Annotated in this window: 51 protein-coding genes and 2 pseudogenes (1 of these 53 running past the window's edge); 44 read left to right on the forward strand and 9 right to left on the reverse strand. The window is 70.4% G+C overall.

Annotated features, from left to right (window positions below):
• Both AC07C1_RS35040 and AC07C1_RS35045 read left to right on the forward strand, forming a co-directional pair.
• The coding region (locus AC07C1_RS35040) for an acyl-CoA carboxylase subunit beta (RefSeq protein ID WP_478945759.1) at positions 1 to 918 on the forward strand (918 nt) is incomplete at its 5' end.
• A 482-nt stretch (positions 919 to 1400) separates the two neighbouring features.
• Entirely contained in the window at positions 1401 to 2231 is an 831-nt protein-coding gene (locus AC07C1_RS35045; protein ID WP_478945760.1) for an AfsR/SARP family transcriptional regulator, read from the forward strand.
• A gap of 767 nt (positions 2232 to 2998) precedes the next feature.
• Here AC07C1_RS35045 and AC07C1_RS35050 read toward each other — a convergent pair.
• Positions 2999 to 3820: an AfsR/SARP family transcriptional regulator gene (locus tag AC07C1_RS35050; protein WP_478945762.1), complete on the reverse strand. Its 822-nt coding sequence runs from the start codon at positions 3818 to 3820 to the stop codon at positions 2999 to 3001.
• A gap of 278 nt (positions 3821 to 4098) precedes the next feature.
• Between AC07C1_RS35050 and AC07C1_RS35055 the strand changes: the two genes are divergently transcribed.
• From AC07C1_RS35055 to wrbA, 9 genes are all read left to right on the forward strand, one after another.
• A complete protein-coding gene (locus AC07C1_RS35055) occupies positions 4099 to 4299 on the forward strand; it encodes a hypothetical protein (protein WP_478945764.1) in 201 nt (66 codons plus the stop codon).
• A gap of 115 nt (positions 4300 to 4414) precedes the next feature.
• A complete protein-coding gene (locus AC07C1_RS35060; RefSeq protein ID WP_478945766.1) occupies positions 4415 to 5416 on the forward strand; it encodes an AfsR/SARP family transcriptional regulator in 1002 nt (333 codons plus the stop codon).
• 340 nt (positions 5417 to 5756) lie between these two features.
• The gene (locus AC07C1_RS35065; protein WP_478945861.1) at positions 5757 to 6686 is read left to right on the forward strand and encodes an aromatase/cyclase; all 930 of its coding nucleotides are present in this window, start codon (positions 5757 to 5759) and stop codon (positions 6684 to 6686) included.
• A gap of 229 nt (positions 6687 to 6915) precedes the next feature.
• The gene (locus AC07C1_RS35070) at positions 6916 to 8340 is read left to right on the forward strand and encodes a condensation domain-containing protein (protein WP_478945768.1); all 1425 of its coding nucleotides are present in this window, start codon (positions 6916 to 6918) and stop codon (positions 8338 to 8340) included.
• A 1164-nt stretch (positions 8341 to 9504) separates the two neighbouring features.
• Positions 9505 to 10575: a type III polyketide synthase gene (locus tag AC07C1_RS35075; RefSeq protein ID WP_478945770.1), complete on the forward strand. Its 1071-nt coding sequence runs from the start codon at positions 9505 to 9507 to the stop codon at positions 10573 to 10575.
• Between the two features lie 30 nt (positions 10576 to 10605).
• Positions 10606 to 11175 carry a cupin domain-containing protein gene (locus AC07C1_RS35080; RefSeq protein WP_478945771.1) on the forward strand — a complete coding sequence of 190 codons (570 nt, stop codon included), beginning with the start codon at positions 10606 to 10608 and terminating at the stop codon, positions 11173 to 11175.
• Positions 11172 to 12338, forward strand: coding sequence for a DegT/DnrJ/EryC1/StrS family aminotransferase (locus AC07C1_RS35085; RefSeq protein WP_478945773.1), 1167 nt, complete (start codon positions 11172 to 11174; stop codon positions 12336 to 12338). The genes AC07C1_RS35080 and AC07C1_RS35085 overlap by 4 nt, the downstream gene beginning before the upstream one ends.
• On the forward strand, positions 12335 to 13330 hold the full coding sequence (locus AC07C1_RS35090; RefSeq protein ID WP_478945775.1) for a class I SAM-dependent methyltransferase: 996 nt from the start codon (positions 12335 to 12337) through the stop codon (positions 13328 to 13330). Before AC07C1_RS35085 ends, AC07C1_RS35090 begins: the two co-directional genes overlap by 4 nt.
• A 297-nt stretch (positions 13331 to 13627) precedes the next feature.
• Positions 13628 to 14239: an NAD(P)H:quinone oxidoreductase gene (gene wrbA / locus AC07C1_RS35095; RefSeq protein ID WP_478945862.1), complete on the forward strand. Its 612-nt coding sequence runs from the start codon at positions 13628 to 13630 to the stop codon at positions 14237 to 14239.
• 351 nt (positions 14240 to 14590) lie between these two features.
• Here the strand turns inward: wrbA and AC07C1_RS35100 are convergent, their stop codons facing one another.
• Positions 14591 to 14902 carry a hypothetical protein gene (locus AC07C1_RS35100; protein ID WP_478945776.1) on the reverse strand — a complete coding sequence of 104 codons (312 nt, stop codon included), beginning with the start codon at positions 14900 to 14902 and terminating at the stop codon, positions 14591 to 14593.
• A 25-nt stretch (positions 14903 to 14927) separates the two neighbouring features.
• Between AC07C1_RS35100 and AC07C1_RS35105 the strand changes: the two genes are divergently transcribed.
• The 17 genes from AC07C1_RS35105 to AC07C1_RS35185 all read left to right on the forward strand — a co-directional run bounded on the left by AC07C1_RS35105 (position 14928) and on the right by AC07C1_RS35185 (position 35549).
• Positions 14928 to 16514 (forward strand): class I adenylate-forming enzyme family protein, encoded by a 1587-nt coding sequence (locus AC07C1_RS35105; protein ID WP_478945778.1) that lies wholly within the window; start codon positions 14928 to 14930, stop codon positions 16512 to 16514.
• Positions 16515 to 16573: 59 nt separating this feature from the next.
• Positions 16574 to 17647, forward strand: a complete 1074-nt coding sequence (locus tag AC07C1_RS35110) for a methyltransferase (RefSeq protein WP_478945780.1) — start codon at positions 16574 to 16576, stop codon at positions 17645 to 17647.
• Between the two features lie 162 nt (positions 17648 to 17809).
• Positions 17810 to 19036: a methionine adenosyltransferase gene (gene metK / locus AC07C1_RS35115; RefSeq protein WP_478945782.1), complete on the forward strand. Its 1227-nt coding sequence runs from the start codon at positions 17810 to 17812 to the stop codon at positions 19034 to 19036.
• Positions 19037 to 19196: 160 nt separating this feature from the next.
• Positions 19197 to 20180 carry a carbohydrate kinase family protein gene (locus AC07C1_RS35120; RefSeq protein WP_478945784.1) on the forward strand — a complete coding sequence of 328 codons (984 nt, stop codon included), beginning with the start codon at positions 19197 to 19199 and terminating at the stop codon, positions 20178 to 20180.
• The gene (locus AC07C1_RS35125; RefSeq protein ID WP_478945786.1) at positions 20177 to 20311 is read left to right on the forward strand and encodes a hypothetical protein; all 135 of its coding nucleotides are present in this window, start codon (positions 20177 to 20179) and stop codon (positions 20309 to 20311) included. The genes AC07C1_RS35120 and AC07C1_RS35125 overlap by 4 nt, the downstream gene beginning before the upstream one ends.
• The gene (metF, locus tag AC07C1_RS35130) at positions 20308 to 21174 is read left to right on the forward strand and encodes a methylenetetrahydrofolate reductase [NAD(P)H] (RefSeq protein WP_478945788.1); all 867 of its coding nucleotides are present in this window, start codon (positions 20308 to 20310) and stop codon (positions 21172 to 21174) included. Before AC07C1_RS35125 ends, metF begins: the two co-directional genes overlap by 4 nt.
• 351 nt (positions 21175 to 21525) lie before the next feature.
• Positions 21526 to 22440, forward strand: a complete 915-nt coding sequence (locus tag AC07C1_RS35135; RefSeq protein ID WP_478945790.1) for an aromatic prenyltransferase — start codon at positions 21526 to 21528, stop codon at positions 22438 to 22440.
• Between the two features lie 270 nt (positions 22441 to 22710).
• On the forward strand, positions 22711 to 24027 hold the full coding sequence (locus tag AC07C1_RS35140; RefSeq protein ID WP_478945792.1) for a cytochrome P450: 1317 nt from the start codon (positions 22711 to 22713) through the stop codon (positions 24025 to 24027).
• Between the two features lie 70 nt (positions 24028 to 24097).
• The gene (gene mvk / locus AC07C1_RS35145; protein ID WP_478945794.1) at positions 24098 to 25225 is read left to right on the forward strand and encodes a mevalonate kinase; all 1128 of its coding nucleotides are present in this window, start codon (positions 24098 to 24100) and stop codon (positions 25223 to 25225) included.
• Positions 25215 to 26270: a diphosphomevalonate decarboxylase gene (gene mvaD, locus AC07C1_RS35150; RefSeq protein WP_478945796.1), complete on the forward strand. Its 1056-nt coding sequence runs from the start codon at positions 25215 to 25217 to the stop codon at positions 26268 to 26270. The genes mvk and mvaD overlap by 11 nt, the downstream gene beginning before the upstream one ends.
• Entirely contained in the window at positions 26267 to 27382 is a 1116-nt protein-coding gene (locus tag AC07C1_RS35155; RefSeq protein WP_478945798.1) for a phosphomevalonate kinase, read from the forward strand. The genes mvaD and AC07C1_RS35155 overlap by 4 nt, the downstream gene beginning before the upstream one ends.
• The gene (fni, locus tag AC07C1_RS35160; RefSeq protein WP_478945800.1) at positions 27379 to 28470 is read left to right on the forward strand and encodes a type 2 isopentenyl-diphosphate Delta-isomerase; all 1092 of its coding nucleotides are present in this window, start codon (positions 27379 to 27381) and stop codon (positions 28468 to 28470) included. Before AC07C1_RS35155 ends, fni begins: the two co-directional genes overlap by 4 nt.
• Entirely contained in the window at positions 28467 to 29525 is a 1059-nt protein-coding gene (locus AC07C1_RS35165; RefSeq protein WP_478945802.1) for a hydroxymethylglutaryl-CoA reductase, read from the forward strand. Before fni ends, AC07C1_RS35165 begins: the two co-directional genes overlap by 4 nt.
• Before the next feature lie 4 nt (positions 29526 to 29529).
• The gene (locus AC07C1_RS35170; protein ID WP_478945804.1) at positions 29530 to 30705 is read left to right on the forward strand and encodes a hydroxymethylglutaryl-CoA synthase; all 1176 of its coding nucleotides are present in this window, start codon (positions 29530 to 29532) and stop codon (positions 30703 to 30705) included.
• A gap of 330 nt (positions 30706 to 31035) precedes the next feature.
• Entirely contained in the window at positions 31036 to 32010 is a 975-nt protein-coding gene (locus tag AC07C1_RS35175) for a 3-oxoacyl-ACP synthase III family protein (protein ID WP_478945806.1), read from the forward strand.
• Positions 32011 to 32098: 88 nt separating this feature from the next.
• Positions 32099 to 34117 carry an FAD/NAD(P)-binding protein gene (locus AC07C1_RS35180; RefSeq protein WP_478945808.1) on the forward strand — a complete coding sequence of 673 codons (2019 nt, stop codon included), beginning with the start codon at positions 32099 to 32101 and terminating at the stop codon, positions 34115 to 34117.
• The gene (locus AC07C1_RS35185; protein WP_478945810.1) at positions 34107 to 35549 is read left to right on the forward strand and encodes a nitrosuccinate lyase; all 1443 of its coding nucleotides are present in this window, start codon (positions 34107 to 34109) and stop codon (positions 35547 to 35549) included. Before AC07C1_RS35180 ends, AC07C1_RS35185 begins: the two co-directional genes overlap by 11 nt.
• A 118-nt stretch (positions 35550 to 35667) precedes the next feature.
• Here the strand turns inward: AC07C1_RS35185 and AC07C1_RS35190 are convergent, their stop codons facing one another.
• Complete coding sequence (locus AC07C1_RS35190; protein ID WP_478945811.1) at positions 35668 to 35850, reverse strand: hypothetical protein; 183 nt, start codon at positions 35848 to 35850, stop codon at positions 35668 to 35670.
• Positions 35847 to 36476: a hypothetical protein gene (locus tag AC07C1_RS35195; RefSeq protein WP_478945813.1), complete on the reverse strand. Its 630-nt coding sequence runs from the start codon at positions 36474 to 36476 to the stop codon at positions 35847 to 35849. The genes AC07C1_RS35190 and AC07C1_RS35195 overlap by 4 nt, the downstream gene beginning before the upstream one ends.
• A 441-nt stretch (positions 36477 to 36917) precedes the next feature.
• Between AC07C1_RS35195 and AC07C1_RS35200 the strand changes: the two genes are divergently transcribed.
• Positions 36918 to 37985, forward strand: coding sequence for a polyprenyl synthetase family protein (locus tag AC07C1_RS35200; protein WP_478945815.1), 1068 nt, complete (start codon positions 36918 to 36920; stop codon positions 37983 to 37985).
• Between the two features lie 566 nt (positions 37986 to 38551).
• Here the strand turns inward: AC07C1_RS35200 and AC07C1_RS35205 are convergent.
• Positions 38552 to 38764, reverse strand: coding sequence for a DUF6059 family protein (locus tag AC07C1_RS35205; protein WP_478945817.1), 213 nt, complete (start codon positions 38762 to 38764; stop codon positions 38552 to 38554).
• A 697-nt stretch (positions 38765 to 39461) separates the two neighbouring features.
• Here AC07C1_RS35205 and AC07C1_RS35210 point away from each other — a divergent pair.
• From AC07C1_RS35210 to AC07C1_RS35220, 3 genes are all read left to right on the forward strand, one after another.
• Positions 39462 to 40232, forward strand: coding sequence for an isoprenyl transferase (locus tag AC07C1_RS35210; protein ID WP_478945864.1), 771 nt, complete (start codon positions 39462 to 39464; stop codon positions 40230 to 40232).
• 183 nt (positions 40233 to 40415) lie between these two features.
• Positions 40416 to 40643, forward strand: a complete 228-nt coding sequence (locus AC07C1_RS35215) for a DUF5133 domain-containing protein (RefSeq protein WP_478945819.1) — start codon at positions 40416 to 40418, stop codon at positions 40641 to 40643.
• A gap of 29 nt (positions 40644 to 40672) precedes the next feature.
• Positions 40673 to 41125 (forward strand): DUF6098 family protein, encoded by a 453-nt coding sequence (locus AC07C1_RS35220; protein WP_478945821.1) that lies wholly within the window; start codon positions 40673 to 40675, stop codon positions 41123 to 41125.
• A gap of 151 nt (positions 41126 to 41276) precedes the next feature.
• On the opposite strand, the gene glpK is transcribed toward AC07C1_RS35220, so the two are convergent.
• Both glpK and AC07C1_RS35230 read right to left on the reverse strand, forming a co-directional pair.
• On the reverse strand, positions 41277 to 42791 hold the full coding sequence (gene glpK / locus AC07C1_RS35225; protein WP_478945822.1) for a glycerol kinase GlpK: 1515 nt from the start codon (positions 42789 to 42791) through the stop codon (positions 41277 to 41279).
• 44 nt (positions 42792 to 42835) lie between these two features.
• Positions 42836 to 43603 carry an IclR family transcriptional regulator gene (locus AC07C1_RS35230; protein WP_478945824.1) on the reverse strand — a complete coding sequence of 256 codons (768 nt, stop codon included), beginning with the start codon at positions 43601 to 43603 and terminating at the stop codon, positions 42836 to 42838.
• Between the two features lie 183 nt (positions 43604 to 43786).
• Here AC07C1_RS35230 and AC07C1_RS35235 point away from each other — a divergent pair, with 183 nt between their 5' ends.
• Entirely contained in the window at positions 43787 to 44212 is a 426-nt protein-coding gene (locus AC07C1_RS35235; RefSeq protein WP_478945826.1) for an ATP-binding protein, read from the forward strand.
• Here the strand turns inward: AC07C1_RS35235 and AC07C1_RS35240 are convergent.
• Positions 44152 to 44526: pseudogene (locus AC07C1_RS35240) on the reverse strand (SpoIIE family protein phosphatase); the annotation flags it as partial. The gene AC07C1_RS35235 and the pseudogene AC07C1_RS35240 overlap by 61 nt on opposite strands.
• Before the next feature lie 174 nt (positions 44527 to 44700).
• On the opposite strand from AC07C1_RS35240, the gene AC07C1_RS35245 reads away from it, so the two are divergent.
• The 11 genes and pseudogenes from AC07C1_RS35245 (at position 44701) to AC07C1_RS35295 (ending at position 56695) form a co-directional block, all read left to right on the forward strand.
• A complete protein-coding gene (locus AC07C1_RS35245) occupies positions 44701 to 44940 on the forward strand; it encodes a hypothetical protein (protein WP_478945827.1) in 240 nt (79 codons plus the stop codon).
• On the forward strand, positions 44940 to 45317 hold the full coding sequence (locus AC07C1_RS35250; RefSeq protein WP_478945865.1) for a fic family toxin-antitoxin system, toxin component: 378 nt from the start codon (positions 44940 to 44942) through the stop codon (positions 45315 to 45317). Before AC07C1_RS35245 ends, AC07C1_RS35250 begins: the two co-directional genes overlap by 1 nt.
• A 255-nt stretch (positions 45318 to 45572) precedes the next feature.
• Positions 45573 to 46514, forward strand: a complete 942-nt coding sequence (locus tag AC07C1_RS35255; RefSeq protein WP_478945829.1) for an ABC transporter ATP-binding protein — start codon at positions 45573 to 45575, stop codon at positions 46512 to 46514.
• Complete coding sequence (locus AC07C1_RS35260) at positions 46511 to 47866, forward strand: ABC transporter permease (protein ID WP_478945831.1); 1356 nt, start codon at positions 46511 to 46513, stop codon at positions 47864 to 47866. Before AC07C1_RS35255 ends, AC07C1_RS35260 begins: the two co-directional genes overlap by 4 nt.
• Before the next feature lie 4 nt (positions 47867 to 47870).
• A complete protein-coding gene (locus tag AC07C1_RS35265; protein ID WP_478945833.1) occupies positions 47871 to 50627 on the forward strand; it encodes a bifunctional YncE family protein/alkaline phosphatase family protein in 2757 nt (918 codons plus the stop codon).
• 367 nt (positions 50628 to 50994) lie between these two features.
• Positions 50995 to 51840, forward strand: coding sequence for an RNA polymerase sigma factor SigF (locus tag AC07C1_RS35270; RefSeq protein ID WP_478945835.1), 846 nt, complete (start codon positions 50995 to 50997; stop codon positions 51838 to 51840).
• A 201-nt stretch (positions 51841 to 52041) separates the two neighbouring features.
• Positions 52042 to 52524 (forward strand): ATP-binding protein, encoded by a 483-nt coding sequence (locus AC07C1_RS35275; RefSeq protein ID WP_478945837.1) that lies wholly within the window; start codon positions 52042 to 52044, stop codon positions 52522 to 52524.
• A 299-nt stretch (positions 52525 to 52823) separates the two neighbouring features.
• A complete protein-coding gene (locus tag AC07C1_RS35280) occupies positions 52824 to 53636 on the forward strand; it encodes an alpha/beta fold hydrolase (RefSeq protein WP_478945866.1) in 813 nt (270 codons plus the stop codon).
• Positions 53636 to 54910: a PP2C family protein-serine/threonine phosphatase gene (locus AC07C1_RS35285; RefSeq protein ID WP_478945839.1), complete on the forward strand. Its 1275-nt coding sequence runs from the start codon at positions 53636 to 53638 to the stop codon at positions 54908 to 54910. Before AC07C1_RS35280 ends, AC07C1_RS35285 begins: the two co-directional genes overlap by 1 nt.
• Before the next feature lie 667 nt (positions 54911 to 55577).
• Positions 55578 to 56402: pseudogene (locus AC07C1_RS35290) on the forward strand (PucR family transcriptional regulator); the annotation flags it as partial.
• A 119-nt stretch (positions 56403 to 56521) separates the two neighbouring features.
• Entirely contained in the window at positions 56522 to 56695 is a 174-nt protein-coding gene (locus tag AC07C1_RS35295) for a hypothetical protein (RefSeq protein WP_478945841.1), read from the forward strand.
• A gap of 46 nt (positions 56696 to 56741) precedes the next feature.
• Here the strand turns inward: AC07C1_RS35295 and AC07C1_RS35300 are convergent, their stop codons facing one another.
• Positions 56742 to 57671: the 3' portion of a hypothetical protein gene (locus AC07C1_RS35300; RefSeq protein ID WP_478945842.1), read on the reverse strand. The gene runs 267 nt beyond the window's last position; 930 of the gene's 1197 nt are visible here — the last part of the coding sequence; its start codon lies off the right edge, out of view; it ends in the stop codon at positions 56742 to 56744.

Consider the following 57671-nt stretch of genomic DNA (forward strand, 5'->3'; position numbering starts at 1 on the left):
GGCCTGGGCGGCGCCGACGTCCACGCCGAGACCTCCGGTGTCTGCCACTTCGCCTACGACGACGAGGAGACCTGCATCGCCGAGGTGCGGTACCTGCTGTCGCTGCTGCCGCAGAACAACCGCGAGTATCCACCCCACGGGCCGAGCACCGACCCGCCGGCGCGGCGGTCGGAGGTGCTGCTGGACCTCGTGCCGGTGGACGGCAACCGGCCCTACGACATGACGAAGGTCATCGAGGAGATCGTCGACGACGGCGAGTACCTGGAGGTCCACGAGCGCTGGGCGCGCAACATCATCTGCGCGCTGGCCCGGCTCGACGGCCACGTCGTCGGGATCGTCGCCAACCAGCCGCAGACCCTGGCGGGCGTCCTGGACATCGAGGCGAGCGAGAAGGCCGCCCGGTTCGTCCAGATGTGCGACGCGTTCAACATCCCCATCGTGACCCTGCTGGACGTCCCCGGGTTCCTCCCCGGCGTGGACCAGGAGCACGGCGGAATCATCCGGCACGGCGCGAAGCTGCTGTACGCCTACTGCAACGCGACCGTGCCGAGGATCTCGCTGATCCTGCGCAAGGCGTACGGCGGTGCCTACATCGTCATGGACTCCCAGTCCATCGGCGCCGACCTGACCTACGCCTGGCCGACGAACGAGATCGCCGTGATGGGCGCCGAGGGCGCCGCGAACGTCATCTTCCGCAAGCAGATCGCCGACGCGGACGATCCCGACGCGACGCGGGAGCGCATGGTCAAGGAGTACAAGGCCGAGCTGATGCACCCCTATTACGCGGCAGAGCGCGGCCTGGTCGACGACGTGATCGACCCCGTCGACACCCGTGAGGTGCTGAGCCGCTCCCTCGCGATGCTCCGCAGCAAGCATGCCGACGTGCCTTCGCGAAAGCACGGCAACCCGCCGCAGTAGCAGAGCACTTGAGGCCAGGTCACGGGAGCGGTCAGCCCCCCGTCACTCGAAAGCAAACAGACCGACACGTTTCTTGTCCCTGCGTTCCGGGCGTTTGACGGTCGCGTTGGACTGTCGGCCGAAGGATCACCGGGGCCCTCGCCCTGGGGGACGCCCGGGGCGAGGAGTTACTGCATATTTTCAGCCCGCCCATTCCGGACTTCCGTTGGCGCCTTGTTTTCGCTGCTCGGTGCGCTGCGAGAGGGGAAGGTGAGGACCACCCTGCGGTTTCTCCTGGCCGGGTCGGGAGGAATGCGAACGTCCGTTTGATATGGCTGGCGGAAAACCGTCGCTTCAGGGAGGCTTGAGGCGTCTTGGATTGACAAACCGACTGTGCTGTTTTTTTATCGGGGGTGTCCAGTTACAAGGCAGAGCATCGGGTCCCGGTGGTGGAAGCGCACCTGCCGAGCACCGGTTCTCCAGCCTGAACTCTTGGGGGGAATATGGACATCAAGGTGCTGGGACCACTATCAGTGCGCGAGAACGGAGTGTCGGTCGTCCCGACGGCGCCCAAGCCGCGGCAGGTCCTCGCCCTGCTCGCCCTGCACGCCGACCAGGTGGTTTCCGTGAGCGCTCTCGTGGAGGAGCTGTGGGGAGGCAAGCCTCCGCGTAGCGCGCGCACCACACTGCAGACCTATGTGCTGCAACTTCGGGAGCTGATCGCCGAGGCACTGGCCCACGGCGAGAACGAGCGGTGCACTCCCAAGGACATCCTCGCCACCGTCCCCGGCGGCTACCGCCTGGAGACGCGGGCGGGGACCGTCGACTTCCGGGAGTTCGAGCGTGGTGCGGGTGCCGGTTACCGGGCCATGGATGCGGAGGATCACACCGGCGCGGCCCGTCGGCTGGCCGACGCGCTGTCGCTGTGGACCGGGCCCGCGCTCACCGACATCCAGGCCGGCATCCGGATCGACATGGAGGCCAGGAGGCTGGAGGAGGCCCGGCTCTGCGCGCTTGACCAGCGCATCGAGGCCGACCTGCGGCTGGGCCGTCACCGCGAGCTGCTGCCCGAGCTGACGGTGCTGGTCAACCAGTACCGGATGCACGAGAGCCTGCACGGGCAGTTCATGCTGGCCCTCCACCGCTCCGGCCGGCGCGGTGAGGCGCTCGACGCCTACCGGCGGCTGCGCACCACGCTCGTCTCCGAACTGGGCCTGGAGCCGTCCGCCGCGCTCAGCCGGCTGCAGCGCTCGATCCTGATGGCCCGCCCCGAGAACGCGGCGGCAATGGCGCCGAACACCGCGGGCCACGGCCTGGTCGCCCGCACCGTCTGACATCCACCGTCCCCCGGCCCACCGTGTCCCGGCGGGCCGGGGAAAGAGGCATGTGCTGACGGGCCGCAGATTCCACCTGACCTCGCCCGCCGGTCTGTCGCCGCAGCGCTCGCGAGCAGGTCCGTCCGCGCCGAGGCGGGCTGTACACGACGCACACCCGGCACGGTGCCGGCCTACGGCACCTCTCGCCGGCCCGGTCGGAGCCCTGCCTCCCGCCGGCCTCCGCAACCGGACGCCGGGCGAGCGGACCACCGGGCCACTGTGACAGTGCCCGGTACCCCCTGACAGCGGCTCGGTCCAGGCGGGCACGAGGTACTCGCGGCGGTTGCCCCCGGCCGGCTCTCGACCGGTGAGAGGCCGCCTGCCCCGCGATCGGCGCACGGTCGTCGCCGAGGCCGTCGGCGTGCGCCCCCGGCTCAGCGACCGAGCACGCCGAGGCGTTCTCCGGGCGACCCCGGCACCGCCCGGGCGCAGAGCCGGGCAGCCATCCGGACCGAGCGCCGCCGCCCCCCGATCGTCACGGACGCCTGCGCCCGCCGCTCCACACCGCTGTCCCGGAACTCGGCCTCACACCTTGGGCCGACCACCTCGGCCCGACCGGACGACAGACCGGAACGTCTGGGCGGGCTGCGCGCCCCCGCCGCGCGCAGCCCGGTCGCCATGCGTCCGCAAGGCGGTCCGGGAGTGGGTCCGATGGGAGAGTGACGGCGAGGGACCGGCCGACTGTCCTGCGGACGATGGACGGATCTCGCCGCTCGCTGCCGGCATCAGGCGGCGTACAGGTCGAACGTGGACGTACGGCGCGGGCCCGCGGCGATGTCCAGGCGTGGATCGACCGCGAGCATCGCCTGATGCATGCGCTGCAGCTGCGGGGAGGGTTCCACGCCGAGTTCGTCGATGAGGCGCTGGCGCAGCCGGCGGTAGACGTCGAGCGCGGCGGCCTGCCGGCCCGAGCGGTACAGGGCCACCATCGCCTGGGAGTGCAGCCCCTCGTGCTGCGGATGACGGGCGACCAGGTCGGTCAGCTCGGGGATCAGTTCGACGTGCCGGCCCAGCCGGAGTTCGGCGTCGATGCGGCGCTCCCGGGCGACCAGACGGCTCTGCTCCAGCCGCATCACCTCGACCTCCAGCACCGGTCCCAGTCGGACGTCGACCAGCGCCGGCCCCTGCCACAGATCCAGTGCCTCGCGCAGCAGGGAGGCCGCGGCGGCGTCCTCCCCGTCCTCGAACGCTTGCCGGCCCTCGGTGACCAGCCTGTCGTAGCGGTTGACATCGACCGCCTCGGCGGGGATCTGCAACAGATAACCGCCGTAGCGGGTGGCGAGTACGTCCTTGGCCGAGCCGGGTACGTCCGGTCCCATGGCGGTGCCCAGCAGGCGGCGCAGCTGGAGGATGTACGTCTGGAGTGTCGTCAGCGAGCTTTGCGGCAGGTCGGTGGCCCAGATCTCCTCCATGAGGGTGGGCACCGGCACGACCCGGCCGGGGTTGAGGGCGAGCAGCGCCAGGATCTGGCGCGGTTTACCCGCCGTCGGGACGATCGAGATTCCGTTCACTTCCGCGTTCAGCGCACCCAGAACTTTTATGTTCATTCTTCCTCCGTACCGTTTCCGGTGTCGTCGGTTCAGAGCGTTGACGAGGTTCAGATGGTGCTTCAAGAACAATTCCCCGGCGCTTTTCGCGGGTCAGTCGCGAGGGGTGCTGCAGCTTCCGTCGAGATCGGTGCGAGGAGGTGTCGAGTCTTTCTCCAGTGCTCTCCCGTGACCAGCACTGACGGAGCGCTGACGTCCCGCTGACAAAACATCAGCACACCGGCGCTCCCCACTCGGGCATCTGTTCCGGCCGGGCCTGTGCTGTTACCTTTCCAGCCATGGCGACGGAAACGAAGCGTTCAACCGCCTATCGCGACGGGGAGCCCCTCATCATGGGACTGCTCGCCCGTCTGGGCCCGACGGGCGGGTGTGACTTCCTGCCGGACCTGCCGAGCCGGAAGCTGCTCGCCCTGCTGGGCCGTTATCACCGGCGCCCGGTGCGCGTGGGTTTCCCGGAGCCGGCCGCCGAGCGTCCTTGACATCCTCTGGAGAAACAGTCCACGCAAGCCTGAGATCCGCTGGTGAATCCTGCATTCCATAAGCGTGCCGACTACCGTGCCGAGAACTCTTTGGACATTCCCGTGCGAGGACGGCATGGAGTTTCGGATTCTGGGCTGCGTGGAGATCCGCGACGCCCGCACTGATCTGCGGATCGTGCCCGTGGGCGCCAAGCAGCGCGCGCTGCTCGGCGCGCTCGTGGTGAAGGCCGGCCAGGTCGTGCCCACCGGCCGCCTCGTCGACGAACTGTGGGGGGAGAACCCGCCGGTGAACGCGGCCAACGCCCTGCAGGCCCATGTGGCGCGGCTGCGGCGGCTGCTGCCGGCGCCCGCGCCCGGCTCGGCTGAGCGGCACCACGAGTGGCTGGTGACCCGTCCCACCGGATACGAGCTGCGCCCGGGTGACCTCGACGCCGACGTCGACGCACGCCGCTTCACGCGCCTGGCCGCCGAGGGACGGGAGGGGCTCGCCACCGATCCCGCCCGCTCGGCCGGCGTGTTGCGTGAGGCACTCGGACTGTGGCGGGGCGCGGCCCTGGACGGCAGCGGCCGGGGCGCCATCTGCTCGGCGGAGGCCGCCCTGCTGGAGGAGGGCAGGCTCGTCGCCCTGGAGACCCTGTACGACGCGAGCCTGCGCGCGGGGTCCGCACGGGAGATCACCGGCGAGCTGGAGGAGCTGACGATCGCTCATCCGCTCCGGGAACGGTTCTACGAGCTGCTGATGACCGCGCTGTACCGGTGCGGCCGGCAGGCGGAGGCCCTGGTCACGTACGACCGGGCGCGCCGCCGACTCGTACACGACCTGGGCATCGAACCGGGGCCCGCGCTGCGCTGCCGGCTGGAGTCGATCCTGCACCACCGGGACGGCGACGCGGACCTGACCGGACCGGCGCGGTCCGGGCCGCGGCGGCCGGAAACCGGCCTCACCGGGGTGCCGGACGGACCGTTGGGCGGTATGCGGGACCACGAGACCGACGTACGGCTGCTGCGGGACGAGATCGTGTGGCTGCGCCGCCACGTCGAGCGGCTCGCCCGGGACCAGCAGGATCTGCTCAACCGCCTCGACCGGCTCATGCCGCGGGAGGCGTCGGCCTTCTAGCGCGCTTCCCGGCGCCGGGGCGGTGGTCGTCGCCACGGCCTGCGCACAGACGCCCCCGGTCTCCTCCTCGGGACCCCGGGGCCGGCGGCCCCGCCGGATCGAGCGTGACCCGAGTGCGGCCCATGCCGTACGCGAGTGGCTTCCGACAGTATTGGCCGACCATCAGCGAAGTCTCGCCGGAGCGGCTGTCCGCACCCACGGCAGATCTCGGCCGGCCCCGCGGCCGCGCCGTGCGAGGGACATCGGTCGGCACGCACCGGGGTCCGGGACATCGGCGCGGCGCAGGCAGTCGCGGATCACGAGGGGGGCTGGAAGATTGTCGGTTGCGCGAGTGCACCGCGTGGTCTCGGAGGTGACCACGTCGGCCCCGGCCGCAGTGCTGTACGAACTGATCGCCGACGCCACCCAGTGGCCGCTGTTCTTCCGGCACTGCGTGCACGTGGAGCGGCTGGGCTTCGACGGCGCCCACGAGCGGCTGCGTATGTGGGCCATGACCGAGGGCCAGGTCTCCTCCTGGGTCTCCAGCCGCGATCTGGACGTCAGCGGCCGGTGCGTGACCTTCCGCCAGGACCTGACGGACGCTCCCGTCGCGTCGATGAACGGCATATGGGCCGTACGCCCGCTGGGCGACCGCAGCCAGGTGGTGCTGGAGTACCAGTTCACCGTCCCCGGTGACGCGCCCGCCGAGGTGGCCTGGACGGAGCGGGTCACCCGCGCCAACGGCCAGGCGCAGTTGGACCAGCTGGTCTGGGTCGCCGAGCGCTGGCCCCGCCTGGACGAACTCGAGCTGGTCCTCGAGGACACCGTGCGCTTCGAGGGTTCCGCCGACGCGGTATTCGACTTCCTCTACCGGGCCGAGGAGTGGACCGCCGGCCTGCCGCACGTGCGCAGCGTGCGGCTGGCGGAGAGCAAGCCCGGCGTTCAGGTGATGACGGTGGACGGCCTCGCCGGCGACGGCGGCGCGCACCACACCGAGTCGGTCCGCATCTGCTTCCCCGGCGCGGGCCGGCTCGTCCACAAGGAGACCATCACCTCCACCCTGCTGTCCGCGCACACCGGCGAATGGTCGGTCGAGCCCGACGAGTCAGGCGTCAACCTCACCGCCCGGCACCATGTGCTGCTGCGGGAGGACGCCATCGCCGACGTCCTGGGCGAGAAGGCGACCTTGGCGGACGCGCGACAGCATGTGCGCGACGTACTGAGCCGGCAGGACCACCTCGTCCTGAGCCAGGCGATCGGGTACGCCGCAGGCGCGGTGCGGGTGCTGTGACGGCCGGCGGGCGCCGGGCCGACGGTCACGGATCCCTGACACCGGGGCCGTCACCCGGCGCCCCAGCCATCGCCTGGCTTGTCACGAGCGGACCTCGAGCCGCGTTGACACGCCGTCAGCTCTCCGGCAGCGGGCTCCGGCACGATATCGCCCGGTGTGCCGCTTCCCGGCATCCCCGTGGCCTGCGGTCCTGTCCGGGATGAGGCAGTGACTGCGAGGAGGACGAGACATGGCGAGGTCGAGCCGCTGGCGCCGTGTACGGATCCGTACCGACCGCCGCACCACCGTGCCCGCCGGCGCGTCACGGCTGTCCGTGCCCGTGACCCGGCGGCGCTGCGACGCGTTGCTCGAATCCGCCGCGGACCGGTTCACGGGGCGGCATGTGGAGCAGGTCTGGTGGTGTTGGTACGGGCCGCTGGACACCGAGAGATTCGCCGCCGCCTGGCAGTCCGTCATGGACAGGGAAGCGATCCTGCGGGCGGCCTTCGAGCGGAAGCCGAGTCCGCACATCGTCTTCCACCCGCACGCCCGCACCGAGGTGATACGGCATCCCGCAGGCACCGTCGACTGGGACGGGCTGCTGGAGCAGGACCGGTTGCACGGCTTCGACGTGAGCCGCCCCGGTCCGCTGCGCGTCACTCTCGTCGACACCGAGGTACCTGACCGCACCCGAGTCCTGCTCACCTTCCACACCGGACTGCTGGACGCCCGCAGCGTGTTCGTCCTCCTGAACGAGTTCAGCCGCGCCTACCTCGCCGGCGGTGTCCTGCCCGGCGGCGAACGCAGGCCGGACATCCGCGACTGGATGTGCTGGCTGGAACATCAGGACACCACGCCGGCACGGGACTTCTTCAGCCGGGCCCTGCCCGCCGGCACGCCCGTCGTCCTGCCCGTGCTGCCCGGCTCACCCGGCCGGAAGCACGGAGGTGGCCGGGCGGAGGCCCGGCTGACCACCACGGAGGCGGACCGACTGCACCGGTGGGCGGCCACGCGGGGCCTGCCGGACTCCAGTGTGGTGCATGCCGCGTGGGCGCTGCTGCTCTACCGCGCGGCGAACACGACCGGCCCGGTCCCGGTGAGCTTCGGCATCGCCGTCTCCGGGCGCGGCATCGCCCTGGACTGTGCCGAGCGACTGGTGGGCCCACTGCGCGCCAGCCTGCCGGTGACCGTCCTGGTCGATCCCGCCTGGACGATCGGCCGGCTACTGGATGCCCTGCGTGACCGGGTGCTGGACATGGCGGTGTACGAATGGGTCTGTCTCGGGCAGATCCAGGAGTGGACCGGCCGGCCGGCCCCGTTGCCGCAGAGCCTGGTCTCCGTGGAGCCCACCTGGTGCTGGCCCACCGACCTGCGCGCCCAACTCGCCGATCGCGGCATCCGCTTCGGGCGGCAGCACACCGGCGGCGCGCACCCCGCGCTGCCGGTCGCCCTGCTCGTCCGGAGCGGTGCCGACGGCTCGCGGACACTCGCCGTCGTCCATGACCGGGCTCGCGTCTCGGACGCCGACGCGAACCTGCTGGCCGACCGGTGCGCTCGGCTGCTGCGCCATCTGCCCACCCTCGACGGCCCCGAGACCGTCACCGAGGTGCTGGACGAAATCCTCGCGGACGAGCCGCCCGGCGCCGCCCCGCCACGGCACGACGCGGGGTACTGACGGGTCCTGGGCCGCGGTGAGCCCTCCGCGCCGGAACACCGGGCCGGGTGCGACGACGGCCGCGGACGCCGGGACCGGTGTGGGTACCGGTACCGGTGCCGGGATGGGGGGGCGCCGGGAGCGGGGCCGGCCGCAGTGGCGGGCTGTGGTGCGGGTGCTGGTGCCATCGGCTGCTGGACGGGCAGCGGTGCGGGTGTCGGCGTTGGGATGGGCGCCTGCATCGACAGGGGCGAGTGCCGGCGTCCGTGTGGGCGCCTGCGTCGGTGTGGGCAGTAGGGCCGGCGGCCACGCCGTCCGCGCGCTCCACACCCTGCGTCCGAGGCGGGCGCGAACCGCCGTCGACGTGCCCGCGAGGCACAGTCCACCCGCCGGCCACCCGCCGTCGACCCGCTCTCCACCCCGCCCCGAGCGGCCCGCGGCCCCGACCCGATGCCGGGCCTCGCCGGACTGTTCTGCCGCCGGGGTGCGCGGGCCTTGTCCGTACGCCCTCGCTCAGGTGCGACGGGTCAGGTCACGCGCCGAGAGGAAGCCTCTGGCGTGCGCGTTCGCCCGCCCACGCGCCGTACCCGCACGAGTGCCTGGGCGCGTCCGCCCGGAACGGACCGGCGGGCTTCGCCGTGCGGCCCGGTGAGAAATTCGATTGAGGTGTGACCTGGGTCACCCGATGATGCGCTTGGCGCGGGCACTCCTCGCGTGTCACGATTTCGGCACACCTTCCCTGCCCAAAAACAGCCGCAAGGCAGTGGATTGACTGTCGTCCGCCGGTTTGTACAGGCGAGACGGAGCCCCTGTGATCCACGGCAGCCGGCTGCTTTTTCCGAGCAGTTGAAGTCCCTTCCTTGAAGGACAGGTGCACTCGCCGTCGACGTTTTCCGTCCGACGGGCCGCCAACCATCGCTTCGCCGCGTAGCCCGGTGCTGCCCGAGAGCGCGTCGACTCACCGGCGGGCAAGCGGCGTTGAAGGCCGATGAGACCGCCCGCCAGGGCCATGCGGCGTGCGACCGGGAGTTGCGCCTGCCCGCCGGGCTCATCGGCGGGCATGTCAGGCCACCGTGAAGAACCTCGTCAACAACCACACCGAGAGATGGCGGGCGAGGCGACCTGTCATCAGCTCAACGCCCCACTGCCCTTGCTGTCGAGACTCCAGAGAAGTGGATGCCAGATATGCCGAGGCTATGCAAGCCGGCGATGAATGCGCCCGAACACGTCATCACAGTGGAAGAGACTCTGGACTTTGCCGAAAGAGCTCATGCCGGAAAGCCGCAGCTCGCTCTGGCGCTTCGCCTGATCCGGAACACGGGCGTCAAGAAGCGGCACATCGTCCAGCCGATCGAGAAGACGCTCCACCACCCGGGCTTCCAGGAGCGCAACCGCGTCTACGAGATCGAGTCGAAGAAGCGCACGCCCCAGGTCATCGAGCAGGCACTGGCCAACGCCGAACTGAAGGCCCGTGACATCGACGCGATCATCTACGTGTCGTGCACCGGGTTCCTGATGCCCTCGCTGACGGCATGGCTGATCAACAAGCTGGGCTTCCGCTCCGACACCCGGCAGATACCCATCGCCCAGCTGGGCTGCGCGGCGGGCGGAGCGGCGATCAACCGGGCCCACGACTTCTGCATGGCCCACCCCGGCAGCAACGTCCTGATCGTCTCCTGCGAGCTGTGCTCGTTGTGCTACCAGCCCGACGCGGACGACATCGGCTCACTGCTGTCCGACGGCCTGTTCGGCGACGCGGTCGCCGCCGCCGTCGTACGAGGGGAAGGCGGCGTCGGCATCGACCTGGAGCGCAACGCCTCCTACCTCATCCCGGACACCGAGGACTGGATCTCCTACGCCGTCAAGGACACCGGCTTCCACTTCCAGCTGGACCGCCGCGTGCCCGGCACGATGGAGCCGCTCGCTCCGGTCCTGCGCGAGCTGGCCAAGGACCACAGCTGGGACGCCGGCAAGCTCGACTTCTACATCATCCACGCCGGCGGCCCGCGCATCCTCGACGACCTCGCCAAGTACCTCGAGGTCGACCGCGACGTGTTCCGCCACAGCTGGTCGACCCTGAGCGAGTACGGCAACATCGCCAGCGCCGTCGTACTCGAGGCCGCCCGCAGGATGTTCGAGGAGGACACCCCGGCGCCCGGTGCGACCGGTCTCATCGCGGGCTTCGGTCCCGGTATCACCGCCGAGATGGCGCTCGGTACCTGGGCGGCCGACGACGTCCCGCAGACCTTCGACTGAACCCACGCGCCCACTAAGGAAGCGGAGCATATGACCGACCTCATCATCCCGGCCGGTGTCGGGCGAAAGCTGGTCACCCCGGCGCAGGAGGTGACGTTCAAGGCCACGAAGGAGATGGGATCCTCCATATCGATCTTCGAGGTGATCGTTCCGCCCGGATTCGATGTCGGGGCGCACGTCCACAACCACTCCCAGGAGTTCTTCTACGTCCTGGAAGGCGAGCTGGACCTGCTGTGCTTCGAGCCGACCGAGCGCACGACGGACACCTGGCACCACTGGGAGTCCCCCAAGGGCGACCGCGTCGTCCGCGCCGGTGAGGGCAGCTGCATGTTCGTACCCCCCGGCACCCCGCACGCCTTCCGGAACGCCACGGACAAGCCGGTGAAGATGCTCTTCCAGAGCTATCCCTCGCCCGAGCACGAGGCCTACTTCGAGGAGATCGCCGAGATCTGGTCGCGCGGTACCGCGGTGGACCCCGCGGCCGTGGAAGCGATGCGTCAGCGGTACGACGTCAGCCAGCTCACGCCGCTGCGCTTCCAGCCGCCGTCGACCACCGGGATCCCCAGCCAGGAAACGAACGCGAAGCGGAGCGAGAAGTGACCGCGACGGAAGCGATCCCCCTGGTCCACGCGAGCCTGGGAGAGCGGGAACTCGCGGCTGTCGCGGAGGTGTTCGCCTCGGGCTGGCCGGCCGGGCAGGGCCCGAAGGGCAAGGCCCTGGAGGCCCAGCTGGTCGAGCGGTACGGGGTCGGTGACGCCGTCGCGCTGTGCAACGCCGGCGCCGCGCTGCACGTGTCCCTGCTCGCGCTCGGGGTCAAGCCGGGTGACGAGGTGATCGTCGCCGACTACGGGTTCCCGGCACCCGCCCACGCCGTGCGCTACCTCGACGCGGTCCCGGTCTGTGCCGATGTGCGTGCGGACACCGGCACCATCGACCCGCAGGCGGTGGCCGACCTGATCACTCCGCGTACCGTCGGCGTGATCGCGGTGGACACGGTCGGCCTCCCCGCCGACTATGTGCAGCTGCAGGCGATCGCCGACCGCCACGGTCTGTTCCTCATCGAGGACGCCGCCTGCGCCGTCGGCGCGAAGTACCAGGGCCGAGAGGCGGGCGCGCTCGCCGAGGTGGGCGTCCTGTCCTTCCACGGGCGCAAGGGAGCCAGCAGCGGTGAGGGCGGTGCGCTGCTCGCCGCCGACCCGAAGATCGGCTCGGACGCGCGGCTGCGCGCCTCCTTCGGCATCGGCAGCATCTTCGACATGGGCAAGGTCGTCGGCCTGCCCATCCCGGAGTTCACCCAGATCGGCTACAACTACAAGCTGTCCGACATCGCCGCTGCGATCCTCCAGGTGCAGCTGGGCCGGATCGACGAGCTGCTGGGCCGCCGCGACGCCGTCGCCGGGCAGTACGGCGAACTCCTCGCCGGCGAGGAGCTCCTGACCGTGCCGTATGTGCCGGAGGACCGTACCCACGCCTGGCAGACCTACATGGTGACGCTGGACCCGAGCGTGGACCGGGCGGCGGTCGCCACCGAGCTGCGCGCCAAGGGCATCGGCTGCGGGCACGGCACGTTCGCGGCCCACATCCAGCCCGTGTTCGAGTCGAAGCACACGTGCCCGGTCTCGGCGGATCTCTTCCAGCGCCAGCTCGCCATACCCATGCACGCGGAACTCAGCACCGACCAGGTCGAACGGGTCGTGGATGCCCTGCGCAGCGCGGTCCGGACCCACTCGGTGCCCACCCGGAGCCTTGGAGGGGCAGCATGACGGACAACCAGCCGGCACCGGACGGCGTACTGCGGCTGATCAACGGTTACTGGGCCACCGGCGTCGTCGGCGCCGCGGCCGGCCACTCGCTCTTCACCCACCTCGAGGACGGGGCGGACACGGCCGCGGAGCTGGCCACCCGCGCCGGGATCGCCGAGCGGGGCGCGCAGACCCTCCTCGACGGCCTCGTCAGCGTGGGCCTGGTCGAGCTGCACGAGGGCCGGTACCGCAACACGCCCGAGGCGTCCGCCTACCTGGTCGAGGGCAAGCCCACCTCCCTGACCAGCTTCGCCAAGCTGAAGCTGAAGCACATGGGCAGCCTGACCGCGCTGCCGGACGTGGTCCGCGCCGGGGGGCCGGTGAAGGACCCGACGACCGAAGTGGCCGACAACCCGCACTGGGAGGAGATCGTCCCGGCCATCGCCGCGCAGTCGGTGCCCGCCGCGACGGTCGCCGCCGAGGTGCTCGGGCTGGCCCGGGCCGGTGAGATCTCCATCCTCGACGTCGGCGGTGGTTCGGGCATCTACTCGGCCATCTGGCTGGCGGCCAACCCGGCCGCCTGCTCGACCCAGCTCGACTGGGAGCCGATCAACGCGATCGCCCGCCGGCTGCTGGCGGAACGCGGTGTGGCCGACCGGTTCACCACGGTCGACGGTGATTTCCACACCACCGACTTCGGCACCGCGAAGTACGACGTCGCGGTGTACTCCCACATCGCCCACCAGGAGGGACCGGACGACAACGTCGCGGTCTTCGCCCGCCTCCGGGACGCCCTCAAACCCGGCGGTGCCCTGGTCGTCTGCGACTACGTCGTCGACGACGATCGCAGTGGTCCGGCTTTCCCGCTGCTCTTCGCCGCGGAAATGCTGCTCAAGAGCAAGCAGGGCGGCACCTGGCGGCGTTCCGACTACCACGGCTGGCTCGTCAAGGCCGGCTTCAAGAATGTCTCGTTTCATTCTGCGCCGCCCGCCTCCTTGGTCATCGCTCGATAGGGTAAATCACGTTCGCCGTTCGTGGGTGCGCCGACTGGGGCAACAGCCGGCGCACCCCGCTGATGTCTTGGGGGGATGGATGGCGGAAGAAACCGAGCCGGCCGATCTCTTCCCGGTATCCGCGAAGGCCGAGCGAATCACCATCGAGGGATGACGCGGGATCCGACGCGTCGTCACCCCACGGGTAACACCACAAACTCCGTCGTATTGATATGGCAATTCCGGTTGGAGAAGGCCCTGCTGATATCCGGCAACGGACAGCGGCGCCGCCAGGTAGCAAGCGAGAAAAGGAAACCGATCGTGGAATCCGTGAACGTAGCCGTCATCTACTACAGTGCCTCCGGAACTGTGCACGCCCTGGCCAAGGCCGCCGCCGAGGGAGCGGAGAAGGCCGGCGCCGACGTGCGCCTGCGCAAGGTCGCCGAAACGGCCCCGCCGGAGGCGATCAACGCCAACCCGGCCTGGGCCCAGCACGTCCAGGGAGAGAGCGCCGACGTGGCCGAGGCCGCCCACGACGACCTGGCGTGGGCCGACGCGGTGCTGTTCGGCACCCCCACCCGCTTCGGCAACCCGGCCAGCCAGCTCCGGGCGTTCATCGACACCACCGGCCCGCTGTGGTTCCAGGGCAAGCTCGCGGACAAGGTGTACTCGGCCTTCACCGCCTCCAACACCGCCCACGGCGGCCGGGAGTCGACCATCCTGGCGCTGAGCAACACCTTCTACCACTGGGGTGGCATCATCGTGCCGCCCGGCTACACCGACCCCATCCAGTTCCAGACGGGCACCCCCTACGGCACCGCCACCGGGGCCGGCGCGCCCAGCGACGAGACGCTGCAGGCCATCCGCTACCAGGCCCGGCGGGTCACGGACACCGCGGCGGCGCTGAAGGCCGGCCGCCCCGCCTCTTGACGACCCGCGGGTGACGTCGCTTCAGGCGATGTGACCGCGCTGGACCGAAGCCACCGTCGCAGCGGCGGTCCCGGGCATCCGTGCCCGGGACCGCCGCTGCGGCCGTTCGCGGCGAAGCCCGCAGCTGTCCCTGCCTGACGGAGGCCCTGCCCGGCTGGGCACGCCTGCCCCGGGCGCGAAGCACGGTGCGGCCGTACCGCCGAGGAGAACCCTCACGAGCCGCGCTCTCGGATCACCCCAGAGGTGCTGGACGCGGCCTCCCCGGCCGCGGCGTCATGAGGAGGGGCCCAGTCCGCACACAGGCGCGGCGGCCTCCGGCCGCGCTGCGCCGAGGCTTCGGTGCCGGCACCCTCAGGGCGGCGACGGCCGGGAGGTCCTGGCCGGACCGGCCTGATCCTGTCCGCCGCGCATCGACTTCACCCCACTTCCGGTGCGGTCGGCGGCCGGCGTGGTGACACCGGCGACCGACGCAGCCATCACCCACTTCCGCCGCCGGCAGGCCCAGCCGACCGCGGTGAACGTGGTGCTGCTCGCCGCCGCTGTCGCGGTGGCGCGGAGCCGCTGGGCTCCCCACTCCTTCCGACGAGCGGCCGAGGTGTCCTCGACGCCCACCCTTGCGCCCCCCGGCACCCGCACCCAGCCGACGACAGCCCGAATGTCCACCGATCACTGCGAAGGAGACAGCCCGATGAAGGGGTCTGTGGCCTATCAATCGATACAGAAACGCGGTCTTCACATCGGCCTGCTGCCGGCGATGGCCGCGGCCGTCAACGGGGCGACGCCGATCACTCTCGACCACGACCTGGACGTACTTCCCGAGGTGGGCCGGCACCTGACGGTCTCCCGGCTCGCCGAGCTGGTCGATGACCTGGCGGCCCGCCTGTGGGCCGCCGGTGTACGGCCCGACCAGCACATCGTGCTCCACAAGCAGGCGAACGCCGATGTGTGGGTGCTGGCGTGTGCCGCGTCCCGGATCGGCGCGGTGCCCGTGATGCTCTCGCCCAGCCTGGACGCGGTGACCGTCGGTGCCCTGCTCTCGCGGGTCGACCGGCCCAACCTGCTCACCGACGAACACAAGCTCGATGTGCTGGCCGAGCTGCCGCTGGCGGAGCTGACCCGACGGGTGATCATCGTGTCCGGTGAGCGGCCGCGGGCCATATCGCTGGGGACGCTCGCCGGGGCGCCACGGGTCAAGCCGGTGATCAGGCCCATCGACGAGGCCGCCGTGATCACCCACACCTCAGGCACCACCGGGCTGCCCAAGTTGGTCGTGCACACGCCCCGCACCCAGGGCATCCGGCTCAAGCCGCAGTGGCGGCTGCTCTCCCTCCTGCGCAAGCGGGAGAACGTCGCGATCCACATCCCCTTCGTGCACTCCCGGAATGTCGCGGCGATGGCCCTGGCCCTCCTGAAGGAGATGCCGGTGCTGCTCATGAACGAGTCGGACCCCGACACGGTCGCCGAGCTGTTCCTCGAGAACCGGCCCGGGCTGGTGGAGGCGCTGCCCAACTCGCTGATGGCGTGGGAGGGCCTGGCCGAGGACCCGCGCAAGCCGTTCGCCTCGGTGAAGTACTTCAGCAGTACCTTCGACGCGATCCACCCCGGGACGATGAGCCGACTCCTCAAGTCGTCCGATCGGCGGGGCGCGCTGTTCTTCCAGATCTACGGGCAGAGCGAGGTCGGGCCCGCCGTCGGCCGCGCCTACTTCCGCACCTCCGCCCACAAGGCCAACGGCCGCTGCGTAGGCTGGCAGATGCCCGGGGGTTCCGCGAAGGTCCGCGTCGTCAGCCGCGACGGCAAGCGGCCGACGGAACAGAACCCCGGCCGCATCGAGGTCTCCTGGCCCGGTCTGGCCAAGACCTACTTCGCCGAGCAGGAGCGCTACGACAGCAACCGCGACGGCGACTGGTGGGGCACCGGGGACGTTGGCTACTTCACCAGGTTCGGCTGCCTGCACATGCTCGACCGTGAGGTCGACATGATCCCCGGGGTGCGCAGCTCCCTCGAGGTCGAGGACCTGGTCCTCGGCAAGCTGCACGAACTGAGCGAGCTGGTCGTGGTCCAGGGCCCCGACTCCGAGGCCGTCCCGGTGCTCTGCACCCACGGCGACCAGCCGCTGGACCTGGACCGCTGGCGCGCGGCCGTCGCCGGTTTCCCCCAGCTCGCCGACCCGGTCCAGATCCCCGAGGCCGAACTGCCCCGCACCGGCACCCTGAAGGTTCAGCGACTCGCGCTGGCCGACCGGCTCAAGGACCAGCTCAGGGACCGGGCGTGACCCGTGACCGGCCGACCGCCACGGCAGTGGAAACCATCTACTCGAAAGAGACGAGTCCAATGACATCGGAAGCCACGCTCGCACGATTCCGTGAGTACATGGTGGGCCCCTCGCGGTTCATGACCTTGCTGTCCAGCTTCGAACTCGGCCTCGTCGACAAGATCCGGGAGACCCCGGGCCAGACCGCGGCCGAGCTGGGCGAGGCGATCGGCGCCAAGGCGGATGCCGTGGAGCAGCTCCTTCTGCTGCTGGTCAAGGAGGGCTTCGTCACGCACGACGAGGCGTCCGGCGCCTACACCCTCGACGCCCTCGCCGATGTCGCCGAGGGCGATCTGAAGCGTGCGCTCGCCTACATGAACATGATCAAGGTGGTGGCGCTGCGGCAGTTGTTCTATCTCACCGAGAGCACCCGGACCGGCACACTCGTCGGCCTGAAGGAGCTGTACGGGGTGAGCGAAGGCACCCTGTACGGCGCTGTGGCCGAGCACCGGGATCTGCGGGACGCCTGGGCGAACCTGATGAACACGGTCACCGCCAACATCGACCCCTGGTTCTTCGCCAACGTCGACATCCCCGCCGGCGCTCAGGTGCTCGACCTCGCCGGCAACACCGGTCTCGGGGCGATCCACACCTACGAGCACAAGGCCTCCGAGGGGCTCCGGGTCACCACCTTCGACCTGCCGGAGAAGGAGAACGAGGCCCTGGAGAACTTCAAGTCCCACGGTGTGGCGGAGCACTGCTCCTTCATCGGCGGTGACGTCTTCGACGGAGTCCCCAAGGGCTTCGACATCGTCCTGATCAAGCACTTCCTGGACATGTTCGACAAGGACGACGTGGTCAGGATCCTCAAGGGCGTCAACGAGGCCCTGGAGGTCGGCGGTCAGGTCAACATCATGGTGCCGGTGTATCCGGAGGACATCACGGACACCGACAACTACAACGTCGACTTCTTCCCGGCCTTCTTCATCGGCTGCGCCATGGGCCAGGGCGGCCCGCAGAAGCTGTCCACCTATCAGAGCTGGCTCGAGGAGTGTGGGTTCAAGGTGACGAAGGCGGTCACCAAGGACGCCTCCGAGATTCCGCCGGACGTCATCCCGGTCCAGGCCATCCTGTCCGCGACAAAGGTCGCGTGAACGGCCGAGTCAGCACCCTCTCCTGGAACGCGGGGCGCCCGGACCGGCATCCGGGCGCCCCGCCGGGACCCGGAGTTCCGCGCAGCCACTGATCCAACGCCTCGATGGTCAGGGCGTTTTCATGCGTTGACCTGTGACCACCCACCTATGCCTTGGAGTGCCATGTCCCGCCGCCTGTTCACCTCGGAATCCGTGACCGAGGGGCACCCCGACAAGATCGCCGACCAGATCAGCGACACGATTCTCGACGCGCTGCTGCGTCAGGACCCGGCCTCGCGCGTCGCGGTGGAAACCCTGATCACCACCGGTCAGGTGCACATCGCGGGCGAGGTGACCACCGCCGCCTACGCCGACATCGCCACGCTGGTGCGGGAGAAGATCCTCGACATCGGTTACGACTCCTCTGCCAAGGGCTTCGACGGCGCTTCCTGCGGCGTCTCCGTGTCCATCGGCGCGCAGTCCCCGGACATCGCGCAGGGCGTCGACACCGCCTACGAGTCCCGGGTCGAGGGTGCCGCCGGGCAGGGAGACGTCGACGACCTGGACCGGCAGGGCGCGGGCGACCAGGGTCTGATGTTCGGGTACGCGACCGACGAGACGCCCGCCCTGATGCCGCTGCCGATCGAGCTGGCCCATCGCCTCTCGCGCCGGCTGACCGAGGTCCGCAAGGACGGCACCGTCCCCTACCTGCGTCCCGACGGCAAGACCCAGGTCACCATCGAGTACCTGGGCAACCGCCCGGTCCGCCTGGACACGGTCGTGGTCTCGTCGCAGCACGCGAGCGACATCGACCTGGACGGGCTGCTCACCCCCGACATCCGCCAGCACGTCGTCGAGCCCGTCCTGAAGCAGCTCGCCGACGACGGCATCAAGCTGGAGACCGAGGAATACCGCCTGCTGGTGAACCCGACCGGCCGCTTCGAGACCGGCGGCCCGATGGGCGACGCCGGCCTGACCGGCCGCAAGATCATCATCGACACCTACGGCGGCATGGCCCGGCACGGCGGCGGCGCCTTCTCGGGCAAGGACCCGTCCAAGGTGGACCGCTCGGCCGCCTACGCGATGCGCTGGGTCGCCAAGAACGTCGTCGCGGCCGGCCTCGCCGAGCGCTGCGAGGTGCAGGTGGCGTACGCGATCGGCAAGGCCGAGCCGGTGGGCCTGTTCGTCGAGACGTTCGGCACCAACACGGTCGCCGTCGAGAAGATCGAGGAGGCCATCACGTCGGTCTTCGACCTGCGTCCGGCCGCGATCATCCGCGACCTGGACCTGCTGCGCCCGATCTACTCCCAGACCGCTGCCTACGGTCACTTCGGCCGTGAGCTGCCCGACTTCACCTGGGAGCGCACCGACCGCGCCGACGCCCTGCGCAAGGCGGCCGCGGCGGTCTGACCGCGCGCCGTCGCCGGGACCGTCCCGGCGCACCAGCCAGCGGGGAGCGGTGGCCAGCCCCCGTCCCACCGCTCTCCGCTGATTTCGCCGCAAGCCCAGTCGTTCCCTCCGCCGAAACCGGCCCGGATCGTCCCGCCCAGAGGTTCAAGGAGCACGAGCTGTGCGTATCGCCGTGACCGGATCGATCGCGACCGACCATCTGATGGTGTTTCCAGGGCGTTTCGCCGAGCAGCTGATCAAGGACCAGCTGGAGCGGGTCTCGCTGTCGTTCCTCGCCGACCGGCTCGAGGTGCACCGGGGCGGCGTCGCCGCCAACATCACCTTCGGTCTCGGCCTGCTCGGTCTCGACCCCCTCCTGGTCGGCGCAGCGGGTGTGGACTTCGCCGAGTACGACGCCTGGCTGCGGGCGAACGGCGTCGACACCTCCGCCGTGCGGGTCAGCGAGACCCTGCACACCGCGCGTTTCGTCTGCACCACCGACGAGGACCAGAACCAGATCGCCACCTTCTACGCCGGTGCCATGGCCGAGGCCCCCCGCATCGACCTGGCCGAGACCGCGGAGCGCACCGGCGAACTCGCGCTCGTCCTGGTCGGCGCCGACGACCCCGCGGCCATGCTGCGGCACACCGCCACCGCCCACCGCCTCGGCATCCCCGTCGCGGCCGACCCCTCCCAGCAGCTGGCCCGCCTCGACCGCGAGCAGGCCCGCCAACTGGTGGACGGGGCAACCTGGTTGTTCACCAACGAGTACGAGGCCGCCCTGCTGCTCGAACGCACCGGCTGGAGCGAGGAGGACCTCCTGGGCCGGGTCGGCACCTGGATCACCACGCTCGGCGCGGAGGGCGTGGCGCTGGCCCGCTCCGACGCGCCCCGGCTGCGCGTCCCGGCCGTGCCCACGGACAGGATCGCCGACCCGACGGGTGCCGGTGACGCCTTCCGCTCCGGTTTCCTCGCCGGCCTCGCCTGGCGGTTGCCGCCGGAACAGGCCGCCCGGCTGGGCTGCGCCCTGGCCACCACCGTGCTGGAGTCGGTCGGCACCCAGGAGTACAAGCTGCTCGCCGCCGACCTGGTCGACCGCATCGGGCAGACGTACGGCGACGACGCGGCCCGCGCCATCGAGCCTCACCTGGCGGGCGGCTCGTGAACACGGAACAGCACCGGCGCGCGACCGCGCCGCGGGAAGCACCGGTCACCCGTGAGGTGACCGCCGACGCCTCGAACGCCACGGGGACGGCCGAGTACGAGATCATCGTCCATGAGGGAGGCCGTGCGTGACGACCTTCTCCTTCGAGTTCTTCCCGCCGAAGACGGCCAAGGGAGAGCAGACGCTGTGGGAGGCCATCCGCCGGATCGAGCCGCTCGGGCCGGACTTCGTGTCCGTGACCTACGGCGCCGGCGGCTCCTCGCGGGACCGGACGGTGACGGTCACCCGGCGCATAGCCGCCGAGACGACCCTGCGTCCCGTCGCCCATCTGACCGCGGTCGGCCACTCGGTGGCCGAACTGCGGCACATCATCGGCCAGTACGCGGACGCGGGCATCCGCGATGTCCTGGTGCTGCGCGGTGACCCACCGGGCGCCCCGAAGGGCGCGTGGACGGCGCACCCACGAGGCTTCCGGTACGCCTACGAACTGGTCGAACTGGTGCGCTCGCTGGGCGACTTCCGGATCGGGGTGGCGGCGTTCCCCGAGAAGCACCCGCGTTCGGCGGACTGGGACTCCGACATCCGGCACTTCATCGCCAAGTGCGAGGCCGGCGCCGACTACGCCATCACCCAGATGTTCTTCCACGTGGAGGACTATCTGCGGCTGCGCGACCGGGTCGCCGCCGCCGGCTGTGACGTCCCGATCATCCCGGAGATCATGCCGGCCACCGACCACCGGCAGATCGCCCGTTTCGCCGAGCTCTGCGACGCGGCATTCCCCGAGGACCTCGCCAGTCGCCTCTACGCGGCCCGGAACGCCCCGACGGACGGCCACCGCATCGGCGTGGAGTACGCCACCGCCATGGCCGAACGCCTCCTCACCGAGGGCGCCCCCGGCCTGCACTACATCACCCTCAACAAGTCCACGGCGGCCCTGGACATCCACCGCAACGTACTGAGTGCGCCCAGCACCAGGGTCCTCAACGCCTGCTGAGTTCCGTCGGTACGCCGCTCATGCGGACGTGACCGAACTCAACACGAAGTGGCCCAGGGCACCTTCGGGCGCCCTTGCTTTCGAGGTGCCGATCGTGTCACGATTTGAGCACGCCTTCCCTGCCCAAATGCCGCCGACGAGTGCGGCATTCATCCGGGCCTGTGCCCAGCACCTTCCGGCCCGTGACTCGGGCTGTCAGAGCCGGCACTCCGTTGCGCATCCATGATCGAGGGTCGACGCTCCCCGTGCGCTGCCCGGAATTGTCCTGCTCGGTTCGGGCGCGTGGTGCCCCGGTCTGCGGCGCAAAGCTTGCGAAATTCAATCAAGCACCGAGATTGACTCTTTGGAGTGATGATGTCGGGAACAGTCGATGTGGCCAGTGTCTACTCGGCCATTGAGAAGTCAGCCGGCCTGCTGGACGTGAAGACCTCGCGTGACAAGGTCTGGCCCATCCTGACCGCGTTCGAGGATGCGCTTCCGCAGGCCGTGATCGCTTTCAGGGTGGCCACCAACGCGCGCCACGAGGGTGAGTTCGACGCTCGCTTCACCCTTCCCAAGGAGGTCGACCCGTACGCCGTCGCCCTGTCGAAGGGGCTGATCGCGGAGACGGACCACCCCGTCGGCGCCCTGCTCCCGGACCTGCAGCAGCTCTGCCCCATCGACAGTTACGGCGTCGACTTCGGAGTCATCGCCGGGTTCAAGAAGGTCTGGGCGTACTTCCCGGGCGGAGAGCACGAGACCCTGGCCAGGCTCACCGGCCTCCCGTCGATGCCGCGGAGCCTGGCCGAGAACGTCGATTTCTTCACCCGCTACGGCCTGGCCGAGAAGGTGGACGTGATCGGGATCGACTACCGCAGCCGAACGATGAACGTGTACTTCGCGGCGCCTGCGGAATGCTTCGAGAAGGAGACCGTCCTGGCGATGCACCGGGACATCGGTCTGCCGAACCCGAGTGAGCAGATGTTCAACTTCTGCCAGAAGTCGTTCGGGCTCTACACCACCCTGAACTGGGATTCCCCGAAGATCGAGCGGATCTCCTACGGAGTGAAGACCCAGGACCCGATGTCGTTCTTCGCCCGGCTCGGCACCAAGGTCGAGCACTTCGTGAAGAGTGTTCCGTACGGTGTCGACGACCCCAAGATGGTCTACGCCGCCGTGACGTCCACCGGCGAGGAGTACTACAAGCTGCAGTCGTACTACCGCTGGCGCTCCGTCAGCCGGCTGAACACCGCCTACATCGCCGCTCGCGACAAGGAAACCGCATAAACCACGGAAGCGGTCGACGACTCCTCAGAGAACCCCGCCTGTCGCGGGGTTCTCTTTTTTGAGCTGCTCACGCAATGAGGCGGTTCGGCAGCGAGGGCCCTGCCCGCCCAGCGTCACGAATCCCTTGAGATCACTTGCCGAAAGGGCGCGGCTTCGGCTCGGGCACGACCCGCCGGCGCCGTCACCTGCGCCGGATCCGATGTGCCCGCCAGGTTCTGGCTTCTGTGACCGCAATGCGGGCATGGACCCCGTGTACGAGAGGTGAGCGCAATGAAGAGTCAGACGAACTCGGCAACCTCATACTCGAACGATCCGCACGAACATGACAGCCCAACGTTCCAATTCAGCCGAATGGAGAGCCTCCTCCGCGGCCACCCGCTTCGCGACCTGACAGTGGACGGCGTCGACGCCGTGTTCGTCAAGGATCCTGTCCTCGTCCGCAGGATACTCGTGACCGAGAGCAAGAACTACGGCAAGGGCGAACTCTTCCGGAAGGCCAGGAACCTCAGCCGGGTGGGGATGCTCTCGGAAGACGAAACCATGCACCGGCACTACCGGCGTCTGGCGAACCCGTACCTGCGGTCGACGAAGGTCGATGAGTACGTCCCGGTCATGCGCGGCATCGTTCGTGATGTCGTGTCCTCGTGGCGCGCCGGCGATGCCGTGGACATCCAGTCCGCGATGTGCCGGATCTCCTGTGCGATCGCTGTGGGCACGCTCATCACCGGGCTGCCGCCCGAGACGACGGAAGCTCTGAGCGAGCGTCTCTCCCGGCTGGCCTGGGAAATGATCAGGAAGCCGCTCTATGGGAAATCGGCGGCCCGGGCGGCGCGACCGGGCGCGTCCAAGCGGCTGTCCCAGGCGCGCAAGGACTTCCGGGACCTGCTCGCCGCATGCATCACCGAACTCCTGGACTCTCCCGAATCCACGGCCGGTTACCTCTCGGCGCTCCTGTCGGACTCGGACGACGAGGGGAACCGTGTCCTGACGGCGGACGAGGTGTGCGAAGAGGCAGTCATGATGCTGACTGCGGCGACGGTCACCACCGCTTCCGTCATGTCATGGGCTCTGTATGTGCTCGCCACGGAGCCTCTGGTCGAGGAGAAGCTCCTCAAGGACCTGACGGAGAAGCGAAACGGCAGCGCCGTCCACGATCACGGTGCGCCCGGCTACACTCTCCGGTTCCTGATGGAGATCCTGCGACTCTATCCGCCGGTGTGGATTTCATGCCGAAAGACCCTTTCCGATGTCACGCTCGGCGACTACTCACTCCGCACGGGCACGAACGTCGTATTCAGCTCCTACCTGCTGCACCGGGACCCCGAGCGCTATCCGCGTCCGCATCGGTTCGACCCGGACCGGTGGCTCTCGATCCATCCCAGCAAGGTCGACGCCTCCTACATCCCCTTCGGCATCGGGTCGAAGGGGTGCATCGGGGAGCCGTTCGCCTGGCAGGAACTCGAAGTCATCCTCGATGTCGTGACGCAGGAATGGAAGCTGAGCACCGAGCCGCACAGCCGTGTTCGCACGGCGCCGGAGACCACGCTCCATCCCCGCCGTCTTCTCATGGTCCCCCAGCCGCGGTAGGTGTGGCCTCGCTCGTGGGGTTCCACACCTGATTCGCCTCACCGCATCACGCCCGGTCCGACCCGGGGCGATGCGCATCCGTGCCCGATCTGGCCGCCGGCCGCAACCACGGCGGCGGCTTCTCCGTTTTCCTCCTGAATCGCTGGACGATGCGATCTCACCGCAGAAACGACAAGGGGAGTTGAGTGCGTTGACTCTGCCGACCTCGGCGGAGGGGGTGTCAGAGGACCGCCGGGCTCGTTCCGTCGGCATCGGTCGCGCCCACGCCAAAGCCATTCTGCTCGGGGAGCACGCCGTCGTGTACGGGGCTCCGGCGCTCGCTCTTCCCATTCCGCAACTGACGGTCACGGCGAGCGCCGGCTGGTCCGGCCGCGGCGCCGACGGGCCGGGCGATGTGTCTTTCACGATGACCGGTTCCCCGTCGCGGCCGATGGTGACGCAGGCCTCCGACGGGCTGCGCCGGCTGATCACCGAGTTCAAGGCGACCATGGGCGTGGACGACAGCACGCACCTGGACGTGATCATCGACGGGGCCATCCCGCACGGCCGGGGGCTCGGCTCCAGCGCCGCCTGTGCACGCGCGGTCGTCCATGCCCTCGCCGATCTCCACGGCCGCGACGTCACGGAGCGCGAGACGTTCGACCTGGTGCAGACGGCCGAGAACGTGGCGCACGGCCGCTCCAGCGGCGTCGACGCACGGGCCGTCGGCGCGTCCGCCCCACTGCTGTTCCAGGCGGGCGAGGCCCAGGAACTGAGCATCGGCTGTGACGGCCTGTTCATCATCGCGGACAGCGGCGTCGTGGGCCGCACCAAGGACGCGGTCGAGCTGCTGCGCGAGGGGTTCCAGCGACACGACGGAGCACAGGAGAGGTTCGTGCACCGCGCGTCGCGGCTGACCGACGAGGCACGGCACGCCCTCGCCGACGGCAAGCCGGAGGAGCTGGGTTCGCGGCTGACGGACTACCACGACCTGCTGCGGGCGGCCGGACTCAGCACCAAGGGCGTCGACGCCCTCGTCGAGGCCGCGCTCATGGGAGGCAGCCTCGGAGCCAAGATCACCGGCGGTGGCCTGGGCGGCTGTGTCATCGCCCTGACCGGGCCGGAGCAGGCCAGAGAGGTCACCCAGCAGCTCCACGAAGCCGGCGCCGTGCAGACATGGGTCGTACCGCTGAGAGGGCTCGCCAAGAATGCACTCTGAACACCCGACCACCCTGGTCAACGTGCGGGAGCGGGGCACCGCGGGACATGCCACCGCCCTCGCGCACCCGAACATCGCGCTGATCAAGTACTGGGGCAAGCGAGATGAACACCTCGTCCTGCCCCGTGTCGACAGCCTGTCGATGACCCTGGACGTCTTCCCGACGACCACCGGGGTGCGCCTCGCCTCCGGGGCCGAGCACGACGAGGTGACCCTCAACGGCCGGCCCGCCGAGGGTGAGGCACTGCGCCGCGTCGTCGCCTTCCTGGACCTGGTGCGGGAGCGGGCCGGGGTTGCCCACCGGGCCGTCGTGGACAGCGAGAACACGGTCCCCACCGGGGCGGGCCTCGCATCCTCCGCGAGCGGGTTCGCCGCCCTCGCCGTCGCGGCCGCGGCCGCGTACGGGCTCGGCCTCGACGCCACCGCCCTGTCGCGGCTGGCCCGGCGCGGCTCCGGATCGGCGTCCCGGTCGATCTTCGGCGGTTTCGCGATGTGGCACGCCGGCCTGGACTCCGGCACCGCCGCGGAAGCCGACCTCAGCTCCTACGCCGAGCCGGTACCCGCGGGAGACCTCGACCCGGCACTGGTCATCGCCGTGGTCAACGCGGGCCCGAAGGCCGTATCCAGCCGGGCGGCCATGCGGCGGACCGTCGACACCTCCCCGCTGTACGAGCCGTGGGCCGCCTCCAGCAAGGACGACCTGACCGAGATGCGCGCGGCGCTGCTCGCCGGCGACATCGAAGCGGTCGGGGAGATCGCGGAGCGCAATGCCCTCGGCATGCACGCGACCATGCTCGCGGCACGCCCGGCGGTGCGCTACCTGTCGCCGGCCACGCTCACCGTCCTCGACAGCGTGCTCCAGCTCCGGCGGGACGGCATCGCGGCCTACGCCACCATGGACGCCGGACCCAACGTCAAGGTGCTGTGCCGCCGGGCCGACGCCGACCGGATCGCCACGACCGTGCGCGACGCCGTCACGGACGGCTCGGTGCTCGTCGCCGAGCCGGGGCCGGGCGCCCGCCTGCTGCACGGGGACGGTCGATGACCCGTCAGCGCACCGTCGTCCGGCGCGCGCCGGGCAAGTTGTTCGTCGCGGGGGAGTACGCGGTGGTCGACCCCGGCAACCCGGCGATCCTCGTCGCGGTCGACCGCCACATCACCGTCGCCGTGACCGGCCCCGCCGAAGCGGGCGTCGATATCTCCTCCGACCTCGGCCCGCGCGGGGTGCGCCTGCGGTGGCGGGACGGCCGGCTCGGCCCGCACCGCACGGACGACGAGCAGGGTGCGCCCGCGGGACTCGCCCATGTGACGTCCGCGATCGAGACCGTGACCCGGCTGCTGACCGAACGCGGGCTTCCCGCACCGTCGTTCACCGTGTCGGTCGAAAGCGGCCTGCACGACAACGGCACCAAGTACGGCCTGGGCTCCAGCGGCGCGGTGACAGTGGCGACCGTGGCCGCCGTCGCCGCGTTCTGCGGCCTCACGCTGTCCGAGGAGGAGCGGTTCCGGCTGGCCCTGCTCGCCACCGCCGAGATCGACCCGAAGGGATCCGGCGGCGACCTCGCCGCCAGCACCTGGGGCGGCTGGATCGCCTACCAGGCGCCCGACCGGCGCGCCGTGCTCGCCCTCGCCCGCGGCCGTGGCGTCGAGGAGGCCCTGCGCGCCCCCTGGCCCGGCTTCGCAGTGCGCCGGCTCCCGGTGCCGAAGAGCCTCTCGCTGGAGGTCGGCTGGACCGGGAACCCGGCGTCCACCGCGACCCTGGTGGCCGACCTGCACCGGCGGCCCTGGCGCGGCACCGCCTCCCACCAGAGGTTCGTCCACACCACCACCGACTGTGTGCGCGCGGCGATCGCCGCACTGGAGCGAGGGGACGGCCAGGAGCTGCTGGACCAGATCCGGCGGGCCCGGCGGGAGCTGGCTCGACTGGATGACGAGGTCGGTCTGGGAGTCTTCACGCCCCGGCTGACAGCGCTGTGCGAGGCCGCCGAAGCCCTCGGAGGCGCGGCCAAGCCCTCCGGGGCGGGCGGCGGCGACTGCGGCATCGCGCTGCTGGACGCCGAAGCCTCGCGTGACATCGCTCAATTGCGCGAGCGCTGGACCTCGGCCGGGGTGGTGCCCCTGCCGATCCGTCCCGCCGCGGAAGGGAACACGGAATGATCGCTCAACGCAAGGACGACCACGTCCGGCTCGCTGTCGAGCAACAACAGCGGCACAGCGGACGCAACCAGTTCGACGAGGTGTCGTTCGTCCACCACGCCCTGGCCGGCCTCGACCGGCCGGACGTCTCACTGGCCACCTCCTTCGCCGGCATCTCCTGGCCCGTGCCGCTGTACATCAACGCGATGACCGGCGGCAGCGAGAAGACCGGCGTCATCAACCGGGACCTGGCCGTCGCCGCCCGCGAGACCGGCGTACCCATCGCCTCCGGGTCGATGAGCGCCTACTTCAAGGACCCGGACTGCGCCGACACGTTCAGCGTGCTGCGCAAGGAGAACCCGAACGGGTTCGTCATCGCCAACGTCAACGCGACGGCCTCCGTCGACAACGCGCGGCGGGCCATCGACCTGATCCAGGCCGACGCCCTCCAGATCCACGTCAACACCGTGCAGGAAACGGTGATGCCGGAGGGCGACAGGTCGTTCTCCTCCTGGGTCCCGCAGATCGAGCGGATCGCGGCCGGCGTCGACGTCCCCGTGATCGTCAAGGAGGTCGGCTTCGGACTGAGCCGCGAGACCGTCGGCCTGCTGGAGAGCCTGGGCGTGCGGGTCGCCGACCTCGGCGGCCGGGGCGGCACCGACTTCGCCCGCATCGAGAACGGCCGGCGCGAACTCGCCGACTACTCCTACCTCCACGGCTGGGGACAGTCCACCATCGCCTGCCTCCTGGACACGCAGGACGCCCCCATCCCCGTCCTCGCCTCCGGTGGCGTGCGCAACCCGCTCGACGTGGCCCGCGCGCTGGCGCTCGGCGCGTCCGGCGTCGGCGTCTCCGGCGGATTCCTGCGCACCCTGCTCGACGGCGGAGTGGCGGCACTGATCGCGCAGGTATCGACCTGGCTCGACCAACTGGCCGCCCTCCAGACCATGCTCGGCGCGCGCACCCCCGCCGACCTGACGCACTGCGATCTGCTCATCCACGGCGAGCTCCGCGACTTCTGCGCCGACCGGGGCATCGACACCCGGCCGTTCGCCCGCCGTTCCGGCAACTTTGACGTCCCCCACGAGATGACGGGAAGCACACGATGACTGAGAACGCGATCGCCGGGGTCCCGATGAGGTGGGTGGGCCCGCTGCGCATCTCGGGGAACGTGGCCACCACCGAGACCCAGGTCCCGCTCGCCACCTACGAGTCACCACTGTGGCCCTCCGTCGGCCGGGGCGCGAAGGTCTCCATGCTGGCCGAGCGGGGCATCGTCGCCACCCTCGTCGACGAGCGGATGACCCGGTCGGTGCTCGTGGAGGCGGTGGACGCGCAGACCGCGCTGACGGCCGCGCGGACCATCGACGCGCGCATCGACGAACTGCGCGAGGTGGTGCGCACGTGCAGCCGGTTCGCCGAGCTGATCAACATCCGCCACGAGATCAACGCCAACCTGCTGTTCATCCGGTTCGAGTTCAGCACCGGCGACGCCTCCGGCCACAACATGGCCACGCTTGCCTCCGACGTGCTCCTGGGACACCTGCTGGAGACGATCCCGGGCATCTCCTACGGATCGATCTCCGGGAACTACTGCACGGACAAGAAGGCGACCGCGATCAACGGCATCCTCGGCCGCGGCAAGAACGTCGTCACCGAGCTGCTCGTGCCGCGCGACGTGGTCGAGAGCGTCCTGCACACGACGGCCGACAAGATCGTCCAGCTGAACATCCGCAAGAACATGCTCGGCACCCTGCTCGCCGGTGGCATCCGCTCGGCGAACGCCCACTTCGCGAACATGCTGCTCGGCTTCTACCTGGCCACCGGCCAGGACGCGGCCAACATCGTCGAGGGCTCCCAAGGCGTCGTCATGGCCGAGGACCGGGACGGAGACCTCTACTTCGCCTGCACCCTGCCCAACCTGATCGTGGGCACCGTCGGCAACGGCAAGGGGCTCGGCTTCGTGGAGACCAACCTGACCCGGCTCGGCTGCCGGGCCGAGCGCGCCCCCGGGGAGAACGCGCGCCGGCTCGCCGTCATCGCGGCGGCGACGGTGCTGTGCGGTGAACTCTCCCTCCTTGCGGCCCAGACGAACCCGGGCGAACTCATGCGTGCGCACGTCCAGCTGGAACGCGACAACCAGACAGCAAAGGTCGGTGTTTAGGGAAATGGCCAACGATTCCGCCATAGGAATTCACGATCTGTCCTTCGCCACAACGGAGTTCGTCCTGCCGCACACGGTCCTCGCCGAGTACAACGGCACGGACGTCGGCAAGTACCACAAGGGCATCGGCCAGCGGTCGATGAGCGTGCCCGCCGCCGACGAGGACATCGTGACCATCGCAGCGGCCGCCGCCGCACCCCTCATCGAGCGGCACGGCAGCGACGGGATCCGCACGATCATCTTCGCGACGGAGTCCTCGATCGACCAGGCGAAGTCGGCCGGCATCTACGTCCATTCACTGCTCGGACTGCCCTCGGCCACCCGGGTCGTCGAACTCAAGCAGGCCTGTTACGGGGCGACGGCGGCCCTGCAGTTCGCCATCGGTCTGGTGCGCCGCGACCCGGCGCAGCGGGTCCTCGTGATCGCCAGCGACGTCTCCAAGTACGAGCTGGACAGCCCGGGTGAGGCCACCCAGGGTGCCGCCGCCGTGGCCATGCTGGTCGGCGCCGATCCCGCGCTGGTGCGCATCGAGGAGCCGTCGGGCGTGTTCACCGCCGACGTCATGGACTTCTGGCGGCCGAACTACCGTGAGGCCGCTCTCGTCGACGGGCAGGAGTCCATCAGCGCGTACCTGCTGGCGGTGGAGGGCAGCTGGAAGGACTACACGGAGCAGGGCGGGCGCGCGCTCGACGAGTTCGCCGCGTTCTGCTACCACCAGCCGTTCACGAAGATGGCCTACAAGGCCCACCGTCACCTGCTGAACTCCTGTGGGTACGACATCGACGACGACCGCGTCACCCGTGACCTCGGGCTGACCACGGCCTACAACCACGTCATCGGCAACAGCTACACCGCCTCGGTGTACCTCGGTCTCGCCGCGCTGCTCGACCAGGCCGACGACCTGACCGGCCAGGCCATCGGCTTCCTCAGCTACGGCTCCGGCAGCGTCGCCGAGTTCTTCGCCGGCACCGTCGTACCCGGCTACCGGGAACACCTGCGCACCGAGGCGCACCGCGAGGCGATCGACCGGCGCGAGCCCGTCGACTACGCCCGCTACCGCGAGCTGCACGAGCGCTCCTTCCCGGCCGACGGCGGCGACCACCCCACCCCGGCCGAGACCACGGGCCCCTTCCGGCTGGCGGCCCTGCGCGACCACAAGCGCATCTACGAGACCCGCTAGCCCACGCACCTCAGGCACGTGCACCCCACCGCCTGGCACGCCACCCGCCTGCACAGGCCGACGCGGTCAGGCACGCCGACGAGGACCAGCCGATCGCTGGTGTCGTTGATCGCCCTCATACACGGTGCCCCGCCGGCGGGGCCGGTGCCGCAGCGCACCGGCCCGTTCCCCGGGCACCGTTCACCGCGCCAGGGGCGCCCACCGGTGGTCCCACCCAGGATCCGCCGGCCGGGGCCCTTGTCCGCGGGTCCGGTTTCCTGCCGGCGACGGCCGCGCCTTCGCGGCCGTTCGCACAGCCAGTTCAAGACCACCTGAGGGGAAGACAGGCGCATGACCGAAGTCGGGGTCCTCGGTACGGGTGCTTATGTGCCGGACCGTGTTGTCTCCAATGACGAAGTCGGAGCGGCGGCAGGGGTCGATGACGCCTGGGTCATCCGCAAGACCGCGATCCGGGAACGCCGCTGGGCCGCCCCCGAGCAGGCCACGTCGGATCTGGCCGCGGCCGCGGGGCGGGCCGCGATGCGGTCGGCCGGCATCACCGCCGACCAGCTGTCCGTGATCGCCGTCGCCACCTCCACACCCGACCGGCCCCAGCCGCCCACCGCCGCCTATGTGCAGCACCTGCTCGGCGCCGTCGACGCGGCCGCGTTCGACGTCAACGCCGTCTGCTCCGGCGAGGTGTTCGCGCTCGCCGCCGTCGAGGGCATCCTCGCCAGGCGAGGCGGCCACGCGCTGGTCATCGGCGCCGACGTGTACTCGCGCATCCTGAACCCGGCCGACCGCAGGACGGTCGTCCTGTTCGGCGACGGCGCCGGCGCGATGGTCCTGGGCCTGGACCGGGGGGCCCGCATCCGCAACGTCAGCGCGCACACCTTCGGCGAGTTGTCGGGCCTGATCGAGGTGCCCGCCGGCGGCAGCCGGCTGCCCGCCGACCAGGCCGTCCTGGACGCCGGACTGCAGTACTTCACGATGGACGGCCGGGCGGTGCGCAGCTTCGTCGAGGACCGCTTGCCACTGCTGACCAAGCAGTTCCTCCACGAGAGCGGCGTCGGCCCCGACGACATCAGCCACTTCGTCCCGCACCAGGCCAACGGCGTCATGCTCGACACCGTCTTCGCGGCACTGGCCCTGCCCAGGGCCACCATGCACCTCTCGCTGACCCACTACGGCAACACGGGAGCCGCCTCCATCCCGATCACCTTGGCCGAAGCCGCCCGCACCGGCGCCTTCCGACCGGGTGACCTGATCCTCATGGCCGGCTTCGGCGGAGGCATGGCAGCGGGGTTCGCGCTGGTCGAGTGGTGACGTCGTCGCCCGCTTGACGCCTGGTGAGCCGCCCGAACGGCGACCGCGGCCCTTGCTGTGTTTCTCGACATCGGCAGAAACGGGAACCATGACAACGAGACATTGCACTGTGGGCTTGATAGGCAGCGGCCCGCGCGGGCTCTCGGTGGTCGAACGACTCTGCGTCAACGCCCGCTCGCAGCCCCAGGGCAGCACCGTCCACGTCCATGTGATCGACCCCTACCCGCCCGGCTCCGGCAAGGTGTGGCGCACCGATCAGTCCCGTCACCTGCTGATGAACACCGTGGCCGGACAGATATCGGTGTTCACCGATGCCTCGGTGGACCTGCAGGGCCCCCTGGAACCGGGACCGAGCCTGCACGAGTGGGCCGTGGCGCTCGTCTCGGGCCGGTTCGGCGACGACCTTCCGGCCCACGTCCTCGACGAAGCCCGCGCACTGGGACCCGACACCTACCCGACCCGCGCGTTCTACGGCCGGTACCTCCAGTGGGCGTACCGGCGCACCGTCGAGGGCGCGCCCCCCGGGCTGACGGTCACCGCGCACGCCTCCCTCGCGGTGGCCCTGGACGACGATCCGGACGCGGCGGACGGATCCCTGCAGCGGGTGGTGCTCGACGACGGAACCGTGCTCGCGGGCCTGGACGCCGTGATCCTGTGCCAGGGGCACCTGCCGGCCCGCGCCGACGCCGCCGAGCGGGAGTTCACCTCCCGGGTACGGCAGGCGGGACTGGTCCACATCGCGCCGGCCAACCCGGCAGACGTCGACCTGGACGTGCTGTCCCCGGTCACCAAGGTGCTGCTGCGCGGGCTCGGGCTGAACTTCTTCGACTACATGGCCGAACTCACCGTCGGTCGCGGCGGCTCCTTCTCGCGGGCCGACGGCCGGCTCGTCTACCGCCCCTGCGGGCGCGAGCCACAGATCTACGCCGGGTCCCGGCGCGGCATCCCGTACCAGGCCCGGGGCGAGAACGAGAAGGGCCCGCACGGCCGTCACGAACCGCTCCTGCTCACCGCCGGGCGCATCGCGGAGCTGCGCCGCACCCACGAGCACTCCGGGCTCGACTTCAAAAAGGATCTGTGGCCGCTGATCTCCCGGGAGGTCGAGGCCGTCTACTACCGGACGCTGTTCACCTCACGCGGACACGTCTCCAGGGCGCAGCAGCTCCATGACGACTTCCTGGCGGCCGGACCGGGGGAGCGGGAGAAGGATGCCGTCCTCTCGGCGTACGGCATCGGCGAGAAGTACCGCTGGGACTGGGAACTGATCGCCCGCCCGCACCGGGACCGGGAGTTCACCAGCCCGTGGGACTTCACCGACTGGCTCCTCGACCACTTGCGCAAGGACGTCTCGGAGGCCAGGTCCGGCAATGTCAGCGGCCCGCTCAAAGCCGCCCTCGACGTCCTGCGGGACCTGCGCAACGAGATCCGCCTCGCGGTCGACCACGGTGGCCTGCACGGCGATTCGTACCGCACCGACCTGGACCACTGGTACACCCCGCTCAACGCGTATCTGTCGATCGGACCGCCCGCACGACGCGTCGAGGAGATGATCGCCCTCATCGAGGCCGGCGTGCTGAAGGTGGTCGGGCCGGACCTGCGGGTGGCGGCCGACGGCACCGGATACACCGTCGGTTCGCCGCTCGTGCCCGGTTCCGAGGTCCGGGTGGACGCGCTCGTCGAGGCACGCCTGCCCGACATCACGCTGAGCCGCACGGACGATCCGCTGCTGCGCCATCTGCTGGCCACCGGACAGTGCACCACCTACCACATCCGCACCCGATCCGGCGGTACCTACCAGAGCGACGGACTGGCCGTCACCAGGCGGCCGTTCCGCCTGATCGACGCGGCGGGACGGGCGCACCCGCGCCGCTTCGCGTTGGGTGTGCCCACCGAGTCGGTGCACTGGGTGACGGCCGCGGGCATCCGGCCCGGCGTCAACTCGGTGACGCTCACCGACTCCGACGCCATCGCCCGCGCGGTCCTCGCCTGCGGCGGCGAGAGCCGACGGGCCGGGACCGGCGCGACGGGGGCGGCGGCCACCGGTGCCGGGCGGGCCGAGGGCGGACCGGAAGTTCACCCAGGACAAGGACTCACTCATGCCCACTGAGATCAGCCTCACCGTGGACGCGGGGGCCGCTCCGGCACCGGGGCCGGCAGACGCCGGTCTGCTGTCACCGGTCTGGGCGGACACCCCGGTCGTGGCCGCGGTGTCCGACGGGGCGTGGCTGCAGGCCATGCTGGACGCCGAAGCGGCGCTGAGCCGGGCGCAGGCCCGGCTCGGCACGGTGCCCGCGACCGCCGCACGGGTCATCACCGAGGCCGCGCGGGCCGACCGTCTCGACCTGGCCGCCCTGGCCCGGCAGGCGCGCGAGTCCGCCAACCCGGTCGTGGCGCTGGTGCGGGAGTTCACCGCGCTGGTGGCGGGCCGGGACACGGAGGCGGCCCGGTATGTGCACCGCGGCTCGACCAGCCAGGACATCCTCGACACGGCGACCGTCCTGGTCACCGGCCGGGCCCTGCGGCTGATCCGCGCCGACCTCCGCCACGTCGAGGAGGCGCTGGCCCTGCTCGCCGAGGAACACCGGGACACCGTGATCGCCGGCCGGACCCTCGCCCTGCACGCGGTGCCCACGACCTTCGGGCTCAAAGCGGCCGGCTGGCGCCATCTCGTCCTCGACGCGGCGCAGAAGCTCGACGCGCTGAGCGCCGAGGGGCTTCCCGTCCAACTCGGCGGCGCCGCCGGCACCTTGGCCGGGTACCTCGCGTTCGCGCCGGAAGCCGACCCGGCCCAGTACGTCCAGGAGCTGACGGAGGCGTTCGCGGCCGAACTGGGGCTGTCCGCCCCCCTCGTGCCGTGGCATACGCTGCGCACGCCCGTGGTGGATACGGCCATGGCCGCCGCGTTCCTGTGCGGAGCCCTCGGCAAGATCGCCGTCGATGTGCTGTCCCTGACCCGGACCGAGGTCGGCGAGGTGCACGAGCCGGCGCCCAGCGGCCGGGGCGCGTCCTCGGCGATGCCGCACAAGCGCAACCCCGTGCTGGCCACGGCCATCAGATCCGCCGCCCTGCAAGCGCCGCAGCTCGCCGCGACGGTGCTGGGCTGTCTGCCGAGCGAGGACGAGCGGTCCGCCGGCGCCTGGCACGCCGAATGGGAGCCCCTGCGCGCCCTCCTGCGGCTCGCCGGAGGCGCGGCGCACCAGGCGGTGGAACTCGTCTCCCAGCTGTCGGTGGACCCGTGGCGCATGCGGGCCAACACCCGAATCACCGGGGGACAGATCGTCTCCGAGCGGATCGCCGTCGTCCTCGCCCCGTTGCTCGGCAAGGACCGGGCACGCGACCTGCTGAACGAGGCGTCCGCCCGCTCGGCACGCACCGGCGAGCCGCTGGCCGATGTCCTGCGGCAGGACAGCCGGGCATCGGCCGCCCTCGCCGACGCCGGGCTGACCGACCTGTTCGAGCCGGCGGCGTACACCGGCGCCGCGGGCCCGCTGACGGACCGCGCGCTGTCCCGGTCACTGCCCCCGACGGGCGGGCGATAAGCCGTGAGCGCCGGGTGCCGGCCACCGGCTCCCGACGCTCGCAACGGCCGCCGTCACAACCGCAGATACCCCGCCGACCTGCGCGAATGCTGTGGCGACCCTGATGTGCGGCTGCTGCCTAACGCCGTCGTCGCAGTGCTATCTGCGTGAGTTCGTCTATGTCGAACTCGGACCGGCCCGGTGTGCCGTAGCGGGTGATCTTCCCGCGGCTCACCCACTTGCGGATCGTCGCTTCGGACACCCCCGTGGCGAGTGCCGCCACATTGGTGGGCACCAGTCGGTGGCGCGGTGGTTTCCTCATGCGCTGACAGCCTTCCGTTGCCGTTCCATGAGCGGTCGCAGAGTGATCCATTCGTGCATTTCCCAGGTGTGTCCCGACGAACACCGGATACTTCTCCGGTCCGTGTTACCCATGTGCTGCGACGACGTGTTGATCGTTCCCGTGCAGTTGTCCATGACACACTCCCAGATGTACATATGAAATTCACTGGGGTCCGGGTCGATCGTGCGCAGCAGTTCCAGCCGGAGACCGTCTATTTCGTCCGCGAAATCAGCGGCCGGGGGCTGCGCGGTGAGCCACTCCAGGTGGAGCAGCAAGAAATCCGCCAAGCGGGGAACCGAGCGCGTCGGGGCAACTTCCCCGCGTTCGTCGACAACGAACTCCGACCACGACTCGAGAATGGTGAGGATGTTGTTCCGGGCGTCCAGTGCGGACATGTTCAGGTGGTCCCTGCTCCGGCTCCCCGACACTCGCGTCTGGTGCATGCGCCGGGACACCGGCGCTATGTGGTGCAGACTCTCCTGGTAGAGGCCGGGAAGCGCCCGCAGGGTGCCCTCCAGCTGCCGGATGCACGAGGCGCAGAGGACGGACCCGGTCGCTGCGCCGGCTTCCTGGGCGTGAGTTTTGCGGCAGGCGTGAAACTCCATTCAATCTCCTTCATGAGGTGGCTTGCCCGGCAACCGTCATGGATGACGTGAATCCCCCACGCTGATTGCGCAGTTACAGTCGAATCGACGGCCCCTGGAGAGAGGGAGAGCCGCTCGGGAAAACGCGGCACAGGTTTCGCCTCTGGCCCGGCGAGCAGCGGCCCTTATCAGTGGATACAGCGCGTCATGTGTATTCCGAACCCCCCGACGCTGCCCAGACGTAACTATGGGTGCACAGGGAGGTTTCCACGCGACAGTTGAGGGTGTCAACGTTCACCATGCGCAGTCGATCGTCCCTAAAGGGAGACTCCAGATCCGCCCCATGCAGGGGCCGTCGCCGACGCTCGGGCGCGCACTCGGCCGAGGCCACGGCGCCCTGGTCGGACGGCACTGGAGCGCTCCTGCTCGAGTGCCGCTACATCTAGACCCGAGGAGACACCTGTGAGTTCGGACGTGACCACCGACACCGGCCAGGAGGCTGCCGACCTCGCGCGCCGCACCAGCACCGACCTGCTTCGGCGGGTCGAGGACCGGCTGCGCTCGCTCCTCGCGGCCGAGCGCGACGCGTGGGCCGCAGTCGACGAACGGGCGGCCGTCCCCATCGACGCGCTGTCCGAGCTGATCGCGTCGGGCGGCAAGCGCATCCGGCCCGCATACTGCATCGCCGGCTATCTCGCCGGCGGCGGCGACCCCGACGACCCCGGGATCGTGGCAGCCGGCGCGGCCCTGGAGCTGCTCCACCTGTCCGCCCTCGTCCACGACGACGTCCTGGACGATTCCAGCCAACGGCGCGGACTGCCGACCGTCCACACGAAGCACACGGCACTGCACGTCAGCCGCGGCTGGCAGGGTGAGCCACGCCGGTACGGCGAGGGCGTGGCCATCCTCGTCGGCGACCTCGCGCTCGTCTACTCCGAGGAGCTGATGTCCGGGGCACCGCCGTCGGCGGTCCCGGAGTGGAACAAGCTGCGCTCCGAAGTGATGATCGGCCAGTACATGGATGTCCACGCGGCCGCCGCGTTCTCGGTCGACCCCCGGCTCTCCCGCCTCATCGCCAAGATCAAGTCCGGCCGTTACACCATCCACCGGCCCCTGGTCGTGGGCGCGAACGCGGCGGGCCGCAACGACCTCGCTCCCGCCTTCGAGGAGTACGGCGAGGCGGTGGGCGAGGCGTTCCAGCTCCGTGACGACCTCCTGGACGCCTTCGGTGACTCCGCGGACACCGGCAAGCCCACCGGCCTCGACTTCACCCAACACAAGATGACGCTGCTGCTGGGCTGGGCGATGCAGCGCGACGGGCGGATCCACAGCCTGATCACAGAGCCGGGCCACACGCCCGACGAGGTGCGCCGCCGCCTCGTGGACACCGGTGTGCCCGCCGACGTCGAGAAGCACATCGACGGTCTCGTCGAGCGGGGCTGCAAGGCCATCGCCGACGCGCCCGTCGACCGGGTGTGGCGCAGCGAACTGACGGCCATGGCCAGGCGGGTCGCCTACCGCAACGCCTGAGCCCGGCCCCATTCCCCCTGCGTGCGGGCGGCGTGGCGCTCAACCCGGCCGCCGGGCCGGCGCCGCCGCCCCTCCCGCCTCACGGCACCTCGCGTGCTCGACGCCCGCGGGAGCCCTTTTCGTGATTCCCTCGACAGTCACTCGAACCCCTGCCCCCGGCCGGCACCGCGCGCGTGAACCACCGGTTCCGCCGGCCGGCGCCGGCGCAGGCCACCCCACCAGGCACATCGGACCCGTACACGCCAGGAGACGACCGGCCCGAGCGGGGTCACGGCGGCGTTCCGGCGCCCCGCGCCCGGCCGGGACCGCCCTGCCGTACCGAGGCCCCGCCCCGCATGATGCATCCACGAGGCACAGGAGGGGGGCCGAGATGAGCCTGGAGGATCCACCCGACCGCCGCACCTGGAAATCGGTCCGCAGTGCCCCGCCGAGGTCCGGGAGCCGGACCGGGAACCGCACTGACCCGGAGAGCGACGCAACCGACGCTCTCCCGCTCGACGCGGCGCGGCCGGGGCCCCGGCAGCGGCGCTTTTCTGCGTTGGGCGCGGCGTTGTGCCCAGCACGCGCTATCCGACCCCCCACTCCCGAACCAACCGACGCTCCAACGGCGTCAGCGGCACGTCCGCGCACAGCCGCTCCGGGTGGCCCGGGGCCGGTCCCGCCAGCGGCTCGGCCAGCGGCTCCACCTCGGGGTGCGGCCCGGTGTAGAGCATGCCGCACGTCGACAGGGCACGGTAGATCGCACGACCCACGCGGCGGGGGCGCAGCAGGTGCCACATGATGGGCCTCCTTCAATGGTCGCGGCGACGGAGTCCACGCCACTGTGCGGCGCCAGGCCGGAGAACCACCTCAGACCCGCTCAAGCGCCGCCACGGAACCTCACCGGCGGGCCCCTCAGAACGCAACCTGCGCCAGGACCTGGCCGAATGCCTGATTGCCCCGGACTGGTAGGACTCCGGCGTGTCAGGCAGACGCGTCCGGACCGTGCGTCCGACGGGCGTCGGTCCTACGGGCCGGAAGCCGCCGGATTACGGTGAGCTGGGCCTGCTCGGTGGCCCGCAGGCACTCCTGTCGGTGACGGCAGCGGCGACGGCTCGAGCCGGCTGGAGCCGGTCACCGACGAGCAGTACACCTCGGCCCTCGCCGCCATCGGCCGCTGACGCGCACCCTCGGTGAGGACCTCGCGGTCTCGGCCGTCGTCCGGGATGTATGGCGCGATGTCGTACAGCAGCTTCAGCGCGGCCGCAAACCCCTCCCGCACAGCCAGAACAGGAGCGGCACGGGGGTCCGCTGACGGATGCCCCGGGGGCCATCTGGCAGGTCCGCGCCGTGGCGATCCGGTACGACGAGCGCGGCTGCACCGCTCCTGCCGAGGGGCGGGCCGTCCGAGCGGAGTTGATGGCTGAAGTTCCGTACTGGGCGATACGGTGGCCCTCGCAATCCATTGGTGGGGACGAAGGGACACGGCACGTGGCATTGAGGGCGCTTCGCTCGGCATTGGAAGCCCTGTACGTCAGGCGCCTGGTGCGCAAGCTGGAAGGCTTGCCCCGTCCACGGCACGTCGCGATCATGCTGGACGGCAACCGCCGGTGGGCCCGCGGAGCCGGGCACGACGATCCTCGTGAGGGTTACCGCGTCGGCGGCGCGAAGGTCGGCGACTTCCTGCGCTGGTGCGATGCCGCGGACATCGAGCACGTCACCCTCTGGATGCTGTCCGACGACAACCTTCACCGGCCGCCGGCCCAACTCGGGCCACTGCTCGGGATCATCGAAGAGACCGTGGCCAGCATCTGCGCGGCCGACGAGGACTGGCAGATCGAGGTCATCGGCGCTCTGGACCTGCTGCCCGGGGAGACCGCGCGCGCCCTGAAGGGCGCCGTCGCGCGCACCACCGGCCGGACCGGCCTCAAGGTCGACGTGGCGGTCGGGTACGGCGGGCGCCGCGAAATCATCGACGCGGTCAGGTCCGCCTTCGAGAAGCACATCGCCGGCGGAGGCGACCCGCGTGAACTGGCCGAGAACTTCGAACTCCAGCACATCTCCGACAACCTGTACTCCCCGGCGGGCTATGACACGGACTTCATCATCCGCACCTCCGGTGAGCAGCGGCTGTCCGGCTTCCTGCTCTGGCAGTCCGCGTATGCGGAGGTGCATTTCGTCGAAGTACTGTGGCCTGCCTTCCGCCAGATAGATCTACTGCGCGCCCTGCGCTCGTACGGTGCCCGGGACCGGCGTTACGGCAAGTGACCTCGAGCCGGGCGCGCCGTCCCGCCGAAGACGGTCAGCCGGGCAGGGTCGCCGATGTGGAGCAACACCGCGGCCGGCGCTCGGTCTGACAAGGTGGCAGATCCACGGGAGTGCCGGCCGGCGTCCGGGGCATACGGGTCGGTGTATAAGCCATGTGAATGGCGGCGACCAAGGAGGCCCTTGATGCTCATGGCACACCCGGCGGTGCTGACGAACCTCGTCGAGCAGTACGAGACGCTGCGGCTGCTGCATGCCGAAGACGGCAGCGCGGAGGTTCGCCGGCGTATGGATGACGTCGCCTACACGCTGTGCGTGTCGACCGGCACCCATGACGTGGACACCGCCTTGGTCGCCGCCCGCCACCAGCTGCCCGGCGCCCGCCCGCAGGACGACTCCCTTCTCACTGCTTGACCGCTCTGCCCATTCGACCCGCGACCACCATGAGCACGACTGCCTCTTTGCCCACTGTCACCAGCCTCGACGAGCTGACCCGACTCGTCACCAGCCGCCGCGGCCTCTACGTCCGCTGGTCCCGCGGCCCGGAACGCGACCTGCCGCGTGCGAGCAGCAAGGACGACCTGACCGGCATCAGGCTGCCGGGCTTGTCGGCCAGCTCCCTGGACATCGAGGACTGGTGGGGCGAGCGGCCCGCCACCGTCTGGGTCGCCCGTCGGCTGTACGACTACTGCCATCTTCCCCACGTCAAGGACGCGCGTGCCCGGCCCTGGGTGCTGCGGGGCTCCGAGGCGGCCCGTGGCCCGGACAACGAACCCCTGGTGACGGACGTCGAACCCCTCGGCTGGATCGCCGACCCGGTCATCACGGAGGCGTGCCGCGTCATCACCGAGCAGCCCGGCCACTGGGGCCCCCTCGGCCGCGACGGAACAACCTGACGGGCCCGGGGTCCGGGGTCCGGGGCGCGCGGCCGGGCCGACCGCGGATTTCCGCCGCGCTCACCGACCGTGTCCGTTGGGCTGCCGGCCCCGACACGGCACCGGGCCGACCGCGGATCGCATCCCCGGCACGGACGGCCCCGGCGCCAGGTCAGGCGGACCGTGGCGGTCTGACCCAGTCCAGGGACCGTTCGACGGCCCGCCGCCAGTTCTCGTACTCCGACTCCCGCAGCTCGGGGTCCATGTCGGGCAGCCACTGGGCGGCCCGGTGCCAGTTGCGGCGCAGCACTTCCAGGTCGGACCAGTAGCCGGCGGCCAGCCCGGCCGCGTAGGCGGCGCCGAGGGAGACCGTCTCGGCGACCATGGGCCGCACCACGGGCACGCCGAGCACATCGGCCACGAACTGCATGAGCAGGTTGTCGGCGGTCATGCCCCCGTCCACCTTGAGCTGCTGAAGGGAGACCGAGGAGTCGGCGTTCATGGCGTCGACGACCTCTCGGGTCTGCCATCCGGTGGCCTCCAGGACGGCACGTGCCAGGTGTCCCTTCGTGATGTACGAGGTCAGGCCGACGATCACCCCGCGTGCGTCGCTGCGCCAGCGGGGCGCGAACAGACCTGAGAAGGCGGGGACGATGTAGCAGCCGCCGTTGTCCTCGACCGTCCGCGCCAGGGTCTCGATCTCCGGGGCGCTGCTGATCAGGCCCAGGCGGTCACGGAACCACTGCACGAGCGCGCCGGTGATGGCTATCGACCCTTCCAGGGCATAGGCCGGCTGCTGGTCCCCGATCTTGTACGCGACGGTCGTGAGGAGTCCGTGCCGGGACAGCACGAGGTCGCCACCGGTGTTGAGCAGCAGAAAGCTGCCCGTTCCGTAGGTGCACTTGGCCTCGCCCGGGGAGAAGCAGGTCTGGCCGAAGAGAGCGGCCTGCTGGTCGCCGAGGGCAGCCGTGATGGAGACGCCCGGCAGCAGCGAGCGGTCCTCGCCGTACGGCTCGGCGGAAGACCTGATCTCGGGCAGCATCTCGCGGGGCACCCCGAAGAAGGCCAGCAGCTCGTCGTCCCAGGTGAGCGTGCGGATGTTCATCAGCATCGTGCGGCTGGCGTTGGTGACGTCGGTGATGTGCAGGCCGCTGTCGGTGCCTCCGGTGAGATTCCAGATCAGCCAGCTCTCCATCGTCCCGAACAGCACCTCGCCGTCCCTGGCGCGCTGCTCGACACCCTTGACGTGGTCGAACAGCCACCGGATCCGCAGCGCCGAGAAGTAGGTCGAGGGCGGCAGAGCGCACCGTTCCAGGAAGAACGCCTCTCCGGGGTGCTGTCTGAGGTCCTCGACGAGCGGCGCCGTCCGGGTGTCCTGCCAGACGATCGCCCGGCCCAGCGGGGCGCCGGTCCGCCGGTCCCAGAGCACCGTCGTCTCGCGCTGGTTGGCCAGGCCGATGGCCGCGACCTGCCCCTTGTCGACGCCGGCGTCGGACAGGGCCTCGGGCACGACGCGTCGCAGGTTCTGCCATATCTCCACGGCGTCGTGCTCGACCCATCCGGGCCTGGGGAAGTGCTGATGGTGCTCCTTCTGCGCAACCGAGACCAGCCGCCCACGGTGGTCGAACAGTATGCATCGGGTCGAGTTGGTGCCCTGATCGATGGACATTACATACCGTTCAGCCATGATCGGGTCTGCCTTCCGACGGATCGAGGGGCGGCTGTCCTGGCCTACCAGCGGGCGGCTCCCAGGTCTCTGGAGATCGCCCGTGCGGCTTCCCGGATCAGGGTGATCAGACTCGGCCGGGGGCAGCCCTGGCTGTCGCAGATCCGCTCGACCGGCCCGGACAGCCCGATGGCGCCGACGGCGAGACCGCCGTGCCCTCGGATCGGCGCGGCGAGCCCGGCCTCACCCATGCTCATTTCCTGGATCTCGGCGGCCCAGCCGAGTTCCCTGACCTCGGCGAGCGCCCGCGCGAGCTGGTCCGCATCGACCAGGGTGTGCCGGGTGTACGCCTCCAGCCCCGGCCCCCGGGCCGAGTCGACGGTCGCGGTCCCGTAGGCCAGCAGTACCTTGCCGAGCGAGGAGGCGTGCAGGGGCAGCAGCGAGCCCACGTCCAGGGTCTGGAAGGTGTCGTCCGGCCGGAACACGTGGTGGACGATGAGGACGCTCCCCTCCAGGGGAGTCCCCAGGCGCACCGCCTCCCCGCTGCGGGCGGCCAGGGCATCGGCCCAGTTGATGGAGCGCGAGCGCAGCTCGTTGACATCCAGGTAACTGGTGCCGAGGTGCAGCAGGGCGGCGCCGAGCTGGTACTTCCCGGTCGCGGCGTCCTGCTCCACGAAGTCCACGTGCTGGAGCGTGCGCAGAATGCCGTGGGCGGTGCCCTTCGCCAGCCCCAGCGAGGCCGCCACCTCGCCGAGCCCGAGTCGGCGGGGCCCACCGGCGAGCAGGCGCAGAATCGCCGCCGCCCGTTCGATCGACTGGACTGGGCCGGCCATGAAGCGAGCCTATTACCGCCATGGACGCTTCGCCCTGCGGGCCGGCAGACGCACCGAACCGGCGGCGTTCGGTAATGCCGACCAGCATTCATTGACCAGCCCGATTTGTCTCCCTACCTTGCTCTGAGGCCCGGAACGCGCTGAGACACGGCGGACCGGCAGCACACACCATCGGGAGAGAACATGGCGGCACACCTCAACACGCTGCTTCGGGCGGCCTGCGAACACGTGTGTCCGGTGCCGCCCGTCGCCGGCGCGGTCTCAGCCGTGCGCCGACGTGTGGCGGCGGTCCTCGCCGAGTGGAGCGTGAGTCCGCAGATCGTCGAGGATGCGCTGCTCGTGGTGTCGGAGCTCGCCACCAACGCGGTCATTCACGCCCGGCCCCCGGCCGAGCTCCGGCTGTCGTGGAGGCCGGGGGGCGGCGACCGCACCCTGCGCATCGAGGTCACCGACGCGGGTCCCGCTCTTCCGCCGGGACAGTCCCTCGCCGGCATCGACCCGGACGAGCACGGCCGGGGCGAGGCGATCGTCCACGCCCTGGCGACGCGTCACGGCGTACGCGTCCACCCCGGCGGGGTGGCCCGATGGGCCGAACTCGCCGCGGTCTGACGCGCGGCCTTCGACCGGGACGGCACGGAGACCGGCTCGTCCGCGGTCTTCTTCCGGAGCAGAAGCAGGGCAGCGTCGTCGTGCAGCCGGCCGCCCACATGCGCCGGCAGTTCGTCGTGGAGCGCGGTGAGCGTGCGGGCCGGCTCGGCCGACACATGGCGGGCCACCCCTTCGGCCAGCGGATAGAACTCGCGCGCGTGATCGCGGGCCTCGGTGACGCCATCGGTAAAGAGCAGCAACTGGTCTCCCACCGCGAAGGGCAGCCGCTCGAGGCGGGGAGCCTGGCCCGAGAGGGCGCGCAGCCCGAGAGGCGGGTGGGCTCCACCGCCCCGACGTAGGACCAGACTGGGCCGGGCACTCAGCACGGGCAAGGGCAGGGAATCACCAGCCGTGGTGACGACGCCCCGGACACCACGTACTCGCCCTACTGCCGCCCGCCGCCCGCCGCCTGCCGTCCCCCGCCTGGTAACAGCTGTTACCATCAGGGGATGGCGAAGACGCAGCTGGGTGCGCGCGTGGACAGCGAGATCAAGGAACTGGCCGAGGCGCGAGCCAGGGACCGGGGTCTGAGTCTCGGTGACTACATCGCCGGCCTCGTACGCGAGGACACCAGCGGGCTGAGGCAGCGAGGCCTGGATGCCGCGCGGCGCTTCCTCGACGATCACCAAGCGGTTTTCGACGAGGCCGAAGACGCGGACCGCCGCTCCGCCGAGGCGCACGCCGCGTGATGGACCTGCACATCGACGTCCCCTGGATCCTGCAGGTCGCCGAGATCGCGGGAGCGGGGGACCCCGCCTCCGACGACTACGGCGTGCCCGTGGCGGCAGTCGCCTGCCACCGCGCCGAACTGCTCGAAACACCCGTCTATGACGGGCCGTACGCACGGGCCGCCGCCTTGGTGCACATTCTCGGCCGCTGCCGCTGGCTCGAGCACTCCAACCTCGCGGTCGCCGCGGCCACGGGAGTGCTGTACCTGGAGACCTCGGGGATCTCGGTCAAGCCCTCCCGCGACGACGCCATCGCCCTGCGCGATCTCCTTCGAGAGCCCGGCTGCACCGCCGAGAGGATCGCTGCCCTGCTGAGGTCCTGGCCACCGGCCACCTGAACCGCGCCCCGCCGGGCCGCACACGCGTCGCGAGGCGGGCGAAGATAGCGGAACGTCCTCGAACCTGGTGCTTCCAGCACGGTACTCGTCCGCACCCGGTGGATCCCCTTTGCCCAACTCCGGTGCGATACCGGCAGATCGCGCACGCGATTGTGCCGACACCTTGACGATCCGTTCCATGAACGTTCAATCGGCCGTCCGTGTCCGCGTTGTGTGTCGTCCCTAAGGTCCCTCGCGTTGCGAAAGAAGGGACCCATGGACAGACTCCTCGCAGTCCGGGCTCGCGGGATCACCAAGTGCTTCGGTGACGTCGTCGCACTCGACGGCATCGATCTGGACGTGACGCAGGGGCAGATCCACGGCCTGGCCGGACCGAACGGCGCCGGCAAGACCACATTGCTCGGCCTCCTGCTGGGCCTGGCCGCCGCCGACAGCGGCCGCCTGGAGATACTGGGTACACCGGTCGGACGGGCGCTCGCCGCTCCCGACGGTGTCTCCGGCTTCGTGGACGGCCCCGGCCTCTATCCCTCGCTCACCGCCAGGCAGAACCTCGCCGCGTTGGCTGCCCTCCGCGGCCCCGACGGGCGGACAACGAGGATCGACGACGTCCTCGAGCAGGTCGGCCTCACCGATGTCGCCGACGACCGGGCCCGTGGCTTCTCGCTCGGCATGCGTCAACGGCTCGGGCTCGCCGCCGCCCTGCTCACCAAGCCCCGGCTGCTCGTGCTCGACGAGCCTTCCAACGGACTCGACCCGGCCGGCAAGAAACATGTACACGGGGTCCTCAACCGGCTCGCGGCGGACGGAGCCAGCGTCGTGCTGTCGAGCCATCGCATGGACGACCTCGAGGCACTGTGCTCCGACGTCACCATCCTCGCCACCGGACGCGTCGTCTTCTCCGGCCCGTTGAGCAAGCTGGCCGCCGAGAACCGCGAACTGGACTACCGGCTGCTCACTTCCGACCCGCAGGCCGCCCGTCGGCTGGCTGCCGGCACGGCGGGGATCCGCGTCGCCGACGACGCCGGCGCACGGAGCGGCACCGAACTGCTCGTCGTGCGGGCGCTGGTGCCCGCCCTCGACGAACTGGTGGTGCGGCTCGTGCACGCGGGTGTCGCGGTGCGCGAACTGGCGCCCGTGGTGTCGCCGCTCGAAGCCGCGTTCCTCGCGCTCACCGAGCAGCAGGAGGCCGCTCGATGACCGCGACCATCGCTGACGACACGGCCGTCGGCGCCCGTCGTGTCTCGATACCACGCGGCTACCGCTTCGAACTGACCAAACTGGTCTCGCAATGGCGGATACGGCTGCTCGTCCTCGCCTGCTGGATCGCGCCGGCGCTCTTCGTCGCCGCGGTGAGCCGGCAGAGCACGCTCCCCGTCGACACCCTCTTCGGCCGCTGGATGCACGCCACGGGCTGGGCCGGACCGCTGGTGGTACTCGGCTTCGCGGGCACCTGGGCGCTCCCCCTGGTGACGTCGGTGGTCGCCGGCGACGTGTTCGCCTCCGAGGACCGGCTCGGCACCTGGCGCCATCTGCTCGTGGCCGTCCGGTCACCTCGACGGATCTTCGCGGCGAAGGCACTGGCCAGCCTCACCGTCATCCTGTTGCTCGTGGCCGGGCTGGCCTGTTCCAGCGCGGCCGGGGGAGTCGTGGCGGTCGGCAACCAGCCACTGGTAGGCCTCGACGGCCACCTGCTGGCGCCGGCGGACGCCGCGGGGAAGGTGCTGCTCGCCTGGGTCTGCGTACTCGCCCCGACCCTGGCCCTCGCCGCGATCGGGCTGCTCGGGTCGGTCATGCTGGGGCGGTCCCCGATGGGGCTGCTGCTGCCCGCGCTCGTCGCGCTCGCGATGCAGCTCGCCCAGATGCTGCCGCTCCCCGTCGCCGTACGCCTCGCCCTGCCCGGTTATGCCTTCATCGCCTGGAACAACCTGTTCACGGACCCGGCGCAGCTCGGTCCGCTACTGACCGGCATCGTGGTCAGCCTGGTGTGGGCGGTGACCGCGACAGCGCTGGCTTATCTGCTCTTCCTGCGGCGCGACTTCACCAACCCGAGCTACGACGGCTCCGGGCGCCGCGCGGTCACGGCCGGAGTCCTGCCGCTCGCCGGGATGGTCGCCGTGACGGTCGCGGCCGTCACCGCGACGACCGGGGCCACGGGCTCGGGCATCGCGCAGGACAAGGTGCAGCGCTCGGTCGCCACGGCATTCGCCCACCTCTATCGCCTGCAGACCAGTGAACTCAACCGCCCCGCCGTCACCGAAGCACAGCTGGCGGTCACGGCGACGTGCGACAAGGGCAGTGTCAAGGTCGCCGCCGAGGGGGCGGGCAACGACTGGCGCTGTGTCGTCTCCTGGCACCTGCCCGGCGTCGAGGCCACAGGGACGGCCATCTACCAGCTCGACGTCACCGCAGACGGTCGTTTCACGGCCGATGGCGACGGACCGAAGGAAGTGAACGGCTACTTCCTGGTCCGCACCCCGGCCGGGGACGCACCGAACCCGCTGTGGCAGTTCGACGGCAATGTCGAACTGCTCGCCACCTCGAAGGGATAACTCGATGCAGGTATCACGCCGCCGCCGGCGTGTCGAGAAGGACCGTTCCAGCCTTCTCGGTAGACACATCGGCCGCCGGATACCCCTGGTGACGGCAGCCATCACCGCTCTCGCCCTCGTCGCCACCGGCGCCGCTTTCGCCCAGACCCACCAGTTCGGCACCGACCAGGTCGGCCAGACGACCGATCGGGGCCAGGTCCTCTCCAGCGACCAGTACATCGCCCCGTACGGTGACCGACTCGTCATCGACAACGGCAAGATCATGTCGTCCTCCGTCAGCCCGGACGGCACCCACCTCGCGGCCTCGGTCACCGACGGTGGGAGTGCACTGGCCATCGTCGACCTGAAGAACTGGAAGGTGCAGCAGCTCGTCGGCACCTCCGCGTCGTCGAACCCGCGCATCAGCAGCAACTCCGTGGGCCAGGAAGGCCCCACCTACTCGCCCGACGGCTCGCAACTGTGGCTGGGCCAGACCGACGGCTACACCAGGTTCACCGTGAACGCGGACGGCAGCGTCGCCGACCCGACGTCTGTCACCATCCCCATGGACGGGCCCAAGCACGCGCTGGTGGGCGAGGTGGTGTTCGCGCCCGACGGCTCCACCGTGTACTCCGTGGTCAACGGCCAGAACCGGGTGGTCGCCATCGACGCGGCGACCGGGGCCGTCCGGCACAGCTGGACCGTGGGCAACGCCCCGCGCGGCCTGGTCAAGGTCGGCACCAAGCTCTACGTCAGCAACGAGGGCGGCCGTCCCGCGAAGCCCGGTGACACCACGATCAACTCCTACAACACGCAGGTGCCGGCCGACCCGGTGACCGCTGCCACCACCACCGGAACGGTCAGCGTCATCGACCTGGCGAACCCGGATGCCGCCGTCGCGGGCATCGACGTCGGTCTGCACCCGACCGCCCTGTACGCCAAGAACGGGGCGCTGTTCGTCACCAACACCGCCACCAATGACGTGTCGGTCATCGACACCGCCTCCGACAAGGTCGTACAGACCATCGCCACCCAGCCGTGGCCGGAGGCGTCGGTGGGCTACGAGCCCGACGCGGTGACGCTCACCGACGACGGCCACCTGCTGGTGACGCTCGGCCGCGCCGACGCGGTCGCCGTCTACCGCTACAAGACCCCGCAGGAACCGGTCAGTTACGTCGGCCTGCTCCCGACGGACTACTTCCCCGCCGAGGTCGCCACGGCCGGCAACCAGGTGCTGGTCTCCAACACCCGCGGTATCGACGCCCGCCGCCCCACCAGCAGCGCCGGGCACGCCACTCACGACACGACGTCGAGCGTGCAGCGGTTCACGCTGCCCGGTGACAGTGTCATCAGGTCAAAGACGGCCAAGGTCTTCAAGCAGAACGGCTGGAACTCCGGCTCGGTCAAGCTGTCCAAGGGCCGGAGCAGGGCGAAGCCGGTACCGGTCCCGCAGCGGCTCGGCGACCCCTCGACGATCAAGCACGTGTTCCTGCTCGTCAAGGAGAACCGGACCTACGACCAGGTCCTCGGTGACATCCCGCAGGGCAACGGCGACCCGTCGCTGACCCAGTTCGGCGAGAACGTGACGCCGAACCAGCACGCACTGGCCAAGCAGTTCGGGCTGTACGACAACACGTACGACATCGGCACGAACTCCGCCGAGGGGCACAACTGGCTGATGCAGGCCGACGACCCGGAGTACACCGAGTCCTCGGCCGGCGAGTACGCGCGCAGCTACGACACCGAGGACGACGCTCTCGGCCACCAGCGGACCGGCTTCATCTGGACCGGTGCGCAGGCGACGGGAAAGTCCGTGCGGGACTTCGGGGAGTTCCAGCAGTTCCTGACCAAGCCGTCGGGCGCGAGCTGGCAGAACCTCTACTGCGACTCCAAGAACATGGACGCGACGGGGCAGGACACCGCCTACCCCCTGAACTCGTCCTCGCCCATTCCGTCACTCAACGACGTGTCGGTGCACGGCTTCCCGAAGTTCGACACCAGCGTCCCGGACATCTACCGGTACGAGATCTGGAAGCGTGACTTCGAGAAGAACGGGCCGGCGAACCTGAACATGTTCTGGCTCTCCAGCGACCACACCGGTGGTCCGGCGAACGCCGCCGCTCAGGTCGCGGACAACGACCTCGCGACCGGCAGGATCGTGGACGAGATATCGCACAGCAAGTACTGGAAGGACTCGGCGATCTTCGTCGTCGAGGACGACTCCCAGGCCGGCCTCGACCACGTCGACGGTCACCGCGCCCCGATCCAGATCATCAGCCCCTGGGCGCAGCGCGACACGGTCGACAGCCACTACTACACGCAGATCACGATGATCCGGACCATCGAGCAGATCCTCGGGATCCCCCCGATGAACCAGAAGGACAGCGCGGCGAGCCCGATGCGTGGGGCGTTCACCCGCCACGCGGACTACACCCCGTTCAAGGCGCTGCCCAACCGGACCTCGCTGACCGACGGTCTGAAGACCCCGCCGGCCTGCGGCCTGGACACCCCGGCGCGGCAGAACCCCAGTGCGGCGGCCGTGCCGTCGGCGCAGGTGCCGGCGGACAAGCAGGCACTCGCGGCGAAGTGGGAGAAGTGGAAGTCGAAGCAGCGGCTGACCGGGCCGAACGCCGTGCCCGACTTCGCGAACCCCGCGCAGATGAACCACTTGACGTGGTACGAGACGCACGAGTGGAAGAAGCCGTACCCCGGCGAGCACAAGATCTTCGCGCCGGAGGACGTGCCGGGCGCCTACCTCCCGTCGCCGGAATCCGACGGCTGACACAGGCCGACCGCCCCCAGGGGACCCTGTCCGGCGTCGAGGGCTGAGGCCGCTGCGGCATGCGTGAGCCCTCCCGAGCTTGTCGGGAGGGCTCACGCCGGGCTCTGTTCCGAACCCTCGGTCGGCCGGGTAGCACCGCACGTGTTCGGTATGCCACAGGGGCTGACCGAAATGCCAGAATCCACCCGGTTGGGTTAGCGGTATGCGGCGGCCACGTCGGATTGATGCCCGGGCCGGTGCCCCGATCAGTCCCTGCTCGCTGCCACCAGGTGCCAGGCGTGTACGGCGGATGCGGGGGTAGACGCACCATCGTCGGTTGCTTTCAGGCAAGGTATGGGCGGCCGGCCGGCTACTGGAGGGAAGCATCATGTCTGTCACGAGCACGCGGACGGCGGACGCGGCCATAGCCGAGCTGCCGGAGGTCGCCGATCCCTCCAAGGTGGCTCCGAAGGACGCGCGCGGGCTGTCCAGGGTGTTCTTCGACCAGTTGACGCATCTGGAGGAGGGCACGCCGGAGTATCAGTACGCGCGTCACACGCTGATCGAGATGAACATGTCCCTGGTCCGCTTCGCGGCCGGCCGGTTCCGCAGCCGCGGGCCGGAGGAGATGGAGGACATCGTCCAGGTCGGCATGATCGGCCTGATCAAGGCCATCGACCGGTTCGAGCTGTCCCGCGAGGTCGAGTTCACCTCCTTCGCGATCCCCTACATCGTCGGCGAGATCAAGCGCTTCTTCCGTGACACGTCCTGGGCCGTGCACGTACCCCGGCGTCTGCAGGAGGCCCGCGTCCAGCTCGCCCGCGCCACCGAGGAACTGCGCAGCCGGCTGGGCCGCACGCCCACCACCAAGGAACTGTCGGAGTTGATGTGCCTGTCCGAGGAAGAGGTCGTCGAGGCGCGGCTGGCGTCCAACGGCTACAACTCCTCCTCCCTGGATGCCGCGATCGGGGGCAGCGAGGACGGCGAGAGCGCGCTCGCGGACTTCATCGGCGCCGACGATGCCGCGCTGGAGCTGGTCGAGGACTTCCATGCCCTGGCGCCGCTGATCGCCGGCCTCGACGAGCGGGACCGGCAGATCATCCACATGCGGTTCGTCGATGAACTCACCCAGGCCCAGATCGGCGAACGCCTCGGCGTCTCGCAGATGCACGTCTCGCGGCTGCTGTCGCGCACGCTCGCCCGTCTCCGCGAGGGCATGCTCACCACCCGCTGACCTGCGCGTACGCGTCCGGGCCCGTCGTGTCTGCGGCGGGCCCGGACGCGTCTGGCGTCACCGCCTGCCGGCCGGTGTCGCCGTCGGCGGTCGGAACCCGAAGGAGCTGAGGGACGGCGCCCCGTCGATGGTAGGCGGGCAGGATGCGTGGTACCCGGTGGGTGACCAGAAGTTGTGAATGGGGTAAGAAGGGCTGACCGCATGCACCAGGGACCTGATGAGAGTGAGTGTCGCGGGGGAACGGGCGCTGGTCCGGCAGAGACCACGATCGCTCTGGACGATGAGGGAAGCTGCATCGCTGACGCCCGCCATCTGGCGGCCTCCTTCCTCGCGCAGATGCAGTCCAGGTACGGGTTCGCTGCTGCCCGGCGGGCGGCGGACCTCACGCAGCTCGTGGTCAGCGAACTTGTCACCAATGCTCGGAAGTACGCCCCGGGCCCCATCCGGCTGCGGCTGCGCATCGCCGACGAGGCGGTGGAGGTAGCCGTCTGGGACAACGCCCCGGCCCTGCCGGCCGTACGGGCCGCCGACCCGGAGCGGGTGGGCCAGCACGGTCTGGAGATCGTCAAAGCCATCACGCAGAAGCTCACCATCCAGCGGGAATCGGTCGGGAAACGGATCACCGCCTTGATCTCCCTGCGGCCCGTACGTCCGCACGGCTCGCTCGCCCACCCCGCGCGGTAACTCCGGCACAGCCGCCAGCTTGACGTGGGTCCGCCGGCAGACGCCGCGCGGCGCCGCGATGCAGCCGTCCGGGCCGGCGGCGAAGCGGCCACCCCGAAGCGCGGGGATCATGATTCACCTCCTCGCTCTTACCCTGCCCCTTCCCCTGCCTCTGCCTCTGCCCCGACGGATGCAGCGCCGGACCGCGCGCGCCGTCCGGACCCTGCGACGGCACGGGGACCGCCGTGCACAGGGCTGCCGCGACCCGGGGCCGCAGCGGCAGAAGCGGCTTCGCAGGGGGTGGTGGGAGGATGGCGGGTATGGAGGTGCGCCGCAGGAATCACGTGACGGTGACCGGCCGCGAAGACGGGCCGGTGGTGATGCTGTCCCACGGGTTCGGGTGCGACCAGAACATGTGGCGCCTGGTGGCGCCGACACTGGAGCAGGACTTCCGGGTGGTCACGTTCGATCACGTGGGCGCCGGCCGCTCGGACCTCTCGGCGTGGAGCGAAGAGCGGTACGCCTCGCTGGACGGCTACGCGCAGGACGTGCTGGAGATCTGCCGGGATCTGGACCTGGCCCCGGCGGTCTTCGTGGGGCACTCCGTGAGCGCCATGATCGGTGTGCTGGCCGCCCGCGCCGAGCCGCAGCGTTTTGCGGGACTGGTCCTGCTCACGCCCTCGCCCTGCTACATCGACGATCCGGCGGCCGGCTACCGGGGCGGGTTCAGCGCTGAGGACATCGACGAATTGCTGGAGTCGCTCGAGTCGAACTATCTGGGCTGGTCGGCGGCGATGGCGCCGGTCATCATGGGCAACCCGGAGCGTCCGGAGCTGGGCCAGGAGCTGACCAACAGCTTCTGCCGCACCGACCCGAGGATCGCTCGTGTCTTCGCCCACACCACGTTCCTCTCCGACAACCGGGCCGATCTCGCCTCGGTGACCGTGCCGACCCTGATCGCGCAGTGCTCGAACGACGCGATCGCCCCACCGGAAGTGGGCGCGTTCGTGCACGCGCAGATCGCCGGCAGCGAGCTGGTCACCCTCACCGCCACCGGGCACTGCCCGCAGCTGAGCGCACCCGAGGCCACCTCGGCGGCCATCGCCGCGTTCGCGTCCGAAGTGGGCCGGTGATGCGCATCACCGGCGACGGCCGCGACCTCGGTCCGGACGCGGAAGGAGACCTGGACGCGGAAGGAGAGCCGGACGACGAGCGCGTCCGGCTCGCCGCGCTGCTGGAGGAAACCACCGAAGACCTCTACGAGAACGCGCCCTGCGGCTACCTCTCCACCCTGCTGGACGGACAGATCGCCAAGGTCAACGCAACCTTGCTGAACTGGCTCGGCTACCAGCGCGACGACCTGGTCGGACGCAAGCGGTTCGCCGACCTGCTCACGGTGGGCGGCAAGCTGTACCACGAGACGCACTTCGCCCCGCTGCTGCGCATGCAGGGCGAGATCAGCGGCATCGCCCTGGAACTCAAAGCCGCGGACGGCAGCCGGCTCCAGGTCCTGGTGACCTCCACCGTCAAGACCGGCAGCAACGGCGAGCCGCTGCTGATCCGCACCACCGTCTTCGACGCTCGCGACCGCCGCGCCTACGAGACCGAGCTGCTCCGCGCCCGGCAGGAAGCCGACCAGGAACGTGATCGCCTGCAACGCCTGGCGACCACGCTGCAGAAAACGCTGCTGCCGCCCGTCCTGGAGAGCGTCCCCGGCCTGACCGTGGCATCGCACTACCACATCGCGTCGGTCGACGAGGTCGGCGGCGACTTCTACGATCTGTTCCCCCTCACCAAAGGCACCTGGGGAATGTTCCTGGGCGACGTGTGCGGCAAGGGAGCCGCCGCGGCAGCGGTCACCTCCCTCGTCCGCTACACCCTGCGGGCCGCTGCCGTCTACGATCCCGACCCGGCGGCGGTACTCGCCAATCTGAACACCGTGCTCAATCACGAGTACACCGGTCCCGACCCGCGATTCTGCACGGTCATCTTCGGCCTGCTCACGCCCCGTGACGGCGGGTGCCGGATCGTTCTGGCCAGCGGCGGGCACCCCCCGGCACTGCTGATGCGCTCGGACGGCAGCGTCGACTACCTGCCCACCCCCGGCGGCCAGCTCATCGGCGTCCTGCCCGACGCCCATATCGCCACCACCACCGTCCACCTCGCCCCCGGCGACACCCTCGTCCTCTACACCGACGGCCTCACCGAAGCCCATACCAACCAATTCGGCGGACGCTACGGCGACGAGGCACTCCTGGACTTCGCCCAGGCCCTGGCCCCCACGACCGCGACAGCCGCCATCGACGCACTGAGCAGCCTGCTGGATGCCCTGGGTACCGGCGTGGACGACGACACCGCGGTCCTCGCCATCAGCGTGCCGCAAGGAACCAGTGAAGAGCATCAGTGAGCGACCGAATTTCCGAAACGACCAGGTCCTCGTCCTCACCCGTGCCAGGGCGTGTCTCACCTCGCAAAATCCATGCAGCGTCGCGCGTTGACTCTGGCAGCCTGCGGTCCGGAGCGAACAGAGTTTGTGCTGACACTGGAGTGGTGATCAAGAATCGCGAGCCGGGCACATGCTCACCGGAGCTTGCGGACAGGCACGCGAGGCGCTGACATGGCGACGGACGCGAGGCAGCGCTCGGCGTTGCGTTCGTGACCGCGGCGCAGGCGTCGGCAGGCGCCATGCCGGCTTGGACGGCACCTCAGCTCGCTGAGTCCTCGGCGCCTTGTGTCCGAGCCATGAGGACGCCCGAGCGTCGCCTTCAGGGCGGGAGGGGAGCAAGGGACGCCGATGAAACCCCCAGCGCGGTGGGCGCCTCCCCGAGCACGGCGATCGCGAGGGGCGGACCGGTGAACGGTGGGCGGGACCGGTGAACGCGAGCGCAGGACCGGTTGCCGCGCGGGCGGGACCGGTGATTCTGCCGGTGCCTCCAGGCCCGTTCAACGTCGACAGTGGCACCGCCAGCCCAGCGGCGGCGCCCGTCGGCCGTTGCACGCCCGCGCGTGCGACACGTGTGCCACGGGCGGCTCGCCACGACAGAGAGGATGAGCCGTCGTGCAGCACGGGCGGCGTCCTGGTGCACGTGGCGGCCGACGTGTGGCACTTCGTCGACGAGCACTGCACGCTCGTTGCCGACGCCTACCGGCGGACGGAACGGCAACTCGTCTGGCGGCGCGAGAACCGGGCGCGGCTGCTGGCCGGCGCCCTGCTCGACGGCACCGGCCGGATAGCCGAACTGCCCGAGACCGCGCAGGTACTCGGACTGCCGGAGCAGGGACGGTACGTCGTGATCGCGACCGCCGTCTCCGCCGCGGCCGGACGGCCCGCCGATGGTGGTCGCGGTCGTGCTCTGCTGCCCCCGGTCGCGAGGGTGTACTGGCACACGGGAGCGAAGACGGACTACGGCATCCTGCTGACCGAGGACGGCCGCATCCCGGTGCCGGGCGAACCGGCGCCGGGCCTGCGCGTCGGTATCGGCAGTGCTGTCGACGGCCTGGCCGCGGTCGGCGAGGCCCGCCGGCTGGCGGACACCGCCCTGCGCCTGTGCCCCGGCCCCGGCGGCACGGTGTGGCTGACCGACCACCTCCCCGAGGCGCTCGTGGCCTCCTGTCCCGAACTCGCCGCCCTGCTCACGGAGCGCGCCTTCGGGCCGCTCGGGCAGCTGGAACCCGCCGACGCCGAGGTCCTGGTGGACACCCTGGCCGCCTGGATCGTCTGCGACGGCTCCGCCCAGCGGGCCGGGAAACGCCTGTTCTGCCACCGCAACACCGTGCTGAACCGCCTGCGCCGCTATGAGCAGTTGACCGGCCGCTCCCTGTCCCGCCCCGCCGACCTGATCGAAACCGCTCTGGCCCTGACCGCCCGCCGTCTCCTCCCCGGTGGGACGACTTCCTGATGGCCGCCCTGGCTGGTCGTTTCCTCTCCGGCCGGACGAGACTTCGACGGATCACCGCCTCTTGCCCGTCCGGCGCAGCCCGGACCAACCCCCTGACCGCTGGGACCCGCAATCCCCACTTGCTGTCGACGGGAGGGCTCGGCGGCCTCGGCTCCGTCGCCGGGGCCGCCGCGAGCGCCGTCCGCGTCACCGCCCTGCCCCTGCGGCTGGCCCGTGACACGGACCAGCTGCCCCTGGTGGCCGCTCCCCGCTCCGCAGACGGCACGGTCGGCCTGACGGCACGGTCGGCCTGACGGCACGGTCGGCCTGACCGAGGCCGGTAGCGCCCGGGGCGGCTGGTCAGGCGCTGTCGGGCCAGGGGAACCCGAGTTCCTCGGCGCGCTCACGGCTGCCGCCGCACACGCGACCGTAGGACTTCGGGTCCTCCTCGGCCAGCCGCCGCAAGGCAGCGGCTGCCCGCGCCTCGGGTGGGGAGCCGTCGTCAGGGATGGCCCAGCGGAACTGGAGGGGGCTATCGGCTCGTTCCGGTCTCCCGGACGCCAGCCCCGGCACGTACCAGAAAGTCACCACGGTGGTGTCCGGGTCGTCGTAGCCGCTGCTGATCCAGCCCCGTCCGGCGTCCCACTGGCTCAACAGTTCCGGCTTCTCGATCAGTTTCGCCTTGATCAGGCGGGCCACAGTGCGGGCCGGCCAGGACCAGGAGCGGTCGTTCTCCGCCCGGGCGATTTCCGTGTCGTAGGCGAAGGCGTCGAATCGGTAGGCGGGCAGCGCGGCTGCGGGTTCGCGGGAACCCGGCGTGGTCTGCGGCCGCCGCCAGTTCTCCCACACCACCTGGTCCGCGTCTCGCCGGATGGTGACGTAGAGCGCGCCACAGCAGTCCTCAGTGCACCAAGCCTCAGCGAGTTGCACTTCGTGTGGCTCCACTTCGGCCCGGAGCCGGCCGTCGTCCAGCAGGTACTCGGGGCTGTGGGCGGGCCCGCGGCCGAAGACCGTCGGGACCACCGGACGGTCATCGACCAGAATGCGGGTCTCGACGGGTCCCCGGTCCGCTGGGTCGCCGGCCACCACGTCGATGCGCAGCCGGCCGGGCGGCGTCGAGTACGTGAACGGCTGCCGTACGGTGCGGCGGACCCAGTCGGCTCGGTGCCGCTGGTCCGTCTCGCTTGCGCCGCCGCCCGCTGCCGCCCATCGTGGCTCGGCCAGCAGCCGTCCGAGCGATTCCAGCAGTGCCGCGCGCTGTCCGGGCGGCCAGTCCAGCAGCAGGCCGGT

The sequence above is a fragment of the Streptomyces sp. NPDC045022 genome (assembly GCF_056432605.1).

Excerpts from the sequence above, each read along its gene's own strand:
- AC07C1_RS35045 (WP_478945760.1), top strand. The coding sequence starts at position 1,401 with ATGGACATCAAGGTGCTGGGACCACTATCAGTGCGCGAGAACGGAGTG.
- AC07C1_RS35050 (WP_478945762.1), bottom strand. The coding sequence starts at position 3,820 with ATGAACATAAAAGTTCTGGGTGCGCTGAACGCGGAAGTGAACGGAATC.
- AC07C1_RS35055 (WP_478945764.1), top strand. The coding sequence starts at position 4,099 with ATGGCGACGGAAACGAAGCGTTCAACCGCCTATCGCGACGGGGAGCCC.
- AC07C1_RS35060 (WP_478945766.1), top strand. The coding sequence starts at position 4,415 with ATGGAGTTTCGGATTCTGGGCTGCGTGGAGATCCGCGACGCCCGCACT.
- AC07C1_RS35070 (WP_478945768.1), top strand. The coding sequence starts at position 6,916 with ATGGCGAGGTCGAGCCGCTGGCGCCGTGTACGGATCCGTACCGACCGC.
- AC07C1_RS35075 (WP_478945770.1), top strand. The coding sequence starts at position 9,505 with ATGCCGAGGCTATGCAAGCCGGCGATGAATGCGCCCGAACACGTCATC.
- AC07C1_RS35080 (WP_478945771.1), top strand. The coding sequence starts at position 10,606 with ATGACCGACCTCATCATCCCGGCCGGTGTCGGGCGAAAGCTGGTCACC.
- AC07C1_RS35090 (WP_478945775.1), top strand. The coding sequence starts at position 12,335 with ATGACGGACAACCAGCCGGCACCGGACGGCGTACTGCGGCTGATCAAC.
- AC07C1_RS35105 (WP_478945778.1), top strand. The coding sequence starts at position 14,928 with ATGAAGGGGTCTGTGGCCTATCAATCGATACAGAAACGCGGTCTTCAC.
- AC07C1_RS35110 (WP_478945780.1), top strand. The coding sequence starts at position 16,574 with ATGACATCGGAAGCCACGCTCGCACGATTCCGTGAGTACATGGTGGGC.
- metK (WP_478945782.1), top strand. The coding sequence starts at position 17,810 with ATGTCCCGCCGCCTGTTCACCTCGGAATCCGTGACCGAGGGGCACCCC.
- AC07C1_RS35135 (WP_478945790.1), top strand. The coding sequence starts at position 21,526 with ATGATGTCGGGAACAGTCGATGTGGCCAGTGTCTACTCGGCCATTGAG.
- AC07C1_RS35140 (WP_478945792.1), top strand. The coding sequence starts at position 22,711 with ATGAAGAGTCAGACGAACTCGGCAACCTCATACTCGAACGATCCGCAC.
- mvk (WP_478945794.1), top strand. The coding sequence starts at position 24,098 with ATGCGCATCCGTGCCCGATCTGGCCGCCGGCCGCAACCACGGCGGCGG.
- mvaD (WP_478945796.1), top strand. The coding sequence starts at position 25,215 with ATGCACTCTGAACACCCGACCACCCTGGTCAACGTGCGGGAGCGGGGC.
- AC07C1_RS35155 (WP_478945798.1), top strand. The coding sequence starts at position 26,267 with ATGACCCGTCAGCGCACCGTCGTCCGGCGCGCGCCGGGCAAGTTGTTC.
- fni (WP_478945800.1), top strand. The coding sequence starts at position 27,379 with ATGATCGCTCAACGCAAGGACGACCACGTCCGGCTCGCTGTCGAGCAA.
- AC07C1_RS35165 (WP_478945802.1), top strand. The coding sequence starts at position 28,467 with ATGACTGAGAACGCGATCGCCGGGGTCCCGATGAGGTGGGTGGGCCCG.
- AC07C1_RS35170 (WP_478945804.1), top strand. The coding sequence starts at position 29,530 with ATGGCCAACGATTCCGCCATAGGAATTCACGATCTGTCCTTCGCCACA.
- AC07C1_RS35175 (WP_478945806.1), top strand. The coding sequence starts at position 31,036 with ATGACCGAAGTCGGGGTCCTCGGTACGGGTGCTTATGTGCCGGACCGT.
- AC07C1_RS35180 (WP_478945808.1), top strand. The coding sequence starts at position 32,099 with ATGACAACGAGACATTGCACTGTGGGCTTGATAGGCAGCGGCCCGCGC.
- AC07C1_RS35185 (WP_478945810.1), top strand. The coding sequence starts at position 34,107 with ATGCCCACTGAGATCAGCCTCACCGTGGACGCGGGGGCCGCTCCGGCA.
- AC07C1_RS35190 (WP_478945811.1), bottom strand. The coding sequence starts at position 35,850 with ATGAGGAAACCACCGCGCCACCGACTGGTGCCCACCAATGTGGCGGCA.
- AC07C1_RS35195 (WP_478945813.1), bottom strand. The coding sequence starts at position 36,476 with ATGGAGTTTCACGCCTGCCGCAAAACTCACGCCCAGGAAGCCGGCGCA.
- AC07C1_RS35205 (WP_478945817.1), bottom strand. The coding sequence starts at position 38,764 with ATGTGGCACCTGCTGCGCCCCCGCCGCGTGGGTCGTGCGATCTACCGT.
- AC07C1_RS35215 (WP_478945819.1), top strand. The coding sequence starts at position 40,416 with ATGCTCATGGCACACCCGGCGGTGCTGACGAACCTCGTCGAGCAGTAC.
- AC07C1_RS35220 (WP_478945821.1), top strand. The coding sequence starts at position 40,673 with ATGAGCACGACTGCCTCTTTGCCCACTGTCACCAGCCTCGACGAGCTG.
- glpK (WP_478945822.1), bottom strand. The coding sequence starts at position 42,791 with ATGGCTGAACGGTATGTAATGTCCATCGATCAGGGCACCAACTCGACC.
- AC07C1_RS35230 (WP_478945824.1), bottom strand. The coding sequence starts at position 43,603 with ATGGCCGGCCCAGTCCAGTCGATCGAACGGGCGGCGGCGATTCTGCGC.
- AC07C1_RS35235 (WP_478945826.1), top strand. The coding sequence starts at position 43,787 with ATGGCGGCACACCTCAACACGCTGCTTCGGGCGGCCTGCGAACACGTG.
- AC07C1_RS35245 (WP_478945827.1), top strand. The coding sequence starts at position 44,701 with ATGGCGAAGACGCAGCTGGGTGCGCGCGTGGACAGCGAGATCAAGGAA.
- AC07C1_RS35250 (WP_478945865.1), top strand. The coding sequence starts at position 44,940 with ATGGACCTGCACATCGACGTCCCCTGGATCCTGCAGGTCGCCGAGATC.
- AC07C1_RS35255 (WP_478945829.1), top strand. The coding sequence starts at position 45,573 with ATGGACAGACTCCTCGCAGTCCGGGCTCGCGGGATCACCAAGTGCTTC.
- AC07C1_RS35260 (WP_478945831.1), top strand. The coding sequence starts at position 46,511 with ATGACCGCGACCATCGCTGACGACACGGCCGTCGGCGCCCGTCGTGTC.
- AC07C1_RS35265 (WP_478945833.1), top strand. The coding sequence starts at position 47,871 with ATGCAGGTATCACGCCGCCGCCGGCGTGTCGAGAAGGACCGTTCCAGC.
- AC07C1_RS35270 (WP_478945835.1), top strand. The coding sequence starts at position 50,995 with ATGTCTGTCACGAGCACGCGGACGGCGGACGCGGCCATAGCCGAGCTG.
- AC07C1_RS35275 (WP_478945837.1), top strand. The coding sequence starts at position 52,042 with ATGCACCAGGGACCTGATGAGAGTGAGTGTCGCGGGGGAACGGGCGCT.
- AC07C1_RS35280 (WP_478945866.1), top strand. The coding sequence starts at position 52,824 with ATGGAGGTGCGCCGCAGGAATCACGTGACGGTGACCGGCCGCGAAGAC.
- AC07C1_RS35285 (WP_478945839.1), top strand. The coding sequence starts at position 53,636 with ATGCGCATCACCGGCGACGGCCGCGACCTCGGTCCGGACGCGGAAGGA.